The organism is Secundilactobacillus oryzae JCM 18671 (assembly GCF_000740055.1).
In the GTDB taxonomy this organism is placed as follows: domain Bacteria; phylum Bacillota; class Bacilli; order Lactobacillales; family Lactobacillaceae; genus Secundilactobacillus; species Secundilactobacillus oryzae.
Genome location: NZ_BBJM01000013.1, coordinates 1 through 47,922, shown reverse-complemented (window position 1 = coordinate 47,922; position 47,922 = coordinate 1). Strand labels below are relative to the sequence as shown.

Sequence of the window (47,922 nt, the reverse complement as noted above, 5' to 3'; positions counted from 1 at the left end):
AGTAATCACTCCCTATATTGGTTGGAATTAGCTACTACCATTGTAAGTGATTGCTTTGGGCTTTTTAATTTCTGTTCGGATTAATTATAGAATTTGCCTATTTCAAATAAAATGATTAATCATTTTGAGAATTAAAAAAACAGTTCCCAGAACGGGAACTGCTCAATAAATCCTTAATATTTATGGGCTTTAATTAGTTAAACGTCATGCCAGAAGCCAAAACTTGCTTACCAAAATCGGTATCTGCAAAGTTATCGATGATGTTTTTGAGCTCTTCATGAGTCAAACTGGCACCAAATAGGGGACTACCTGGTTCAGTCATGATACCATCTGATAATTTGTAGTGAACGACTTGGTCAAAGCCCATCGTTTCCACAAATTCAGCAATCGTTTCAACTGCGGCCTTGTCGTTACCCGTGACAAAGAGCGCCTTACGACGAGGATGATCTTTAGGGCGAGCTTCATCTTGTAAGTTGTGATAACCCATATGATTGAAGGTTTTCGCAATTGTGGCGTCCTTAAAGTAATCCTGGACTTGCTCACTGGAGGTTTCGTCGGGGTTCAAGACCTCTTCACGAATGCCGTCAGTTTCCCACCAGTAGTTCATGGCATCAATCACTAGCTTGCCTTTAAGTAAACTAGGATCAATGTTCTTGTAACGACTAAGTGGAATAGCCAAAATGACCACGTCACTATTTTCAACGACGTCCTTATTGATACCAGCAATAGCACCGGGAACTAAGGTTTCAATCGTTAAATCAATCTTCTTTTGGGCGCCAGATCCAGAAATACGTACCTCATATCCAGCGTTTAAAGCTAAACCAGCAAGGACGATTCCTACCTTACCAGCGCCAAGAATACCTACTCGTTTGATAGCCATGATTTAAGCCTCCTCACGCAAAATTTCGCGAACTCGAGGGACAACCTTAGTTGCGTAGAGTTCAATCATGCGTTCACGTTGTGCAGCAGTTTGGTTACCAGCACCATAAACAAGGTCAAAACGACCTAAATCAAGTAATTTTACTGTGCGGGCGATACGTTGCGCAACATGTTCAGGGTTACCCACGTAGAATGAGCCACCTTGCGTTTCGTTATCGAATTGTTCACGGCTCATTGGGGCCCAGCCACGAGTTAAACCAATCCGGTCGAAGTTAGCTTTGATGTTCTTGAAGGCCACTTCGATTGCTTCGTCCTCATCATCGGCAATGAAACCGTGGGAGTGAACTGCAATTGGAAGGTCTGGCTTGCCAAGTTGTTGGGCAGCCTTGTGGTAAAGCTCAACATAAGGGGCAAAGCGATCAGCTGAGCCACCGATGATGGCCAAGACAACTTTGTAGCCGTAACGTGCTGCACGAATGATTGACTCAGGTGAGCCACCGATACCGATATACGTATCAAGTTGGCCGCTTTCCGTCTTAGGATAAACGTCTTGGTTCTTCAATGATTGGGTGAACTTACCGTTCCAAGTGATTGGCTTTTCAGTTCGTAATTGATCGTACATCTCTAGCTTTTCGTTGAACAGATCATCGTAATCCTTCAAGTCGTAGCCAAATAGTGGGAAGGATTCAGTAAATGAACCACGTCCCAAAATTACTTGGGCACGGCCGTTTGATAAACCGTCTAGAGTTGCGAAGCGTTCGTAAACACGAACGGGATCGTCAGAACTCAAGACCGTAACCGCAGTGGCCAACTTAATGTTCTTCGTTACCGCAGCAATGGCAGCAAGTACTGTTTCAGGGCTAGATACACTGTAGTCAGGACGGTGATGTTCCCCGACACCGATAACGTCCAAACCAAACTTATCAGCTAATTCACCTTCGTGAACGATTTGCCGAATTGACTCTGCACCAGATTTTAATGTGCCATCTTCGTTTGAGACGATGTCACCAAAAGTTTCAATACCGAATTCTAATTTATCTACATTAACCATTTAAAAATATCCCTCCGCCTATACTTACTTTTTATAAGCGATTATCTAACGTTATGAGAATATTATATTTCGCCAAATAAAGCAAGTAGAAACTCCGATTTGTTAAGCAGATTTCTGTTACGCAAAAATTCGATTTGATAGGGTAAGGGTAAACGCGGAGGTGCAAGATGATGGATATTCCAAGTTTAGCGCAGGAATTGGCACAACGACAGCTAACTTTGACGAGTGCGGAAAGCCTGACTAGTGGAACGTTTCAAAGTGAACTTGCGGCAACACCGGAAGCTCACGATGTCTATCCGGGTGGCTTCATCACGTACGCTACTTCAGCCAAAACAAAAATTCTGGGCATTAGCCCAGAATTAATTGAAGCGTTTGGTGTTGTCAGTGAGGCGGTGGCAGTTGAAATGGCCTGGCGAGCCAAATCCATCGTTCAGACTGATTTAGCGTTGGGCTTCACTGGTGTGGCTGGCCCTGGACGGTTAGAGGGTCAGCCTGTCGGTACGGTCTGCATTGGTTGTGCAGATCATCGTGGGGTTGTGGGCCACACTTACCATTTTGACGGGACGCCAGCAGAAATTATGGCACAAAGTTGCCAAGCGGGGGTTGAGTTACTAGTCGCCAGACTGGGTGACTAGTGGCCCGTCGTTAACTTGATGCCGACAATCCCAATCAAGAGAAAACCGACGAAGACCCAGGTCAGCGGTGAGAGGACGTCTTTGAATAGAACGACGCCGACTAAGATGCTTCCAACCGCACCAATTCCCGTCCAAATGGGGTAGGCGATACTAAGCGGTAGCGTCTTAGTTGCCCGAGCAAGAAAGACAAAGCTGGCAGTCATGCCAACGATGGTCGCAATGGTAAATCCGAGTCTGGTGAAACCGTGACTAAATTTCATTGTGGTCGCCCAGACCGTTTCAAAGATGCCGGCGATGAATAATTCAATCCAAACCATGATGTGTTCCTCCTATTAAGATGTCCTTATTAAAGTTGTTTATCAAATAACTGGTTGATTTCTGTCATTTCAGTGGTTAGGTCCCTAAGTCGTTGTTCACCAAATTGCGTCGAGACCGTCGCTTCCAACTGCAATAACGACTCGATGATGGGCGTGGCAAAATGGCGTCCTTGTTCGGTCAGCTGCATTTGTCGTTCGCGACCATCTACTTCGGTCTTGGTAAATTGAATGAGTCCTTCCGTTACAAACCGGTTGCAGAGCGTGTTAATGGTTTGCTTGGAGACAATCCAGATTTCGCGAATCTGTTTTTGGGTGCATTGCCCCTGCGTGTAAAGTTCATATAAGATGATCAGTTGGTTATAGTTAATCGCATGCTGTTTGGCAAACTGATGATAGAAGCGGTCGAGCCGGTTCATTTCACGACTTAGGGCCGTGAGTTGTTTCTGAAATTGCGCCATCATTTCTCCTTTATTTAATAGTCCTAAAATTTACTAATTCAAATTATAGTCATTGTTCGGACTATATGCAAGCGAAAATAAAAATCGACCGGTGAGGGTCGATTTTTTATTAACACGGTGGCTGTTCATCCGGAATATCTGGACGTGTGGTTCCAGGATCCGGAAATGGTTTGTGTGCCGGCTCCGGTTGCGGATCGGTCGTGGGCTTTGCTGGAGGACGTTCATCAGGGGCGGACGGGCGAATTTTACCAGGATCTGGTTGGGGCTTCTCGGGTGTGGGGTGACTATTTTTAACCATAGGGAGACCTCCTTTATGTCTTGTTAAATCCAGTGTACAAAAGCGATTCTGTTAGTGCGAGTTTGGTGCCTAGCAATAAAAAATGGCAAAATGATGATTGACAACTGATATAATAATGATAATATTAAAAACATATTAAAATCATTTTGATACGTAGAAGAGAAGAGTAAGCTAGTGAGTAAGTTTTTAGAGACTGCAGGGTGGTGAGAGTGCAGAGCAGAAAGCTGGCCGAAGATGAGCTCTGAGTTAATGAGTAGTGCAAGCTACTTATTCGGATTGAGACCCGTTAAGGTTTCGAACTTTTGGTAAACAGAAGTTTTTAAGTTGGCGTGTGTGAGTGCGCCATAAATTAAGGTGGTAACGCGATAAATCGTCCTTCAGTCATGAGGGGCGATTTTTTATTTTGAAAAGGGGGATGTACAACATGCGTCGGAAAGCAACATTATTAGGAACAACAGCACTAATCGTTTTAGCACTCGCAGGATGTGGCAATCAGGCTAAATCCAGTGATGATACTAAATTAGCGAAGAAACAGGAACTAAATTGGACGGAGGCCTCAACGCTTGCAACCGCTGACCTTTCTAAAGCAACGGATACGCTGAGCTTTAATACGTTGATGGAGACTCAAGAAGGACTTTATCGCTTGAACAGCAAGGGCGCCGCTAAAGACAATAGCGCTTTAGCCACAGATACGAAGGTGACGAATGGTGGTAAGACTTACACATTCACATTGCGTAAAAATGCCAAATGGTCAAACGGTGATCCAGTGACGGCCCAAGACTTTGTTTATTCTTGGAAACGGACGGTTAATCCAAAGACCGCATCTCAAGATGCTTTTTACTTCTTCCAGGTGAAGAATGCGGAAGCCATTAATGCGGGCAAGAAGTCGCTCAGTAGCTTAGGGATTAAGGCAACGGGCAAGCACAAGTTGACCGTTAACCTGACAAAACCGGTACCATACTTCAAGAAGTTGTTAGCTTGGCCACTCTTTTACCCAATCAACCAAAATGCAGCTGAAAAGTATGGTAAGAAGTACGGCACCCAGTCCAAGTATTCTGTTTATAACGGGCCATTTAAGCTGACAGATTGGAACGGTCAAAGTACCAAGTGGAGCTTAACTAAAAATAGTAGTTACTGGGACAAGAAGTCGGTTCATTTGACCAAAATTAACGAGCTGGTCACGGTCAGCACCACGACTAGTTATAACCTGTTTAAATCAAACCAAGTCGACGAAACGTTACTAAGTGGCCAACAGGTTAAGAATAATAAGAATAGTGATAACTTTGTTAAACGTCTGCCAACTGGAACCCAACGATTGGAGCTTAACCAAAACAAGGTAAAAGCGTTCAAGAACGTGAATATTCGGAAGGCCTTCTCATTGGCCATTGATCGGAAACAATTGACGAAGAACGTACTGCAAGACGGTTCAGAACCATCAAACGGGTTCGTCCCAGCCGGAATGGGAAATAATCCGAAGACGGGCGAAGCGTTCGACAAAGAGTCTAAAGTCGCTAGCTCAGTCAGTTATGACTTGGATCAAGCCAAAAATCTGTTGAAGAAGGGGTACAAAGAAACCGGTGTGAAGAAGCTGGATATCACGCTTTCTGTTTCGGATACTGACAGTGCCAAGCAAACGGCTGAATTCCTTCAAACCGAGTTACAGAAGTTACCAAACGTCAAAATTGAAGTTTCAACTGTGCCTTATGTGACTTTGATTCAAAAACAAAGTGCTAAGCAGTACGACATCACGGTGAAGGGTTGGCAATCCGTTTTCGCAGATCCAATCAACTTCTTGGATGTCTACGAAAAGGGCTCAAGCTATAACACTTCTGGGTACAGCAGTGCTAAATTCGATAAATTACTAGACGAATCAGAAAACAAATATGGTAATCAACCAGCCAAGCGTTGGCAAAAATTAGTTGAGGCTGAAAAAGTCTTGATGGAAGACCAAGGTACCATTCCACTGTATCAAGCAGCGAAGTCACAATTATTGCGCTCAACTGTAAAGGGAATTATCTATAACCCAGCGGGAGTGCCTTACGACTGGAAGACAGCCTACATTACGAAGTAAGTGGTGAGTTAAATGAGTGAAATTGATCAGAAATATATCGAGAAGCGATTTCTCGACTACGTAAAAATTGATACCCGTTCGGAGGCCAGTCAGCCGACGACACCGACAACGCCGGGGCAAGTCGAATTGGCAAAATTAATTGTTCAGGATTTGAAGCAGCTCGGAATTAGTGATGTTAAGTTTAACCCGGAAAACGGATATGTGACAGCGACTTTACCCAGTAACTCATCCAAGAGTCTATCTGCATTAGGATTCATCGCCCATTTGGACACGGCCGATTTTCCGGCTGACCATGTGAAGCCTCAGGTGCACCCTGATTATGACGGGCAGGATGTGGTACTCAATCAAGCGCAGGGAATTGTGTTACGCGTCAGTGAGTTTCCAAATCTGAAGAAATTCGTGGGGCAGCGTTTGATTACCACCGACGGGACAACGTTACTGGGGGCAGATGATAAAGCAGGAATTGCAGCCTTGTTTGGTGCTCTGCAGTATTTACTAGCCAATCCAGAAATTGAGCATGGTGATATTCGAATTGCGTTTGGACCGGACGAAGAAATCGGTTGCGGCGCAAATAAATTTGATGCGGTCGGTTTCGGCACTGAATTTGCCTACACGTTGGATAACGGGCAACCGGGGGATCTAGAGTACGAGACCTTCAATGCGGCGGAAGCGCAGATTGAGATTGAGGGGACGGCGGTTCATCCAGGGAATGCGTACGGGTTAATGGTTAATGCGGTTAGCCTGGGAAATGAAATTCTGAGTGCTTTGCCACAGGATGAAGTTCCAGAGAGGAGTCGTGATCATGATGGTTTCATCTTGGTCAATCACTTTGAAGGCACCGTGGCCCAGGCTCACATTCAACTCATTATCCGTGATTTCGATACGCCTCATTTCCGGCAAAACGAAGGGAAATTGCAAAAGGTGGTGGATCGCATCAACGCCCGCTTGGATAAATCACGGGTCAAGTTGACCATTACTGAGCAGTACCAAAACATCGGTGATGAAATTCGGAAACATCCCTATATCGTGAATTTGGCACTTGATGCTTACCGACGAATTGGCTTAACACCGAATATTGTACCGTTTCGCGGTGGAACGGACGGCAATGCCATCACCGCCAAGGGAATTCCGACGCCAAACTTGTTTAACGGTGGTGATAATTTCCATGGTCCATATGAGTTCGTGACGACTGAAGCAATGGCATTAACAGCGCAAACCATTGTGGCGATTGCCCAGGAACACGTGCGCCAATTTCGACATCATAATAGTCAAGAATTAGCATAGATTAAGAAGGCTACTCTTCTGCCTACTGGCGGAGGGGTAGCTTTTTGGTGCAAACAAGTGACAGCTGTAAGCCTCAATGGTATGATTAAACCAATTGGAAATGGTGGAGATATTAATGACAACTTTGGAATTGGTGTTAGCTGGAATTATAGCAGTCGAGCACTTGGGCATTATGGGATTGGAAATGTTTGGTAAACCTGAAGCACAGGCAAAGGCGTTTGATATGGACGTCGATTTTGTTAAATTACCAGCTGCTAGAGTGGCCCTAGGGAATCAAGGCATCTATAACGGGATGTTGGGAGTCAGTATTTTAGCGGCACTCTTTTTGTTTGCAGGGGCAACGCTAGTAACCGTTTTGAGCTTACTGATGGTGTTTGTTTCGATTGTCGCCCTTTATGGCACTTTCACCGCAACTAAAAAGATTTTTGTGATTCAATTTTTACCAGCGTTCGTAACGTTGTTACTATTATTATTCGTTTAGGCGGTGAACATGGCGCCCCAATTTGAACTAGTCATTCATGCTTTGAATAAATTACAGATGGACTACGAATTAGTTGAACATCCTGCCGTTTTCACCACAGCAGAAGCTGACCGATATATCGAAGGCGTGCCAGGGGTTCGAACCAAATCAATGTTCCTCACCAATCGGAAAAAGAACGCGTTTCTTCTATTAATAATGGATGATGCCAAGCGTCTAGCTTTTCACCAGGTTGAAACATTAACGGAAATCAAGCATTTAAAGATGGCTTCGGCGGAACTACTGAAGGATAAGTTAGGACTAGAACCGGGGATGGTATCAATTTTTGGTTTACTGAATAATCAGGATAAAGATGTGCAGGTTTTTCTGGATGGCGACATGATAGGAGAAGTCCGAATGAGTTTTCATCCGAACGTGAATACCAGCACCATCTTTATCTCGACAGCAGACGTTATGCGGTTCATTGAGCAGATGGGGAATCCAGTTAACATTCTTAACCTGGAATAGCTAATTAAAAATGTAAGCGTTATACTATTACTAATAAAAGGAAAGCAGGGATTAAAATGGCAGAAAAAACTTTTACATTAGAAGAATTGAGTCAATTTGACGGTGAAAATGGTCATCCAGCTTACGTTGCCGTTGATGGTGTGGTTTATGATTTGAGCAATATTCCGGCTTGGGCCGGTGGCAAGCACCACGGTCTGACTGCTGGTAAGGATCATGCAGAGGCCATTTTAAAGGCCCCACATGGCAAGAGTGTACTTGCTAAGCTTCCGGTCGTAGGTAAATTAGTTTAATAGAGAATGAAAGTTGTGACAGAAGTCGTTTGTTTCTGAGCACGATTAAGCAGCCAATTATGGCTGTTTTTTTATTATAATTCGAAATTCTTGAAATCGATTTCAAAACACGCTATTTTAAAGCCGAGGTTCAAATAAATTTGTGGGTAGCGATTAATATGACAAGTGAAGCAAAACGAGATCCGAAAACTGACAATTTGTTGACCCCGGAAAATTCGGCATTTTTACTGATTGACTATCAACCGATTCAAATTAACGCGGTGAATTCGATGCCACGACCTCAACTGGTCGATAACGTGGTCAATGTCACCAGATTGATGAACATTTATCATGTGCCAGTGGTCCTCTCTACGGTTAAAGTCCTTACTGGAAGATGTGCCAAGCTATGATTGCTCAACGATTAACGCATGGGAAGATGTTGAATTCAAGCAAGCAGTTGAGGCGACGGGACGAAAAAAATTGATTATTTGCGGTTTATGGACCGAAGCTTGTTTGGCCTTTCCAACGCTAGACGCCTTACAAGAAGGCTATGAAGTTTATCCAGTAGTGGATGCGGTTGGTGGTACTTCTCAAGTAGCTCACGAGACCGCACTGCGTCGGGTCGAACAAGCAGGCGCGCAATTGACGTCGATTGCACAGCTGGCATGTGAGTTACAACGAAACTGGGCAAGGCCAGAAACATCGCGTGATTTCTTAAGCTTTATGATTCAAACTGGTTTATTCCAGAATATGTAAAATAGCTTTATGAACTATGGTAACGCTAGGGTTGCCATAGTTTTTTGCTTATGAGGGCCTTCCAGGTTCTTAAGAATGTGTTACCAAATAATTAAGCTTCTTTGAAACAGCTAGAAGATTTCGACCAATCGGACTATAGTAATTGCACACCAAAGAAAGGGGCGTCACGGTGAAATATTTATCATTAGTTTTTTGGCTAGTCGTCCTGGTTGGCGCAGGTTATGTGTACCAAAACGACAACATTCGGGCGTCTGCAACCGAAGCAATTACAGACATTAGTAAATCGATTGACACTGCAATTCCGCAGCTTGCCGAAAAAAATCTTATCACCACCAAACAAACACAAACGACTGAAGAGAGTGACACTGCTAAGCAAACGCCACTGGAAAGCAACATTACTGCTGGAACGCTGGCAAAAACGTACTATTACCATTTTGATAATAATGTTCCAGAAAGGGTCCGCACCGTTTTTGAGCAAGCCGTTGCTAAGTACAACGCAACCGGTATTGTGAAACTGGTCCCGGGTCAAGGAACTAAAAAACAAAATCAAATTCGCTTCTTCGTTTACCAAAAAACGATGAGTGAGGAACAACAAGGTGCCGTGGAGCTAGGTCACGGTGGGCCGCAAATTATTCAGCAATATGGGTTTGGTGCCTACACAGCCAATCATGCTAGATCAGGACTAAATGTTGAGTATCTGCAATCGGTAAAATTATCGGTTGCCATGCACGAATTGGGTCATGCCGTTGGATTGGGACACAGTGATCAGAAATCGTCCCTGATGTATCCAATTGACCAGGGACTGACTTCGCTGGCTGCTGCAGATATTGCCGCACTCAAAACCATTTACCAAACGAAAGGAAACTAATCACAATGAGTACATTTTTAATGATGGCCGCAAGCAATGCTACCCAAGTGGGAATTTTTGTGGGAATCATTGTCTTTCTGGTTCTATTTTTCAAACTAATCATGGGATTCATCCGCTTCATGTTCCGTCATCCCATTTGGTTTATTCTCCTGCTGGCCCTTGGCGGATTGGGACTGGCGTTTAACTTGCTACTGGGTGGCGTCGTGATTCTGGCCGTTCTTGCGGGCGGTGGTATCATGTTTGCGATGAATAGTTTCGACATTTAATTGCGCAACTTGATTTAGATCAACTACAACTGAGAGAAACCTCGTTAGAATAGTCAAGGTAATCAGAAATCGCGACCATTCAGGAGGAATTTATCATGTTAGAAACTCAAAAATCAACTGTTGATGCACAATACGATGCCGAATTAAAACAAGCAGATGTAGATCATCACAAGCCAACTGCCGGCGCAATGACCGGGCACATTTTATCGAATCTCGTGTTCAATGATGTGAAACTGCACCAAACGATGTGGTATGTGAAGGGACTCCAAGCCTTTTCAATTAGCCAACTTTATAAGCAACTAATTGACCAGTCACGTCAAGACTTTGACCAATTAGGTGAGTTATTACTTGATGAAAATGAAATTGCCCCATCGACGATTGCTGAATTCACCAAGTATACGATGCTTAAAGAAGATGGTCGCAACAAGTATTTGACCGCTGAAGAAATGGTGGACAACACCGCTCACGATTATGCTACGCAGAATTTGTTTATCGACCGTGCAATCGTGTTAGCTCAAAAGGAAAGTCGTCCTGCAATGGCCGCTTTCTTGACCAGCTTACGTGGACACAATAACAGCGCCATTCGCCAACTCCAGGCACTCTTAGGCAAAACCGCTTGGGAAGGTCTCGTTGAAGAAGACGATGATGATGACGAGGACTAACTAACTGAAAAAGCACGTCTCAACTGTGATTGAGGCGTGCTTTTTGCATCTTGATTTATTGAAAAGAAAATTGTACTAATTAAACGCGTTTGGCCATCCAGGAACTTAAGAAGGCAAAGACAATGGTGATACCAATGATCCAAGCGGCCGCAATCCAACCATGATCGCCAATTGGTTGCGAATTCATGAGGGAACGCACGGCCTGAATGATGTGCGTCATGGGCTGGTTTTCCGCAAACCCGCGAATCAATTTTGGCATACCAGCTGCTGGCACGAAGGCGGAACTAATGAATAAGAATAGCAAGATAATATATGAGAAAGCACTCGCACCATCAATGCTGGACATCATCAATGCAAATGGTGCCGTAATCCAAGTAATCGCAAGTGCAGCGCCGAAAAGGAGCAGAATAACGAGTGCCCATTCACCCAGAGTGGCATCTGAACGGAAACCAACCAGGAAGCCAACTGCCGGGACAATCAGGGTGGAAATCATGAGAAAAATGACGGAGGCAACGGCTTGACCGTTCATCACTGCTGATTTTGAGATGAGCAATGATTTAAACCGGTCAAACATTCCGGAAGTTTTATCCGTAAAAATTCTAAGTGCTGTGTAGGCAGAGCCCGTCGCAATTGTCATTAAGAGGATTCCGGGGAGCACGTAATTCACGTAGTCGGCGTGTGAGAAACCTTCAATTTTCATAGCACTCCCAAACAGATAAACCATCAGGAGAAGCATCATAATGGGCATGAGCACAACGGTGATAATGGTATCGACACTTCGCAAGTTATGTTTAATTAAGCGACCTGCGAGCGCAAAGGTATCCGATAAATAAGTCATGATTAAGCTCCTTTCGTTAGTTGCATGAAGACGTCATCAAGAGTTGGTGAGGTGACCTGGAATGAATCCGGTTTGATTTCGGCGCCTTGGAGAATCGTCAAAATGGTCATCACGGTTTGAACCGTATCTGGTAATTTCACGGTTAGCGTGACGTCGTTAACAGTTTGTAAATCAAAGCCGGAAAGGTGACTAGCCGCTTGAAGCTGTTCAGTTTCAGTTTTAAAACTGAGTTGGAGTTTATCAGGCCCCGCTAAACGTTTCATTTGGGCGGGAGTTCCAGTTTCTACAATTTCACCGTCTCGTAAAAAGCCAATTTCGTCAGCTAGAAGGTCGGCTTCTTTCAGGTATTGAGTGGTTAGGAAGATTGTCTTACCGGCTTTTTTCAATTTCCGAATACTGTCCCACAGGTCGTTTCGGCTGGCAGGATCTAAGCCAGTGGTGGGTTCGTCCAAGAAGACGATTTCTGGGTTACCCACCAAACTCATGGCTAAATCTAGTCGACGACGCATACCACCGGAGTAGGCGGCTGCCCGTTTGTTAGCGGCATCGGTCAATTTGAACTCGGTCAGTAGGTCATTAGCCACTTGCTTCGGATTTTGAATATGGCGTAATTTGGCGATGAGGACTAAGTTTTCGAAACCGGTAAGAATATCGTCAACTGTAGACGCCTGAGCACTGTAACTGAAGAGTTGCTGCATGGCACGGGCGTTTTTGTTGGCGTCCCAGTTTTTAATTGAAGTGATCCCGGCGTCTTGTTTAAGCAGTCCCGTAATGATTTTAAGGAGGGTCGTCTTACCAGAACCGTTGGCTCCAAGCAGGGCGTAGACAGTACCTTCCGTTACTGAGAGAGAAACATCCTTTAAAACGGTTTGCTTCTTAAAAGATTTTTGAATGTTTTGAACATTAATAATAGTTGTTATGTGATTACCCCCGATGGTTGTAAGCCCGACGTAGCGCATTTCGTTGCTTGTCGAGCCAAGTTTCTTCCGGATAGTCGGCTAAGATGGTATCAGCGAATTCGGCAATATCGTCGCCGACAACAGCTGAAATGGGCGAGTCGTCTGCCACAGCGTTTTCAAACAATTCCAAAACGGAAATTAGGATCCGCATCATACCGTCACCCTTAGCCATGGTCCAGAAATACTTTTCAATGGCTTTCATTGTGTCACGGTAATCGGCAGGAAGGGCGTTGACCCGAGCTTTGTATTCGCGGTATTCGCGTTTTTGTTCTTTAAATTTTTAAACATGATAATCCCCTTTGAGTTGTGTCATTTGCTTTTCTAAGAATTCCCAATTTTGCCAAAATGTGGCCAGTGTTGCTTCACCATCAGCATTGAGACTGTAGAACTTTCGTGCAGGTCCCATTGAGGATTTTTTCTTCTCAACGGTGACGAGTTTATTTTTTTCGAGTCGCATTAAAATGGTGTAGACGGTTCCTTCGACTAAATCTTCAAAACCGTGTTGATTGAGTTCCTTTGTAATTTCATATCCGTAAGTTTCACCGCCACTAATAATTTGGAGTACGATGCCTTCTAGAACGCCCTTGAGCATTTCGGTTGATATTTTCACTTCATGACCTCCTGACTACTTTGTATTATTAAGTACTGCTACATAGTAAAACTAAGTACCAAATAAGCCAACTAAAAAAATTCAAAAAAATACCAACGCCGGGAAAGGCATTGGTATGAACCGTTTATGATGGTTGATTTTCTAAAGTAAACGTAGTGTCTTGTCCGGTGTGGATGGTAGCAATCAGATCTTTTCCTGGTAGCCCCTCGATGGGTCCCAGATTAAATTTGAAGCCATTGTCTAGCGTTTCGACACTTGATAAGCGATTAATGACGAGTTGCTTTAACGCGTTGGCTACTTCTCGATGTTCATCAGCTTTTGTAACCGCGGCATTTAACGTAAAACCGGTTTCGATGAATGATTGAATTAAACTGACTTTTGCCAAGGTGAAGTAGGAATACTTCCGGTGTTTACCTTCTTCCGTACCAGTACTTGGTTTAATGTAGCCCTTCTTCTCCCAATAGCGGAGTTGTCGTTGAGATACACCTGTAGCATCCGCAATATCACCAATTCCTAGTGAAAAATGGCTTGTTTTGAGAATACTTTTTACCCGTTGCATAAAGTCGTCTTCAATAATTTTTTTCATCTGAAATTTTCCCCCGTCCTTTGTTAGCCTAATTGACGCTAATTATAAACTATTTAACATCTTTGTCAATTTAATTGACAAACCGATTTTAGGGGACTATATTAGTCAAAGTGCTTTTTGGCAGAGAAAGGGAGCGTAACATTGGAACAAGCTGTAGATACAAATGGTAAGTCATACAGTCGAGGTTGGCTTATCGCATTATTACTCGTCGGAACATTTTGTACGGTCTTAAACCAGACGATTTTAGCCACCGCATTTCCCACTTTGATGGATGCGTTTGACGTTAATACCTCCACGGTACAGTGGTTGACGACTGGTTTTATGATGGTTAACGGGATCATGATTCCAATTAGTGCCTGGTTAACCTCGCGGATTAACTCGAAGTTTCTATATGAAGGGGCTATGATCATCTTTTTAATCGGAACAATCGTGTGTTATACGGCACCAACTTTTGGCGTCCTATTAACAGGTCGATTGATTCAAGCGGTCGGCGTTGGGGTAACCATGCCATTATTACAAACATTGATGCTATCAATTTTTCCCGCCGCTAACCGTGGTGCAGCCATGGGTCTTGCTGGTTTAGTTATTGGGGTGGCACCAGCTATTGGTCCAACACTTTCTGGATGGGTCATTGATAACTATTCATGGCGGACACTTTTTGGAATGTTGATTCCAATCGTTGCAGTCGTCATTATTGCCGGAATTTGGTTTATGAAGAGCGTGTTAGAAACTCACAAGTCTAACTTGGATTGGTTGTCAGCCGCCTTATCAACGCTTGGATTCGGTTCATTACTGTATGGTTTCTCAGAAGTTGGTTCAAAGGGATGGGGCGACACAGTTGTTATTGTCGCTTTAATTATTGGGGTTATTTTTGTTGGTCTATTTGGCTGGCGCCAACTCACAATTGAAAAGCCATTCTTGGAGTTACGCGTTTTAAAGAATGCGGAATTTTCAATTTCAGCACTTCTAAGTTCTGTGGCCAACATGGCCATGGTCGGTGTGGAAATGGTCTTGCCACTTTACCTCCAAATCATTCGAGGCGATTCAGCACTCGAATCTGGGTTAACACTGCTTCCCGGAGCCTTGATGATGGGGGTTCTAAGTCCAATCACTGGTCGAATTTTTGACCGAATTGGTGCGCGTCGCTTGGCCATCACAGGGATGTTCTTACTGACAATCGGGACGATTCCGTTTGCCTTCATTACAAAAACAACGCCAGTCCTCTACCTAATCTTATTATACGCAGTACGAATGGCCGGAATCTCGATGACCATGATGCCAGTAACGACGGCCGGAATGAATGCTTTACCATTCAACATGATTAGTAACGGAACTGCCGTTAACAACACGTTGCGTCAGGTTGCCTCATCAGTTGGAACAGCCATCTTAATGAGTATTTTGACCAACGTTTCGACTAATAATGTACCAAGCAAGTCATTATTGAAGTCAGACCCATTGCTTTACAAGAACCACGTCTTCAACGCAACTCTGGATGGTTATCATGCAACATTCTGGGCTGCTATCGCTTTTTGTTTAGTTGGTCTAGTTGTAGCTTTCTTCGTTAGCACGCGGAAACCACAATCAATCGAAAGCCCTAAGACGGATACCGCAGTTGCACAAGGAGGTGCCGCTTAATGATTATCTTTAGTGTCATTCTTTGGACAATTTTGCTCTTCGTATTCATGGTTTCAGTAAACAAAACCGCATTACGTTACGTACTTAGTGGGCTAAGTGCCATCTTATTGGTGATTTCCATCTTTTTGATGGTTCAAAATGACCGTGATCATTTTGGGATGCACAAAGTCACAACAACTAAGACGCAACCACTTGTTTCGGTTTCACCATCGAAGCAAATGAGCATGTTGCTTTATCAAACGGTTGGAACTTCTGGTAAGGAAAAGGTTTATATCTATAAAACTGATAAAAATCAGAAAAAGCCAAAGACAACGAATCCCGATCCAACAATAACTAGTAACAAAGTGGTTAAGGTGAATGATGAGTCTAAATTGATTACTAAAACCACACGTTGGGAATATCGTTCTGGAACCTATAAGTTCTGGTTTGGTATTTCGGGTAACGCCCACAAGCTTATTAAACGGAGTCATACGTTTAAAGTGAATAAAAACTGGTTGGTGCTTAGTTCTGCTCAAGCTAAGAAACTTCAGAAACTTGCGAAGGCTAATCAAGCGAAGATGAAGACTGAGGCCAAAACCTATGTAACCGCACAAGTGAAAAAAGCGGTGACGGCAGCAATGACCAAGAATCCAAGTTTATCAGCAGCGGAACAAGCAAAGATTACAAAACAGGCAACGGAACAAGCAACCGCAGCCTTCCAGAAACAATCATTAGAAAAGATGCTTTCACAAATCAAATAATCGTTCATCAAACTCAATCTCGATAAAAAGAGGTTGAGTTTTTTTGATGATAAAAAATTTATTTTATGACTTTTAGGTCTTCTTTATAAGCTAATGATATCCTGATTTGGCGGGGCTCAGACGCAATCTATGAACTTAAGCTTGATAAATCAATTTTGTATAGGGCGTTTACAATTTATTTTGGAAAGGACTATAATGAAACCCGTCGCGAAATTTCGCGCATTTATTTTTAATGATTAGTATAGGGCATGTACTAATTTTAAGTGAGGGATGTGTTGTTGTGTTAAAAGGAAAAACACTGAAGATCTCAGCAATTATTGCAGCGGTTATTTTACCCGTTATTATTATCTTTTTATTTCTTCAGTCAGTATGGAATCCATTTGGTAACACCAACAAGTTACCGATCGCCGTGGTAAATAACGATGAAGCCGTTAATTACCAGGGCAAGCAAATGGCTGTTGGCCAACAGATGGTCGACAAGCTTAAGGACAATGATGGTCTTGATTGGCACTTCGTTTCTGAAAAGCAGGCCAAGAAGGGGCTAGCAGACAATAAGTATTATACGGTCGTGACGATTCCGAAGAACTTTTCGAAACGGGCAACGACAGTCACAAACGCAAAGCCAAAAGCGATGCAGTTACACTACACGACAAATGACTCAATGAATTACATCGCCAAAATTATGAGTGAAGTTGGCTTAGGCCAAGTGAACTCCCAAATTCGTTCAGCGGTCACAAAGACGTACGCCTTAACGATGTTTGATCAAATCCACACGGCTGGGAAGGGCTTTTCTGATGCGGCCAAGGGTGTAACGCAGGCGAAGGACGGAACAGTAACATTGGCGGATGGTTTAAAAACCTACACCACTGGTGTACATACGTTACATGATGGAACCACCGAATTGAAGACCAGCGTTTCGGCACTTCCGGACGGTATTCAGAAATTGACGGATGGCGCTAAGACTTTAGATGGCGGCCTTAACCAACTAAATTCTAAAACACCTGCTTTGGCAAGTGGCGTGAATAAGCTGGCTGATGGTTCTGGTCAGGTTAGCGACGGTCTCAAGACCTTGGATAGCAAAACCGGTGATTTAGCTAATGGGGTTGTTAAATTGAAGAACGGCGCTAAAGCTGAGTTAGCTGGGGTGGTCACTTACACGAATGGGGTTTACCAAGTTAACCTTGGTTTGAAGCAACTTTCTGGTAAGTCAGGTGCGCTAGTTGATGGCATTAATCAGTTATCTGATGGTGCGACGACCTTGGATTCAGGGGTGACGGATTACACAAATGCCGTTTCACAACTTGGGGAAGGCATTAGCACACTTCAAGATAGTACAAAAGATATGCCATCAAGCGTGTCACAGTTGGCAGCGGGCGGAAGTCAGCTTAACGACGGCGTTCGGCAACTGGCAGATACATTGAAGAAAAGTACGAGTTCAATTTCTTCAAGTGTCTTGATGTCTAAATATGCAAGTTTAAGTACTGCTATCAAACAATTAACAACGGATGTGCAGGCGTTATCAACGTCTAGTGCAACGACGACAACGAAATCAGATTCTTCTAGCCAAGATAATGGTGGGATGACGCAGTCTCAAATTGATGCCAAAATTGATGAAGTCGCAAGCAGTCAGGACATGAATTCAGATCAAAAGGCAGCGATGAAGTCCGCATTAGCTGGGGCTGGTACTTCTGGTTCGGGAACTGGTTCATCTGATACCACTACAATGACGACTGGTACTTCAAATAGTGCTGCAGCTATCACGGCAGTCAAGAATGATATGGAAAAGGTTTCGAGTGCGCTTAGTAACTACCAGACGACTAACAGTACGTTAACGAGTCAATTAGTTGCTTTGAGTGGCTCTACATCAAGTCTTAATCAATTGGTGACAGGGGCAAATACATTAAGCATCTCGCTTGGTACCTTAAATGCAAGCACACCAACACTTGTAGGTGGTATTAACAAGTTAGGCTCTGCTTCCCAACAAATTACCGCCAACAACTCGACCTTAACCGCTGGTACTAAGCAACTTAGTGGCGGCCTTACCACATTACAAGGTCAGATTCCGCTGTTAACCAGTGGCATTCAGCAGTTATTGGATGGTAATCAACAACTCGTTGATAACTCACCTGCATTGAAGAGTGGTGCCAGCCAAATTTCTGCCGGTTTGACAACGTTGAATGGTCAAGTCCCAACGTTGACACAAGGTGTTTCAGCGTTATACGGTGGTTCTAAGCGGGTTTCATCCGGGTTGGTTGTTTTGAATGGCCAAGTGCCAACACTAGTGAGTGGCGTTTCACAATTAGCCAATGGTTCAGGTCAACTTTACAGTGGTCTGTCACTAGTTAACAGCAAGACTGGAGCCTTAATGAGTGGGGTGAACCAACTCGACTCTGGTGCAGGTCAACTCGATGATAATTCAAGTAAATTGAATAGTGGTACTGCTAAGTTGGTAGCTGGCCAGAAGAAACTGGTTTCCGGTTTATCAGCTGGTGCAGATAAAGTTAATGGCACACCATTGAAAACGGCTAATGCAAACATGTTTGCGACGCCAACTAAACTTAGTCACGATAACTATAGCTATGTGCCAAACTTTGGTTACGCTATTGCACCATTCTTAGTTGCCCTAATTAGTTTGATGGGGACGAGTGTGATTGTGGCCGTCTTCGCTTGGTTGAACAAACTAAATGATCGACGTTCCATTTTCATCTTGCTAGGGGTTGTTGGACTACAGGCGCTTGTGATGACCGGTTTGCTGAACTTGTTATTGACGCAAATTGATCATCCACTTCAGTTCATGATGTTCAGCACCTTGGCAGCCTTATTGACCGCCATCGTCGAAACGTTAGGCTACCGCTGGATTGGTAAATGGATCTTCATTATCGTTGGCGCCATTGCTGGACTTGATGTCTGCTTGACGAACGACATTTATCCGGTTCAAACTGTCGGTAACTTGAATGAAACGATTGGGCAATTCTTCCCAATGCACTTCTTGAACTTAGTGCTTCGACAAACATTTACTTCGGGAATTAACGTTGATTTACCTGCATTGCTAATCATTCTCTTATGCTTAACGGCATTCGGAATGATGCTCTTAGCGATGATAACAAGATCAACTTCCTCGGAAACAATTGAAGAAATTTAATTAAATGAAACTCCTCGATTTTTTTCGGGGAGTTTTTGTGATTTTTTTCCGTATCTATGTTTAAATGGTCAATGGACTTTTTAATTGAGAGGAATTTTTATAAGTTATGAAAAAGAACCCCCTAATTTTTATCTACGGTTTGGGGCTAAGTGCAGTAGCGGGATTTGTGGTCGTACTTTTCTACGTGTTGCAAAGCTTCCTAATTGAATTTTTTTGGCACGAAGATGTTGAAGCCTTTTCTCGTCCGATTATTAATGCAGTGATTTTGTTGGTGATTGGCGTCGTTATCTTCTTGACTAGAAAGCATTTTGGTCAGTTACCACGAAACTTTAGTAACGTAATGGCTGAGATTCGGCGAACGGGTACGGCTGATTATCGGATATTACCACTGCAAATGGTGATTCCAGCAATTATCCTAGTCAGTGGTACTAGTCTAGGACCTGAAGCAACCTTGGTCAGTTCGACGGTGCTGTATGGGATTTGGATTGGTGATAAATTGCGCTATGTTGAAGCTAATTTTGAGCAGTTGAAAGCATTGAGCTGGAAAATGATTCTGCGAGTGCTATTAACACCACATCAGTACCTAGTGCACCGAGAAGATTCACCTGAACACCGAGGGATTTTCCTAAATAAGAAAGTAACTAAAGTGATTTACTTTTTAAACGGGATTCTGTGGTTCACGATTGTTTACAACTTGTTTGATGAGCCGTCACTCATCATTCGGATTGGTGAATCCAACTGGCACTATAGTGAGCTAGGGTGGATGTTGTTGATTCTGCTTGTGAGTTACGCAATCGGACATCTGTACTTAAAGGCAATGATCGAAATTCGTAAGATCATTCAGTCACGTTTTTTCCATGAAATAGCGTTGGTAGCGTTTGGCGGAATTGCCATATACGTGGCGAGTCTTCTGGCACCAGAAATTTTATTTTCCGGTCAGCATAATTTTCATCTGTTCACGATGGACTGGGCAGGGCATTCAGCCACTTATTTGATGATTATTTCATTTGCTAAGCTATTATTGATTGCCATCGTTCTTAACACCGGCTGGGTTGGCGGAGATATTTTTCCGGTACTCTTTTCGGCAACGGTGCAGGGATTGGCTGTGAGCCAGTGGTTGCCCAACTTGGATCGGACGTTCATCATGGTCATGATTGCCATGGGCGTCGGTTCCGCAGTTTTGGAGTCGCCGTTACTGGTGGGGAGTTTGATGGCAATTATGTTTGCGCCCATAAACTTGCTACCGTTTGTAATTTTTGCCACCATTTTATTGATGGTCGTCAAATCACTACAACGACGTTACACCAAATATGCGCCAACCGTTTTCGATCAAATCGGCGACTGGATGCGCAGTTTAAAATTATTTGGCAATAAATCATAAAAGACGCTCCCCGCGGGGAACGCCTTTTTGATTTTTAGTAAGCTGTCCATCCGCCGTCAACTGGTAGAATGGCACCGTTAATATATTTCGCTTTATCTGAAGCCAAGAATAAGGCTGCTTGAGCAATATCTTCGGCATCACCTGGAGCAGGGGAGGTTGGCATCCCAACCGATTGCCGTTGCATCCCAAATTCATCAATGCCGGTCATTGATTCAGCAATGTTGGTTTTGATTCCGCCTGGCGTGATTGCGTTTGTGCGAATGCCTTCTTGTTGATACATGTAGGCACTATTACGGGTTAAGCCAATAACCGCATGTTTGGAAGCTGTGTAGGCAGCACCACCCTTAGTCCCACCAACTGAATCAATGTTCAAAATTACCCCTTTGTGTTGAGGTAAGAAGACCTGAACGGCTTTTCGTGAAGCCATCATCACGGAGGTTGCGTTGACCGCAATCACTTTGTTCCACATCTCGTCGGTAACGTTACCGACAGCAGCCATATTGTCCATGATACCGGCATTATTGACTAAAATGTCCACTTGTCCAAACGCTGTTTGCACAGTTTCAAACATTTTATCAATATCAGCTTCGTTAGAAACGTCGACTTTAACCGTTGCTAATTATGCGCCTTTAGCGCTAAACTCACTCTTAAGTTCTTCTAAACGTGCTTCGTTTAAATCAGCTGCAACAACTTTTGCGCCTTCAGCAGTGAACAGTTCAGCCATTGCTTTCCCCATTCCAGATGCAGCACCCGTAATGATTGCAACCTTACCCTCTAAATCCTTTGACATAATCGGCACCTCCATGTAATCGTTTTCACAAGTCCATAATAGCTGGTGGTCCAAATAAAGTCAAAAGTTAATTTTGTAAACTTTGTTTCAGTTATATGTCGATTCGATTAATAAACTTGTGACCAGTAGATGACCTTCTTATAATTGTACATAGCATAAACAAGTTGTTTAGTAGGAATGGAGAATCGAAATGAAAAAATGATTATCGGTTTAATCGGACTGGCATTAGGGATTGGCCTGTTCACGACAACACCGGTCTTCGCTAAGTTGAAAACTTATTATCAGAAATCAAGCGCCCTCACGAGTTATGGTGGTACCAGAAAATTGAATAATTCGACGGTTCATTTTGTGAAGGTTCCTAAGAAATATACCTGGATTTCTGATAGTGCAACGGATCGTCGGGTTTATTCCACAAAGGGGAAGAAAGTTACCTTTAATTCGCGTTATTTATTGCCTTATCCAGGGAAAAATAACCAGCGTTGGGGAAATTCACAAGCGATTGCAATTTCTAAATCAGGGTTCATGTATATCGTTTACTGTCCAACAAACTTGAAGAATACGGGACGAATCGTTCGGTATGATTTAGATAAGCTAGATGCCTTAGACGTCAAGAACCATCCACAGGAATTTCAGAATACATATGTGAAAAAGAATGGTGCTTATACGGCGCAACAGCTTGCCCATCAAAAGGCCATTAAAGTTGGTCCGTTATTCACTACCGGTCACGGATCATCATTGGCCTATAACCGGAAAAATCGAGGACTGTATATGTGGATTGACCGCGAGAAGAAGGCCAGAGTTCCAGTTTCTAAGTGGGGATATATTGCGCATATCAACGTTAAAACGTTGAAGCCTGATCGCCAAATTCGTTTCAAGTTAAAAAAGAAGGGGACCTGGCTTAATGGCGGACACAATTTAACCTTTGACAACTATGGTAATGCCTATTTTTGGACGAATCCTGGTAATGGCGTTAACGTCTTTAAGGGCAAAATATCCCACAGTAAGGTGAAGTTCCGTCAAACCAAGCAGGTCTTTAAGCACCTACCTGGCACCCGAATTCAGGGAATGGGGTACAACCCAATTCGGAAACGTTTGATGCTTGTTTCGGACGACTCGCTTGCTAGTTTTTCTTCAAGCAAACTCAATGGTCGTGGTCATTTGACTAACGTCAATTTTAATTGGTCGGCGTTTGCACCCAAGCGAGAGTTTGAGGGTGTGGCCTATGGCAATAGTTCACGTGCTTACTTACTCGTGAATCATAATCCGGAAGTTCTTGTGTCGGACCGATCCTATTAACGTAAAAAGCACTGAAATCCGAAGATTTCAGTGCTTTTTCCTATTTATAATGATTTTCAATGAAAGTAGCCGCAATCCGACCAAGTTGTTGATTGGTCTTAACTGCTGGGTGAACAACGTGATCGCGAAGGGTTACCTTGCGATTCTCGCGGGTAATCAACCCTGGATCCAATTTTTGGAAGTCGAGAACTGGTATCTTGTTTTTCTTATAGAGCTTCCGCTCAGCATCGCGAAGTTGTTTGAACGTGTAACCGCCCGCCATTTTGATGTTTTTGGCGGGTAGACCAGTTCCTTTAGCAAATCTTGAAATTGGGAGAAAACCGTAAATTTTGAGTTTGGGATTTTGCTTTTTAATTGTGGTGATGTTGGTTTGGAGTTCTGTCATGACGTCCTTGAGTGACTCAGTACCGTGACCGTCATCATTGGTGCCGTACTGAATCGTTAAGATGTCATAATTTTTGAAATTCCACTTTGGGACAATTTGGGACATGTCTCGTTGCGTAGTGCCCAAAATTTTACCATTTGAAATTGCCATATTCGTTGGTTTATGCTTTTGAAGATTGATTCCCATGTACTTACTCATCCACGTGGGGTAATTGGTCGTGAGGTAGTTGGTATACCCATTCCAACCATGAGGAATTGAGTCGCCCATGTAGGCCAACTTCACATTTTTAAATCGTTTAGCAGCAACTGTATCGCTAACCTTGAAATATGGACTGGTAATTTGTTTGAGATTTCCACGCCAAGTCCAAAACGTTTTATTGCCAGTTTCATTAGTGACACGTAAGTAAACGGCCTTGGTTACCTTTCCGTCGATATTTTTTTGGACGATAGCAGTTCGATCGGCATACCAGGTCACTTTTTTAAAATGAGTAGAGGACGTCTTCGTACCAGTTAGTTTTGGCTTTTGATAGAGTACTCGGCCATTTGGAATGTAGTAGGCTTCTTGTTCAATGGTTTGATTGCTTAAAATTTTAACGGCGGTCCCTTTGGCAATGACGGACTTATCGGTCTGAAAGCCTAGGGCCGCAAGTGCAATGACCGCGGCAATCGTTAGCTTCAGTGTTCTATGTAACAAAATAGTTTCCCCTAGTAAATGTCTCGTTCCATTCTAACGGTGTCATGGACTGCTGTAAACCGAAACTCACAAAAAAAGAGCAACTCCAGATTTTGGAGTTGCTCTTTTGACATTAATACCAGTGATGACTGAGCCAGAACTTCTTAGCCTTAACCCATGAGCCATAGCGAGCCTTAACGTATTTGTTAGCAGTTTTTTCTTGGTTAACTTTACTGTAATTGTAGTGCAAGTAACTTCTTAGCAATTGGTATCTACCGTAACAACTACCATTCTTGGCAGTATAGCCACCACCAGATTCACGCATGGCAATATAGTGCTTGGCACTTTTTTCCTTTTTTGATAAGCTACTGTTAATTTTTGCGATTTGTTGGGCTGTTGAAAGCTTTGCAGCTTGTGCAGTCTGTTCAGGTTGAGTTGGCGTCATTACTTCGCTGACGCTGCTAAAAGTGAAACTAAAGATAGCAAGTAAAGCAATGAATCCAGTTTTAAGCTTTGACATTGAGTAATCCGCTCCAATTTCAATAATTAATGTCCCCAGCATAACCCAGCAATGTTTCAGTTTTGTTAACAAGTGATTACCTCAAGATTAAGAAAGGTTACTTTTATACCAAAAACAACTCATTTTGAAAATGTAAACGCGATAAGCTCGCTATTTAAGTCGTTAACGTTCTGTCATATTCAAGTCGTATTTCTTTTCCCATATTCAAGTCGTATTTCTTTTCCTATTTGCCAGAAGGCGTTAAACTATTTTCTGGACCAGGAGATCTATCAGCAAAATGATTGCACTGGTGAACCTGCAGAAGAGAGGTAAGAAATATGATTGAATTTAAAATGAGTGCGGATGTAGTTGAACGTCTCAAGCGCCATAGTGCTGATCAAAAGAACATTGTTTTAGACTTCGACGACGGTGTGGGGCCTTACTCTGCGGTTGGGGGCTGCGCCCTTGATGGTGGGTTCAAACTCCTGCTGGTGGCTAATGAAATTAGTGGGGATGATTACGAACCCCTTTTGGATTCGCCGCTTGGCCAAGTTTGGGTGAAGAAGTATTCCTTAGGCTATTTTGAAAACGAAGGGCCTAAGTTGGCTTTGAACAGTAACGGGATGGTGCAATTTTCAAACAATAGCGGTTTAGTTGAAGCTAATTTGGAGATTGTTGATGACCCAGCTGAAACAGAAGGTATTAAGTAAACTTGGTTATTCATTAAATTAAAATGATAATGTCTGTATTGTGCTAACTGTATTTTAACTATTGACAGTTGAACAGCGGGTGTTATACTGAATCCACATTAACTTTAGATTAAAAGTTGATGTGGATTTCTTTTTTGGAGGGACATACATATGAAAACTAAATATCTAGTCTTCGGGACTACGGCACTTGCAGGCATGTTACTAGTGGCTTGCGGGAACGAATCGGGGGCGTCGGTGAACAAGAGTAAACCGTTATCCGTAACTCTAGCGAGTGAACCGCTGACTGCCGATCCGAACAAGGCGACAGATACCAACAGTGCTAGCCTGATTTATCAAACGATGGAAGGGCTGTATACGTTCGATAAAAAGAACAATTTGGTACCTGGTGTTGCTGAGAAGGTTGTGAAACCGACTAACGGTGGTAAAACTTATACCTTTACGTTACGTAAGGATGCCAAGTGGGCAAACGGTCAACAAGTTACCGCACAGGATTTCGTCACCTCATTCAGACGAACCGTTGATCCAAAGACTAAGGCGCAATATGCTAGCAACTATTCGGCGTTTAAGAATTACGACGCCATTCAAAACGGCAAAAAGAGTCCTAATGCATTAGGCGTTAAAGCATTAAGCAAGACTAAGCTTCAAGTTCAATTAAGCAATCCAGTTCCTTATTTCAACTACTTAGCAGCAAGCAAATACTTACCACTTAACACAGATGCAGTACATAAATATGGTCAGAAATACGGCACAAATGCTGATAAGACCATGGCAAACGGTCCCTATAAATTAGTTGGCTGGACCGGTAGCAATTCAACCTGGAAATACATAAAGAACACCAAATACTGGAATGCCAAGAACGTTAAAGTTAAAAAAGTGAACGTACAAGTCACCAAGGATCAGAATACTGCAGTGAACTTATTTAAGAGTGACAAAGTTCAGGAAACCACGGTTAATGGTCAATACGTGCGTCAAAATTCTAATAATAAACAACTGCAAACGCATTTGATTGGACGTCTTCAGTATCTATACTTTAATAACAAGAAGTCGGTTTCAAATTCCGAGAATCTTCGTCAAGCGATGTCATACGTTGTGAACCGCAAAACACTGACAGAAAATGTTCTGCAGGACGGTTCTAAACCCGCGAAGAGTTTTGTGCCAGTCGGCGATCAGAAGAACCCAGAAACTGGTAAAGATATGGCGACCGAAACTGGAAACTTATTGCCAACGGACGTCAAAAAGGCACAAAGTTACTGGAAGGCTTATCTGAAAGAAAAGGGTAAATCAAGTATCACGTTGAACCTTTTGACGGATGATACCGATGAAGATAAGCACGTGGGAACGTATATCCAAGCCACTGCACAAAAGTACTTTAAGGGGCTGAAGGTGACGATAACCTCGATCCCTCATGCGCAACACGTAAGTCGTGACTTTGATGGTTCATTTGAAATGAACTTAACCGGTTGGAGCACGAACTGGTTGGATGCCTACGATTTCTTGGATCTTGCTGCCTCAGATAACACGGTTAACTTCACACAATGGAAAGATGCAGCGTTTGATAAGCTACTCGAACAGTCAGAAACCCAAACGGGTCAAACTCGTTATGATACGCTAGCTAAGGCTAACAAGCGCCTTATGGATGTTAAGGGTGTCGTGCCACTTTATCAGCCATCAGAAGCCAAGTTAGTTAGTAAGAACGTGGGTGGCTTAGACTACTCACTTCTGAATGAAGCACAGTATCAATACGCTTATTGGAAATAAGTGTTAAAGAGGCTCATACACGGAAAGATTGGGGAATCCCAATTTTTTTTGTTTGCAGGCGCAAACTCGCCTATCTTGAGACGGTTGAGTTTGCTATAATTGGGAAGAATAAAAGAAGTGGGTGATTCGTCAAATAATCGGATTCATCGAACATGCTCCAATTTGGAGCTGGCTGGGTTAAAGCTGACATAGACATAAGGATCACCAAGACAGTCTTCGAAAGAAACTGTCTTGTTTTAGTTTTTAGATTAGAGGGGATGGCAAAGTGAAAAAGGTAAGGTGGCAGGTATTAAGTTGGACGACAGGATTGAGTCTCCTGCCTGTTTTATTGGGTATTAGTCTCTATTCAAAGTTACCGGCAACGATTGCGGTGCATTTTAGCATGAATAATCAGCCTAATACCTATGTGACGAAGCCAGTGTTTGTTTTTGGCTTCCCAATTGTAATGGCGATTTTTCAAGCCTTGATGTGTATTATCAACGATACACGGACTAAAGATACCGTTGATCCAAGTTTGACGGCCGTTTTTAAAAGTATCGTGCCATTTTTAAGTAATCTACTTTATACGGTCACTATCCTCTTTGCACTGGGTCACTTGGTCAATATTCGCAGTGTTGCGATGATTGCTTTAGGACTAATTTCCCTTCTAGTAGGAGGATTTTCTTGGAATCGCCGTTTAGTTTCGGAGAAGACATCAGCGGCAAATGCCATTGCAATTAAACGTGCCAATCATTTGGTCGTCCTTTCTTTGATTGTGAGTGGTTTGCTGATGTTGGGTTCCGTTTTCCTACCAGCTAGCTATTCGGTAGCGGCAATTGGCGTCTTCATCGTACTCGTTTTGCTGTCGGCCTGGCAGCTGACTCGAGTACGAAATCGAGAATAAAGCTTGACACTGAATTGTGGGCTCAGTATAATCAACATCAATAATTAAAATTCGATTTGAAAAGATGAGTAGACGTTACCCAATTCCAAAGAGAGCTCCTGATGGTGAAACGGAGTGTTGAGGGGACATCGAATATGGTCTTTGCTGAATAAAGCGTCGGCGAGCTTCGAGAAAGTAAGCTGACGATGGTGGTGCCCATTAACGCACATGAGTTTATGACTCAATGAGTTAACAATCGCGAGATTGTTAAGAATTTAGGTGGTAACACGAAAAGAAGCCCTTTTCGTCCTATTAAATAATGGCGGTTATTTAATAAGACGAGAGGGCTTTTTATTTTGATTCACAGGAGGGGCAAGAATTGATTGAATTTAAAGATGTATCAAAAACGTTTGATGTTAAAGAAGGTCAAGTCGCAGCAGTTCGCGACGTTAACTTAACCATTCCGGATGGCAAGATCTACGGTATCGTCGGTTATTCTGGCGCCGGAAAGAGTACGATCATCCGGATGCTGAACGGTTTGGAATTTCCAACGACCGGTTCAGTAACCATCAACAACACTGAAATTAGTAAGCTAAAAGGTAAGGCACTCCGCGAACAACGTCTCAAAATTGGGATGATTTTCCAACACTTTAATCTATTGTGGTCACGAACGGTGTTTGAAAACGTTGCGTTTCCACTAGAAATTGCCAAGGTACCCAAGGCGCAACGAAAAGAAAAAGTACTTCGTTTAATTGAGTTGGTTGGCTTAAAGGGTCGGGAAAACGCTTATCCATCAGAGTTATCTGGTGGACAGAAACAACGGGTCGGAATTGCCAGATCTCTGGCAAATGATCCCGAGATTCTGCTATCTGACGAAGCAACGAGTGCTTTGGATCCACAAACCACTGATGAGGTGTTGGACTTACTGTTGGACATCAACAAGAAGCTAGGACTCACAGTTGTCGTAATTACTCACGAAATGCACGTAATTCGGAAAATTTGTGATCAAGTGGCCGTCTTGGACGCCGGTGAGATTGTGGAACAGGGACCAGTTTTGGATGTCTTTAAGCACCCCAAACAAGCCATTACCAAGCGATTTGTTAACCAGGAAACCAGCACATCAAGTCAGGACGATACGACGCTGGCAGTTAGCGAGTTGTTGAAGAAGTATCCAAACGGGTTAATCATCAAATTAGGCTTCCATGGTGACCAGGCACAATTACCAATTGTCTCTAGTGTCATCCGAAAGTTCCCAGATGTGGATCTCAGTATTATTGAAGGAAATATTCACCAAACTACTGAAGGGGCGCTTGGATCCCTATATATTCAAGTCATTAGCGATAATCAAGACAGTGTCAAAGAAGTTTTGAGTTATCTCAACACGATGCGTGTTGAAACGGAGGTGATCGAACGTGAACAATAATGGCTTTGCATCATACTTTCAATTAAGTAACGTCGATTGGCCAAAAATGTGGCTAGCGACTTGGGAAACGGTTTGGATGACGTTAGTTTCCATTATCGTAGTCGCTATCTTAGGTGCTTTATTAGGGCTATTGCTGTTTGAAACAAGCAACAGTAAATCAGCTGGTGCCCGAGCATTGAACTGGATTGTGGCGGCGTTCGTCAACATTTTCCGGTCAATTCCATTCATCATCTTGATTGTTCTCTTGCTTCCAGCGACTCAGGCCGTGATGGGCACCATCATCGGACCGAAAGCGGCCCTGCCGTCCTTAATCATCTCAGCCGCACCGTTTTACGCTCGACTGGTTGAAATTGCGTTCCATGAAATCGATCACGGCGTCGTCGAGGCGGCTCAATCGATGGGGGCAACCAAGGGGCAGATTATTTTCAAGGTGCTGCTACCTGAAAGCATGCCGGCACTTGTGTCCGGTATCACCGTTACTGCCATTTCACTCATTGGCTATACCGCAATGGCTGGGGCAATCGGTGCCGGTGGGTTAGGAAACTTAGCCTACCTTGATGGGTTCCAGGCCAGCAATAATGCTGTCACGCTGGTCGCAACCGTTATTATTGTGTTAGTGGTTTTCGTTTGTCAGTTTGCTGGCGATATCGTCGTCAAACGAATCGATAAACGCTAAAAAATTATTTTCAATTAAATGAGGGGGATTCACGTTATGAAGAAAAAATGGATTGCAGGTCTTGCAAGCATTTTCGCCGTTGCACTTATTTTGGCAGGTTGTGGTAAGTCATCAACCAAAGAAACAACGATTACAGTTGGAGCTTCCAACATTCCTCACGGAGAAATTTTGAAGCATGTTCAACCACAACTTAAAAAGGAAGGCGTTAACCTTAAAGTTAAGATTTTCCAAGATTACGTCTTACCTAACAAGGATTTAGCTAACAAGGGCTTGGATGCAAACTACTTCCAACACATCCCATTCCTAGATAACTGGAACAAGGAAAATGATGGCTCATTGGTTAGTGCCGGTAACGTCCATTTGGAACCAATCGGTGCTTACTCAAAGAAGTACAAGAGTTTGAAGGACGTGCCTAGTGGTGCAACTATCCTGGTAAGTAACAATGTTGCTGATTATGGCCGTGTGTTGACTATCTTACGCGATGCTGGCTTAGTTACTTTGAAGCCAGGTACTAAGATTACAACTGCAACCTTTAAGGACATCAAGGACAACAAGAAGAACCTGAAGTTCAAGACTGACCTTGAACCTAAGTTGATGCCTCAATTCCTCAAGAACAACGAAGGTGCTGCTGTCTTCATCAACGCTAACTACGCTGTTCAAGCTGGACTTGACCCTCGTAAGGACTCAATTGCGCTTGAAAAGAACTCTTCTCCATACGTGAACATTGTGGCCGTTCGTAAGGGCGACACGAAGAAGCCAGCCATCAAGAAATTGATGAAGGCCCTCCAATCAAAGAGTACGCAACAGTGGATTGCTAAGCACTACAAGGGTGCCGTGGTTCCTGCTTACCCTAACGGAAAATAAGCAGCAAATTATCAAGTGTTAACTAATTGAAGCTTTTTGAACCCAAACCAGGAAATGGTTTGGGTTTTCTTTTGCGTTAATGGCGAAACCGCATTGACGGGGTTTTTTAATCCTGTTAGAATGTACTAATCATATTCTAATAATTCATTTTGCGATTATTGTTATTGATTTAATTTATTGGAGGTTTCTGAATGAGTAGTTTGAAAGAAAAGATATTTTTGAAAGAGGATCCAAACGTCTACGAAGATAAGGATGCCCATCTAGTTCGTTCGCTTCGAGTGAGAGATTTCTTAGCGTTAGGGGTGGGGACGATTGTATCGACTTCCATCTTTACCTTACCAGGTGTTGTGGCGGCACAACATGCTGGTCCAGCGGTTGCACTGTCCTTCTTAGGGGCCGCAATCGTGGCCGGATTAGTTGCGTTTGCCTACGCAGAAATGTCTGCAGCCATGCCATTTGCCGGATCGGCTTATTCATGGATTAACGTGATTTTTGGTGAATTCTTTGGCTGGATTGCCGGTTGGGCACTGCTGGCCGAGTATTTCATCGCAGTTGCCTTCGTGGCATCAGGGCTGTCCGCCAACTTTAGAGGACTGATTGCACCATTAGGCTTAGAGATGCCGAAGTCGCTTGCTAACGCCTTTGGAACTGATGGTGGGGTCGTTGACCTACTTGCCGTTGTCATTATGTTAATGGTCGCATTACTCCTGGCATACGGTGTTTCACAAGCTGCCAGAGTTGAAAATGTATTAGTGGTCTTAAAGGTTCTTGCCGTTATCGTCTTCATTATTGTTGGGGCAACGGCCATTAAGGTTAGCAACTATGTACCATTTATTCCTGCATACCATCAAAATGCTGATGGTACGGCATTTGGTGGTTGGCAAGGAATCTACTCAGGAATTTCAATGATTTTCTTGGCCTACATTGGCTTTGATTCTATTGCGGCTAACTCTGCAGAAGCCAAGGATCCCCAAAAGACGATGCCTCGTGGTATCCTCGGTTCGCTTGCAATTGCCGTTGTGTTGTTTATGGCCGTCGCCTTAGTGCTTGTTGGTATGTTCAAGTATTCAGATTACGCGAACAACGCTGAACCAGTTGGTTGGGCACTACGACAAAGTGGTCATGGCACTATTGCCGCTATTGTACAGGGTGTCGCTGTGTTAGGGATGTTCACTGCTTTGATTGGTATGATGCTTGCCGGCTCCCGTTTGATTTACTCATTTGGTCGTGACGGTATGCTACCAAAATGGTTGGGTCAGCTTGATGAAAAGAAGCGACCAAACCACGCCTTAATTTTGTTAACAGTGATTGGTATCTTAATTGGTGCGTTCTTCCCATTTGCGTTCTTAGCGCAATTGATTTCAGCGGGAACCCTGATTGCCTTTATGTTCGTTTCGTTGGGGATGTATGCCTTACGTCGTCGTGAAGGAAAAGATATTCCAGAACCAAGCTTCAAAATGCCGTTTTACCCAGTTCTACCAGCGTTAGGCTTCCTTGGCACCCTCGGAATCTTCTGGGGACTTGATATCCAAGCAAAGCTTTACGCGGGCATCTGGTTCCTAATCGGATTAGTAATTTATTTTACCTATGGAATTCACCATTCCTACCTACAACAAGGGAATAAAGGAAAGAAGGACTAAGTATGAGCGAGAACAAACGCTTGTTAGATGATGAATCAAAGGCATTTTCAAAGGCTTCACGTGTAAAATACTTCAATATTGTGGTAGACAGTGGAAAGGGTGCAACGATTACTGACGCTGACGGCAAGACATATATTGACTTGTTGGCAAGCGCGTCATCGACCAATACCGGTCACTCGCATCCCCACATTGTTAAAGCAATCCAAGACCAGGCGGCAAAACTGATTCAGTATACGCCAGCCTATTTTGCCAATAATCCAGCCGTTAAACTGGCACCGCGCTTAGCAGCGCTGGCGCCAATTAGTGGACCGGTTGAGTTATCATGGGGGAATTCTGGTTCGGATGCCAATGATGCCATGATTAAGTTTGCCCGCGCCTATACTGGTCGGCCTTACATTGTGAGTTTTACTGGGGCTTATCACGGTTCTACCTTTGGTTCGCTAACATTATCTTCGGTCAGCCTCAACATGTCGCGCAAGATTGGACCTTTACTACCTGACGTCGTAAAGGTGCCTTATCCTGATCCGTGGCAACGGCTTGATGGCGAGGATGAAGACGCGTTTGTTGATCGCATGTTTAAAGCCTTTTTGCAACCATTTGAAACGTATTTACCAGCTGAGGAGGTTGCGGCTGTTGTCATTGAACCCATTCAGGGTGATGGCGGTATTGTGAAAGCGCCAACTGCATTCGTACAAAAACTGGCGGCGTTTGCTAAGAAAAATGGCATTTTGCTAGCTGTTGACGAAGTGAACCAGGGAATGGGCCGTTCCGGAAAATGGTGGTCCATTGAGCACTTTGATGTTGAACCTGATTTGATGGTCGTCGGTAAATCGCTAGCCTCCGGGATGCCACTTAGTGCGGTTATCGGTCGCAAAGAGATTCTCGAATCGCTCAACGCGCCGGCTAACGTCTTCACGACTGCCGGTAACCCGGTAACAACCGCTGCCGCAATGGCAACGTTGGACGTTATGGAGGACGAGGACCTAGTTGGCCGCTCCGTAAAATTGGGCAAAAAAGCGAGTGACTTCTTCGCCAAGGAAAAGGCTAAATATCCGTTTATCGGTGATTTTCGGATGTATGGTCTTGATGGTGGAATTGATATCGTTGATCCCGAAACGGGCGAACCAGATCCTGAGGCTACAACGAAGCTGATTTACCGCGTCTTTGAATTAGGTGCAATTATCATTAGTCTGCGTGGCAACATCTTACGGTTCCAGCCACCGTTGGTTATTACTGAAGAACAACTTGATCAAGCATTCGGTATGTTAGATCAAGCCTTCAGTGAGTTGGCTGCGGGGAAACTTGAATTGCCAGATAATGCCGACGAAATTGGTTGGTAAAATTAAAGAATAAACGAAAACCATCTGCGGATGGTTTTTCTTTTTGCTCAGGCTTACGCTAGGGGTTCTCCATAGGAAAATGTTAAAATACAGCAATGGTAACGCTTTAGTTATCATGAATATCCGTTTGGAGGGGATGAATATGCAAGAATCACAGCAGAAAAAGGGTATTGGCCTCACAGCCCTGGTGGCTATGGTCGTCACGTCATCAATCGGCGCAGGAGTCTTTGCGCTGACGTCAGATTTAGCAATTGCCGCTTCACCTGGACCAGTCTTATTGGCTTGGGTAATCGTCGGATTCGGGATTTTAATGCTTTCGCTATCATTAAACAATTTAATTTTAAAGCGCCCGGATCTCGAAGGAATTTTTGCTTATGCAGAAGAAGGATTCGGTCAGTATGCTGGCTTTATTAGTGGCTGGGGTTATTGGCTGTCCGCCTGGCTAGGTAACGTGGCATTTGCAACTGTGTTGATGAGTACGTTGGGTTACTTCATGCCAGTATTCAAGACGGGTCAAAACGTCCCATCGATTATTGGTGCCAGTGTGATCTCATGGGGATTAACCTATGTGGTCAATCGAGGTGTGGAAAGTGCCGCATTTGTAAACGCAATTATCACGATTTGTAAGTTGATTCCGCTCTTTACGTTCATTGTGGTGGCCATCATTTTATTCAAAGCCAACCTCTTTACCGCCGCATTCTGGAATAACGTTTCCGGTAACTTTAACGGCGGGGTAGGTATCGGTGAACAAATTAAAAACTGTATGATGGTGATGATGTGGGTCTTCGTCGGGATTGAAGGGGCAGCCATGATGTCGTCTCGTGCTGAAAACAAGAAGGATGCCGGCCGTGCAACCATCATTGGGTTAATGTGCTTGTTACTGATTTACGTTTTAGCTTCAGTCTTACCATACGGCTACATGAGCCGGTCTGATTTGGCCAACATCAACCAACCAGCGATGGTCTACATTTTCAGAGACATGGTTGGTGCTTGGGGCGGTGCTTTCATTAGTGTTGGTTTAATTATCTCCATCATTGGTTCATGGTTGTCATGGACAATGTTGCCAGCAGAAACGATGCTGTTGATGACGAAACGGCATTTATTACCGCCAATTTTTGGGCGAGAAAATAAATTCAAGGCGCCAACTTTTGCCTTGGTTATTACTGCCGTGTTGATTCAATTATTCTTATTTACATTGCTCTTCACGGGAAAGGCCTATAACTTTGCCTATTCCCTCTGTACGGCAGCTATCGTGATTTGCTACATTTTCGTAGCAGCGTACCAAATTAAATACGCTTGGCAACATCGCGCTGAAAAGGGCAGCAACGTGCAACTCTTTTACGGAATTTTTGCGTTTGCCTTCCAGTGTGCAGGAATTTATATGGCTGGCTTACAGTATCTATTACTGTGCTTCATTGCCTATATTCCAGGTATTTTCTTCTTTGCCAAAGCACGTACAGATAACGGTGCGGCACATTGGCTCTCAAAAGGTGAATGGCTCGTCACTTGCTTCATCGTGTTAGGGGCAGTACTTAGTATTGTGTTACTCGCAACGGGTAAAATTTCAGTATAAAACTATTTAGGAGTGATCAACTGTGGAAATTGCAGGATTTGGCGTCGAGGAATGGCTGAACGTTTGGGAAAAGAGTGCAACTTATGACATCGCTCAAAGTACGGTTTCTTCAATGACGATGCACGAAGTTTTGAATTTAGATGGTGAAAACGGTCAAAGTTTCTACCAAATGCTAGACGAACAAAAGATGAATTACGGCTGGATTGAAGGTTCACCAGAGTTTAAAGAAGAGGTGGCTAAACTTTATGATCACGTGGCTCCTGAAAACATTCTGCAAACGAATGGGGCCACTGGAGCTAATCATCTAGCTTTATACTCGCTGATTGAGCCAGGTGACCACGTCATTTCTGAATATCCATCCTACCAACAGTTATATGACATTCCTAAATCGTTAGGCGCTGAAGTCGACTTTTGGCACATCAAGGAAGATGCTGATTGGTATCCTGACATTGACGAACTAAAAGCGCTAATCCGGCCAGATACTAAAATGATTTGTTTGAATAATGCGAATAACCCAACTGGGACACTATTAAGTCGCGAATTTTTAGAACAAGTGGTGGAAATTGCCAAATCAGTGGGGGCATACGTGTTAGTTGATGAGGTTTATCTACCCCTTGATCATCCCGAAAACTTTGCCTCAATTATTGATTTGTATGACAAAGGAATTGCGACTAATTCGCTTTCGAAGACTTACTCCATTCCCGGTATTCGGGTGGGCTGGACCGCAACTAATACTGAACTAGCTGACATTTTCCGGAAGTATCGAGATTACACGATGATTTGCGCTGGGATCTTCAACGATTTGATGGCGGTGCATGTCTTACGTCATAAGGATCAAGTCTTAGCGCGGAACAAGAAGATTGTGCTGAACAACCTACAAATTTTAAAAGATTGGGTGGATTCTGAACCACGCGTTAGCGTCGTGCTCCCACAGGCCGTCTCAACTTCATTCGTTAAATTTGATATTCCTGAGGATACAGAAGCATTTTGTGTTCGGTTACTGCAGGAAGAGGGCGTGCTTTTAGTACCTGGTAATCGGTTTGATATGCCGGGTCACGCACGATTAGGTTATTGTACCGATGAAGCAACGCTCCGAGAGGGCCTAAAGCGTCTTTCGAAATTCTTGAAACAGTATTAAACGATGAGTAAACGGGATAGACCAATATGGTCGATCCCGTTTTTAATTAGAGTATTTTCATAAAAGTCGAGTCATACCAATAGTAAATGGTGCAAGATTCAGTATAATTTGTTTTGTAAACGGATACAAATGAGCAATAGGGAGGTTGATCATTTTGAAGTTCAATACAAAACGAATTATTTACAGTTTGTTAGTCAGTAGTTCGGTGTTAGGCTACGGCCTAATGGATAACAATGCTTCGGTAAAAGCCGATGATACGGCAACCGTGGCATCCAGTAGTGCATCCTCAGCTTCGTCGTCCAGTATGGGAGACGGGACAACGGCAGCTGACCAAGATGCAGTTTCGAGTTCGACAGAATCTCAGGTAGCTCCTGAAACGACCAGCGAAAGTTCGAATCGCTCTGCAGCTAATATGACTTCAGCAACGGCTACAGCGGAATCTGCCGCAACAGACGCGCCAACCGATCCGGAAACCCCAACCAGCGACGAGGATTCGAATGAAGCTGCAGTGGTGATTCCGGCAGATGGTCGAGGAACCACCACGCCAACTGATCCGGAAAATGTTGGTGAGAATACATCGAATATTTCAACAGTCATTTCAGCGGTTCAAAAAGTAGTTGCGTCAGGTAATGAGATTGATTTTAATGTGACGGTAAAGTCAACTGGACCAAAGTTTACGCTCCACAATGCAAAATTAACGCTGAAAGTTCCTGACACGGTTGGCATCGAATTTACGCAAAATGTTACTGACTTGATGATTGCTGGCACGATTCCGGTTTGAGATCCCAGCAAGCGGACGCTGACTTACAACTTTGAAACCCTTAAGAGTGGTCAGTATGACAGTGTCATTTTAGCTTTGAAGACCAAACCGGGTATTTTTCCAAACGGGCAACAGGTGAAGGTGACCGCTAAGTTAGAAGCTGATGAATTGGTTAATCCGGCAACGGCCCAGGCGAGCGAAAAAATCTTGGCTGCCAAAACGAGTAGTATGACCAACAAGCTTGTTGCTGTTGAAAGTGGTACTGCCGGTGAAACGCACAGCAACCCCGCTAAAGGGGATGTAGCCGTTTGGGGATTTGGGGTGACCATCCCAACTTCAACGAAGGGTCAGATTTTTATCAAACCCGGCTCCACAATTAAAGTCACTTATTTATTGGCAAAGGGTCTCACGTATGTCGGACTTAAAACGGGCACTGGTTTGAGTACTATGGAACCGACCCTCACGAAAAATGCGGATGGCACAACATTACTCACTTGGAATTTGGTCGCGCCTTCTGAAAATGAGCAAGCAGCTAATGATATCAATTATCTATTTAATATTCGCACGACCGTAAATTCGGACGTGGTGCCATATACGTCTTTGAAGAATAAGGGGGCCTACTCAGCTAACTATTATGATGACACGGTTAGTGGGAATAGTGCGGTAGCGACAATTCAGGTCGCCCCTTCTGAATCAGATGCGATTCCACCAACTGTTGGAACGGCATATGCGGTTGCTCACCGGGGACCGGTCGATGGCGCAGGTAATACAGCGACAACCTCTGGTAATCCTAATAAAACTTTCTACACTGAGGACAACCCAACGTTGGGGTTCACCGCTTACTTGACGCCGGCTGTTGCGACTTCTTCGACGTTTGATTTTGCGATGTACACCTTACATTACTATTTAGATCCAAATCTTCAATTTACTGGATTCAATACGGGAACGTTCTACTTCAGACCAGATTCAAGTGACACGAATCCTGTTGTCCTCGCGGAAACCCCTTATGCAACTTTGGCGGTGGATTATGGTGACGGGGTTTACCATGCCTTGAATACTGAGGTCACTCTCAACCAAACCCTCACGAAAGATCAGCTAGTAGCGATGGGCTTAGATACGAGTAAAACGGTTCAGGAAATCATTTTGTACTTCCATAAGCAAGGCAACGATACGTTACCAAGCAATGTTAATTCGCCAGACTATGGTTGGGCACCAGCCGGAATGTATGGCACGGCAACTATTTTGACCCAATAGAAAGCGGGTTATGTGGGTGAAGTGAAAAACTCAATGTATGTTGCCTTTTATGGTGGTGACAATAAAGGTGCCGGCCGCTATGCCTATACGCAGGAAGATTGGGAATCGAAGTATCCTGGCTTCGTTAAATACTTCGGGCCTCAAACGGCACAACTTGTGAACAATGCCATCCGGGGTGGAACGGGTTGTGACTGCTCAAGTTGGTTTCACGGACACCACATCCGGTGAACAAATGGTGCAGGGGCAACATCAAGTTGGGGTGAAATTTAACCTAACCTCGACATCGCTCACCCAATTAAACAATGAATTCACGGGCTATGTACTATTACCTAAGGGCGTTTCGTATGATGCTGGTAGTACGGCAGCTAGTGCTAACTATTCAGTCGAACTGGTAAAGGCTGATTTTAATCAAACGGGCGAAGCTTGAGTGAAGGTCGTTTGGAAGACCCATTACCTAACAACTACGACTGGTTTAACTGCTGCGTTTGGTGTTGATGTCACCAATGATGCCGACCGTACGATTGATTTGAAACTAGTAGGTTTCCTCGGTGATCCAACTTATGTCGTCCCGGCGGTTGATGATGAAGCAAATATTACAGATACGGTGTTGACCACAGACCAGCAAGACGTCAACTCGAATGGAAGCAACACTAAAAAGGTTGTGACAACGGGGGCTAGTTACGTCATTGCGACGACCAATCATTTACAGGTCGTTGGTACCATTGCGGATGCACAGGGGACGGATTGGGGCCAAACGGTGACCTTGAGTCCAAACGGCATTGCCACAATTCATTTGACGACTGGCGCCAATTCGGATGAAACGTTCCAGCAACTATATGGTCTCGATGAGTTGCCTTCACTTGGAGACTTGGGTATTACCGATGGGACTGACCGGGATTCAAATTTCACGGTGAGTTTAATGGGGCCAATTACCTTGCCAGCTAGTTGGCAAGGTAAGGTGCAGGTTGCTTACACGACAACTTAGTTACCAAAAGTTTCCGGGTTACTTGATTCAGATACCATTTATCCAAACGGGGTTACTCAGCTTAGTGATGTCACTGGGGCTACAGACGCAACCTGGCTAGCTGCGGATCAAGTGACGGATTGGTCGCAGATTAAGGCCTTCCGATTTGTACTTTCTGATGATGGTCAAACGACCGTTGCGGGTCAGAACCAAACGATTAGTTTCCAAGTTAAGGTACCCGACAAAGCGACTTTACAAGATATTGATCAGCCACAAGTATGGAATACCTTTGCTTTAGCGGCTAATTCATCTCAAGTGGTGGAACCCGCCCAAGTCGGGATTCTGGTTACTTTAGCGGCTAAGCCTGTTCAAGTGATTTACCAAACTGAAGATGGCACCCAACTGGGTACGGCAGAAGCGACCTACCCAGAGGGGATGGATTATGGCAATCCGTACGAAACCGAGCAAAAGACCTTTGATGGTTATACATTTGTAACGATGGGTGTCGGTAGTGCGGCAGCCGATGGCACTTTGACCGGTGAGGCACAAACGGTTATCTACGTTTACCGAACCACTAATAATGGTGGTGGCAACGGGGGTGGCACGGGCACTACACCGGAGCAGCCAGGAAATCCTGGGACACCAGAACAACCAGGTACACCTGAACTTCCGGAAACGCCAGAGCAACCCGGCCAACCAACGACACCGGAATTACCAACTAATCCTGAAAATCCAGCAGAGGCTGGTAAACCGGGTGGTGTTGAGACAGGTACTGGTACAGCCAACACAGCAACGCTCGAAACTTCTACTCAGGCTCAAAATCAGAATACGCAACTACCACAAACGGAAGAAAAACAATCTGTGAGTGGCATTACCGGCTTAATCATGCTAGCGTTTACGGCAGTGATGGGACTAGTCGGCAGCAAGAAGCGTAAAGAGTAACGTGAAAAAAGAACCAGAAATCCGCTGCGATTTCTGGTTCTTTTAATGTCACCTTGATATTTTTAGTTATCATCCCGATCGAAAGCGAGTAATATATAGGCAATTACCAGAATTAGGTGATGGAAGATGACAAGAAAGAAAGCAATTCAAATTACAGCTTATCATTGGGGCGTTATGATCTTAACGCTCGCCTCAATGATTAATGTGGCGTTGATCATGGCTCATGTAGGCAACTGGCATGTTGAAATGAAAATCGCAGCGGGTCTGACGTTTGTTTTTGCGGTCGATTATTCTATTCGTTTAATAGTTGCCAAGAGTAAAAAAACGTTTTTAATTCACGCCGCATTTGACTTGTTGGGGATTATTCCAATGCATCCCGGTTTTGTGATTTTCAGATTGGCACACTTAGTTCGAATTGTCCGATATTATCACTTATTTTGGCATCTTGGGGTAGCGGGCAAGTGGACAAAAAACTTTCACCGCTTCGTGTATGACACTGGGTTTATTTACCTTTTTACAATGAGCGTTGCCATCATCACATTGAGCGCCCTAGGATTTTCGATTGCTGAACACCGGTCATTACCACAGGCGCTATGGTGGGCGATTGTGACTTCTACCACTGTGGGGTATGGTGATCTGACCCCACAGACTGCCTGGGGCAAAATGATTGCGATTGTGCTGATGCTCGGTGGGGTGGCGTTCATTGGGTTATTAACAAGTACCATTACGGACTATTTTACTAGTGAAGCAACCACCCAGACGGATCGGGATGCTCAGAGTAATCATGACTTATTGGTGCAATTAACCTGCCAGGTAGCAGATTTGAATCAAGAAGTAACTAACTTAAAAAATGAGATTAAAAAAGACCAGCATCCCTGAGGACTGCTGGTCTTGAAATATATTTCACAAGTTGTTTTTAAACGAAAGGGGGTTTCCCCCCTTTCCTAAGTAGGTTTGTATGACTGAATTAACCTTAGCACGAATCCAAGTTTCTGTAAACGGTTTCAATGAGATTAACCCGCTTTTTTAACGCCGTGTCAGTAATAAATAGGTGAAGATGTGATCTTCAAAGACGGCGGATTGTTTTGTGATGACGCGGTAGTTTTGATGGAGAACTTGATAACGTTTCTGTGGCTGTGCGTTTAATTGAGTACCATATGGGATTCGGGTCACCACAAATTTAACTTGGCGGTGACGAACTAATTCAATCTGCGCACGATGCATTGGTTTATAGGTAGGCAGATTGTTGATTGAGAAATACTTTGTTGGTGGGGTTGTTCCTGAAGTTAGGTAGACACCTAAATCGAGCACACCAAAATTGAGGACTTTGGCGTGAGGTGAGTGCTGGATGATGTTACCAAATCGGATGGCATATTGTTGGGGATGAGATGTCACTGCTGTTGGGTAAGTAATCATTGGATTATTGGGAAAAAGACGAGAATTCAAGTAGTTCTGGTTGCTAACAAAAGGGAGTACCAAGGCGACAAAAATTGCGGTTGCCGGTGCAATGTACGGAATGGGGTGGCTAAGTTTATTGTAAATCGGGATACCAAAACTAATAAGTGCTAGACAAAGATAAGCGGCGAATCCTTCCCAGTAGTAGGTGAAGGTATTGCCGCCTATGAACATTAGCAGGTAGTGGCTGACTAGAGAACCGACAATCACTTGTTTGATGAATCGATTAGTTATAAATCGGGTACCAATCACTAGGCGAATGATGGCTAGCAACATGACAACTGGGATGAGAATGCCGCCGGTTTGCCAAAGATTTTGAATTGGCTGAATGAGTCGTGCCAACATAGTAAGGTGCCCGGAATCTGTGTAATAATGCAAGTTCACGTAGAAGTAAATATGAAATAAATCGTCCAAAGCACTCATAATCCAATAGAAAAATAGGAGCGGTGCGGTAATGGCCGTAAATCCGAGAATTGCGGCCCGCACAAGTTTACTAAGAGCAGGCCAATTCTTGTTGAAAACATTGTGGCATGCTACCGCGAGAAAAAAGACCAACCAAGGCCCAATCAGCGTATATTTCATCCAGAAAACGATGGTGGCTAAAATGGCTTGTATTAACAATTCCCGGAAAGTAAAAGAAATTGCCGCCTCATTTCGATGGTTGAATAAAAGGACGAGTAATCCCACGAGCAATGGTGTGATGAACGCTTCGACCGTATCACCACCACGGAAGAATAGTCCGATACCGATTAAGGCGGGGCTAATGAGGGTTAAAAAAGTAGCTGACCAAAGATTCAGGTAATTGGCAAGAATTCGACGTATCCCCAGCATTGAAAAGCCGAGCGCCAGCGACTCTAAGAAGTAAATACCGATAAAATTTGTCTTAGAGATGAGTGCGGCCACCGTATGAAGCAGAAAAACGAGTGGTCCTTTTTGTTCAAATAGATCTTTATAGGGCATTAGACCTGATAGTAGCCCTCTGCCAACGGTGAACATGGTATTAGGGTCCACACCGTTATTGAAGCTGTAAAGTGGTGAAGATAGGCTTAAAACCATCATGTTTAGAAAAGCAAAACCAAAAAGGATGATATTTGTCCATTTAACCGACCTTTTTAAGATAAAAATTGGGTGCATAGTACAACTCCTGTCAATTTTACTTTAGAATTATGTTAAAATAGAAGAAGGGAAATTGTAGGCGGAACTAAAGTAGGAAAGTAGTAGTAATTTGAATTAAATTTCTTACCGTATATATAAGCGAGTGCAAATACTTCCAAATCGAGGCTAAATAGCTTAAAATTTCCCTACAAAAGGCGATTCTCAATTTGGCTTACACCGTCAATTAAAAATTGAGAAATGCTCCTGATTAGACTAATTAAATTTGAAAAAATTCCGGATTTTATTTACGCTTAATTTGTCATCCAGGTGACTCAAATAAAATTTCGGTGAATGCTGGTGAAATCGTGAACATTGATGCTGAAATTCTTACATCTGATGAAGTGCAAAAATTAAGGCTCCTTTTGTTTTTAAAGGAACAACCTGGTAATACAATTCGGGAATTTGATGCGATATACGGCCTTGGTTATAACAAGGTGTTACATATCTATCATAAACTAATTGATGATTTAAGGGCATTTAATGAGTCGAATGAAGTGCTTTCCGATGAAGAATTACTAGAAAAAACGGATTTTGATGCTTTCCGGACTTGCCGTTATCAAAGCCAAATCGTTATAAGCTTTTGGTGTCGATTTTGTTGCAGTCCGAAACTTCGGTTGAATCCTTTATCACAAAGCTGCACATCTCTAAGGCTAAATTATATCGACTCACTGAGAATATTCGTCATGAACTGGCGGAGGTAGGGCTCCGGTTGAATCTTGGCGCATACCGCATTGAGGGGAACAAAGTTTTAGTTGAGTACTTTTATATGACACTGTTTAACATCACTGGAACTGATATTTCGGACTTGTTGTCTGAAAAACAGGTCGAGCTCGTCAAGGATTTTGTTGATCGTTACTTCAAAAGTGATGTGACAACAACGGAATCCGAATTGACTAAGTGTGCACGACGACGTTATTTGGCCGTCATGTTCATCAGATTGTCGCAGGGACAACAATATGAGCGTGGCGATGTATTTGTAGAATTGATGCCGTTGAATTCAACGGCGGGGACGTCGGTTCTAACCCAATACCTAATGGAGAATTACAAGTTGTCAGGTCAAGATGCTTTGACACAGACAGATACTCTGAAGTTTGTGATGAAGTATGGACCGGACTTTATCCTTAGGTTGCCAAATCATGAGGTCGTTGAACTTGTTAATGGGGTTAACAAGAGCGAGGATTGGCGCTCAATCTGGACCAGTGAAGGTGTAACGCCCGATGAGCAAGTCGTACTTGTGAAATTGGAGTTGCGCATAATTGGATATATTCTGATGATTATTTATTTCGGTAATTATCCAGTTACATTTTCGTCAAGTATTGACCAGTTAATCACAGGGGAAAAACCGGCTAATTTTGTTAAGTTTAGGACCTGTGCAGCAAAACTACTTATGGAATCCGATTTAGAAATTGTTGACGGCGAACGCGTTAATATTATTGGCATGTTGTTTTATGCAGCGATGTCTCTAGTCAAACAATTTAGTGTTCAAATTTCCGTGTTTGTATACGAATCCTTGTATGGTATTAGCAAGGACATTATTCAGTTTGCGTTGTTGGGTCAGATTAAGATGTTGCCAATTGAGAGTTACTCATCTGACATTCAACCGGCAATCGTTGTTTACGCAGAGAAAACCGAGTTGATTGAGGAAATCAGCCAGAATCCAGACACTGTCTTAGTCAGATGGATTCGCGAGTTGCCGATGACTGAAAACTATAGTCGTGTATTCAACGCGTATCGTGATGAACGGTTAATTTACTTGACGAAAATTCTCGGAGGGATGAACTAGTTACGGAATTAGCTGTTAGTGATAGTGGGGACATATAAAAAGATCAGGTTTGTTTAACCTGGGGGCCGCAATATGCGGCTTTTTTTGTGCTCTGAATTAAGGTTAGTTCATTGGACGTTTCATTAACCAATCAGTCTGAGGCCGGTCACCCATCATGAAGGTGTGCTGCCCAAATCGTTTGAAACCAAATTTTTCATAAAATTGAATAGCACGCTCGTTATACTCCCAAACACCCAGCCAAATGAAGGTTACCTGAAATTGGGTTGCGAGTTGAATCGCTAGTTTCATGAGTTGGGCACCAACTTTTTTAGAATGGTATTTTTTTAGGACGTAGATGCGTTGAATTTCTAATGAGTCGCGAAGTCCATTTTCCGTCTGACTACCAAACTCATTCACTTTTAGGTAACCAACGACTTGTCCGTCGTCAATTGCCAAAAAGAAATGAGTGCGAGGGTCAGCGACTTCCTCTGCAACTTTCGTCAGGTTCAAGTTTTGTTGTACGTATTCGGTAATGTGCGCCTTGGAATTGAATGGGCCAAACGTTTCGATAAAGGTTTGCTCGGCAATCGATTGGATTTGATCTTGGTTGGCCGAAGATGCGGGATAAATTTTTAACATTAGACGTCACCTCTACGTTTATTTTGACATAGCTTCACGGATTATTCACCATTTGAAAATAGAATGGACACCTTTTTACGTTATGGTGAAGGTAGAAATGAGGTGAAGCTGATAGAAGGTAATCTAAGAGAAGTTCGCGATTGTTTCACCAGCATTGATCGAGTTGTCGATCAATACCTTGCAATAAATCGCTGGTCGGGTCAAAAAGCGCTGGTGACTAATGATGCAAACGGCATTGGTGCGCTACTCGCCATCATATTAGCAATGGAAGGTGCTGAGGTATTGTTCATGCACCATGAAGAACCGTTCATGGCGTTTGAAGTTGCTTACCGAATTCAGGAAAGCGGTGGGCGCTTAATTGTGAGTGAAGGGGATTGGAATGATCCAGATAATGCAGACCGATTGACCGAGGTTATTTCTCAGTTTTGGGGTCACGTCGATATTGTGGTTAACGCGGTACCCAGAGGAAGTTACCTATTGATGTGAGCCATTCGACCGTTCATCGCACAAAATGGTATTGTCATGAACGTGGTAGAAACAAAACAGGATAGTCGACAGCCAAATGTTGTTCGCTTTTTGGACAAACAAGTGGTGTTGACTGAATTAACTTATGAGTTAAATGAACACGCTACCCTTCGAGAACGAGCTGTGCAGGTGGTGGGGGTGCAACAGCAAGCCGACGCAAAGATTGATTTGGATGCGTTGGGTGCTGTGATGCTGCCCGTAGCGACCCGTCAGATGAGACCAAAATCACTTTTTCTCTCAGTATAGTGAAAGAGTCGTTGACTTTTTTTCATTAGATTTGTATGATAAATCCTATACAGCAATGAAGCAGTGAAGTAGTGTCGTCGAGCAACGATATAGAAACTTAGCGGGTGCTGGAAGCTAAGCGACTCGACACATGAATTACGCTTGTGGAGCTACTAGAGTAATAGCGGGTCATTCCGTTATCGATGCCAGAGCGATTTTTGACTATTTCAAAAATAACTTGGGTGGTAACGCGGAATTTAACTTTCGTCCCTGATGACTTTTGTCATTGGGGACTTTTTTTATTTTGAGGAGGAACAGATATGAACATTATTGATGATTTAAGATGGCGTGGCGCCATTAACCAAATGAGCGACGAAGATGGTTTAACTGAATTAGTTAACGAAAAGAGTGTGGGTTTGTACGTTGGAATTGATCCAACGGGTGACTCAATGCACATCGGTCATTTAATTCCGTTTATGATTTTGAAACGATTCCAGTTAGCAGGACACCGACCATACATCGTTATTGGTGGCGCAACCGGTTCAATTGGGGATCCAAGTGGTAAGAAGTCAGAACGAACACTTCAAACGATGGATGTCGTTGAGGAAAACGCGCGGAAGATTACGGCTCAGATGCAAGGCCTGTTTGGTCAGGACGGTTCCTTCAAAATTGTGAATAACTACGATTGGACGTCCAAGTTATCCTTACTCGATTTCCTTCGCGACTACGGGAAGCTGTTCAATGTGAATACGATGCTCGCTAAAGAAGTAGTGGCTTCAAGACTTGAAGTCGGAATTTCTTTCACTGAGTTTACCTACCAGATTTTGCAATCTATTGACTTCCTTCACTTGTTTGATGAAGAGGATGTCCAAATTCAAATGGGTGGTGCTGACCAATGGGGGAACATTACGGCCGGAATTGATTTAATCCACAAGGTTAAGGGCTCAGATGCTAAGGCGTTTGCCCTGACTATGCCATTGCTGTTAAAGGCGGATGGTACTAAGTTTGGTAAGACTGAAGGTGGTGCTGTATGGCTTGATTCTGAGAAGACCACACCATACGAGTTTTACCAATTCTGGATTAATCAAGATGATCGGGATGTGATTAAGTTCCTGAAGTACTTCACGTTCCTTAGTGAGGACGAAATCAACGAGCTCGGTGAAAAGATTAAAACGGCGCCAGAAAAGCGTGAAGCACAGCGTCGCCTAGCAGAAGAAGTAACAGCCTTTGTCCATGGGGATGCTGCTGTCAAAGAAGCACAGGACATTACTGAAGCACTCTTCTCAGGAAACGTGGCTGATTTATCAACGAGTGAAATTGAACAAGGATTCAAGAACATGCCATCAGTCGATGTGACTTCAGAGAAACGTAATATTGTCGAATGGCTAGTTGATGTGACTAGTATTGAACCATCCAGAAGACAAGCTCGTGAGGACGTCACGAACGGTGCCATCCGCATTAATGGTGAAAAAGTTGATGACACGGATGCTGAGATTGATCCAAGTACACACTTCGACGGTAAGTTTGTTGTCGTTCGTCGTGGTAAGAAGCGTTACTTCTTAGCTCGAGTTAAAGATTAGTCATATATAGAAGAAAACAGAAATTGAGACGATTACGCTGGAGAATATCTGGTGTGATCGTTTTTTATTTTAGAAAAATGCTTGACGAAAATGGACTGACTTGGTATATTAGTTCTTGCGCTGCTACGGAAAGCCAACTTGGCTGATCAACGCCGAATAAGAAAAAATAATTTCTTGTTGACATTGAGTTTCGAACGTGATATTCTTATAAAGTTGTCGCGAACGACAACAGCGATTATGTAGACCTTTGAAAACTGAACAAAGTTTCGACGAATCAAATGTGCAGGGCGATTCAACTTAGGTTGAATCCAAAACAAACATTTGCGAAGTCAATTCGCTAGTAAC

49 protein-coding genes, 3 pseudogenes and 1 other annotated feature are annotated in these 47,922 nt (G+C 43.5%); of the genes and pseudogenes, 37 read left to right on the top strand and 15 right to left on the bottom strand.

Annotated elements, in window-relative coordinates:
- Window positions 1-193: 193 nt before the first annotated feature.
- The gene (locus LOSG293_RS04750) at window positions 194-883 is read right to left on the bottom strand and encodes an NADPH-dependent F420 reductase (protein WP_152551106.1); all 690 of its coding nucleotides are present in this window, start codon (window positions 881-883) and stop codon (window positions 194-196) included.
- Window positions 884-1,930, bottom strand: coding sequence for an LLM class flavin-dependent oxidoreductase (locus tag LOSG293_RS04745; protein WP_034527628.1), 1,047 nt, complete (start codon window positions 1,928-1,930; stop codon window positions 884-886). It lies immediately after the preceding gene.
- Between the two features lie 167 nt (window positions 1,931-2,097).
- Here LOSG293_RS04745 and LOSG293_RS04740 point away from each other — a divergent pair, with 167 nt between their 5' ends.
- On the top strand, window positions 2,098-2,565 hold the full coding sequence (locus LOSG293_RS04740) for a CinA family protein (protein WP_235786813.1): 468 nt from the start codon (window positions 2,098-2,100) through the stop codon (window positions 2,563-2,565).
- Here LOSG293_RS04740 and LOSG293_RS04735 read toward each other — a convergent pair.
- The 3 genes from LOSG293_RS04735 to LOSG293_RS04725 form a co-directional block, all read right to left on the bottom strand.
- A complete protein-coding gene (locus LOSG293_RS04735; protein ID WP_034527626.1) occupies window positions 2,562-2,882 on the bottom strand; it encodes a DMT family transporter in 321 nt (106 codons plus the stop codon). The two genes, LOSG293_RS04740 and LOSG293_RS04735, sit on opposite strands and share 4 nt — an antisense overlap.
- Before the next feature lie 29 nt (window positions 2,883-2,911).
- Window positions 2,912-3,343 (bottom strand): MarR family winged helix-turn-helix transcriptional regulator, encoded by a 432-nt coding sequence (locus LOSG293_RS04730; RefSeq protein WP_081919899.1) that lies wholly within the window; start codon window positions 3,341-3,343, stop codon window positions 2,912-2,914.
- A gap of 106 nt (window positions 3,344-3,449) precedes the next feature.
- Window positions 3,450-3,638 (bottom strand): hypothetical protein, encoded by a 189-nt coding sequence (locus LOSG293_RS04725; protein ID WP_034527622.1) that lies wholly within the window; start codon window positions 3,636-3,638, stop codon window positions 3,450-3,452.
- Window positions 3,639-4,062: 424 nt separating this feature from the next.
- On the opposite strand from LOSG293_RS04725, the gene LOSG293_RS04720 reads away from it, so the two are divergent.
- From LOSG293_RS04720 to LOSG293_RS04680, 9 genes and pseudogenes are all read left to right on the top strand, one after another.
- Window positions 4,063-5,709: a peptide ABC transporter substrate-binding protein gene (locus LOSG293_RS04720; protein ID WP_034527620.1), complete on the top strand. Its 1,647-nt coding sequence runs from the start codon at window positions 4,063-4,065 to the stop codon at window positions 5,707-5,709.
- 12 nt (window positions 5,710-5,721) lie between these two features.
- Window positions 5,722-6,993 carry a peptidase T gene (gene pepT, locus LOSG293_RS04715; RefSeq protein ID WP_034527617.1) on the top strand — a complete coding sequence of 424 codons (1,272 nt, stop codon included), beginning with the start codon at window positions 5,722-5,724 and terminating at the stop codon, window positions 6,991-6,993.
- A gap of 115 nt (window positions 6,994-7,108) precedes the next feature.
- Window positions 7,109-7,474, top strand: coding sequence for a DUF1304 domain-containing protein (locus tag LOSG293_RS04710; RefSeq protein WP_034527615.1), 366 nt, complete (start codon window positions 7,109-7,111; stop codon window positions 7,472-7,474).
- 9 nt (window positions 7,475-7,483) lie between these two features.
- Window positions 7,484-7,978 carry a prolyl-tRNA synthetase associated domain-containing protein gene (locus LOSG293_RS04705; protein ID WP_034527610.1) on the top strand — a complete coding sequence of 165 codons (495 nt, stop codon included), beginning with the start codon at window positions 7,484-7,486 and terminating at the stop codon, window positions 7,976-7,978.
- 56 nt (window positions 7,979-8,034) lie between these two features.
- Window positions 8,035-8,268, top strand: coding sequence for a cytochrome b5 domain-containing protein (locus tag LOSG293_RS04700; protein ID WP_034527609.1), 234 nt, complete (start codon window positions 8,035-8,037; stop codon window positions 8,266-8,268).
- 158 nt (window positions 8,269-8,426) lie between these two features.
- Window positions 8,427-9,003, top strand: a pseudogene (locus tag LOSG293_RS04695) (isochorismatase family protein).
- Window positions 9,004-9,172: 169 nt separating this feature from the next.
- Window positions 9,173-9,871 (top strand): M57 family metalloprotease, encoded by a 699-nt coding sequence (locus LOSG293_RS04690; RefSeq protein ID WP_034527608.1) that lies wholly within the window; start codon window positions 9,173-9,175, stop codon window positions 9,869-9,871.
- A gap of 5 nt (window positions 9,872-9,876) precedes the next feature.
- Complete coding sequence (locus LOSG293_RS04685) at window positions 9,877-10,137, top strand: hypothetical protein (RefSeq protein WP_191976215.1); 261 nt, start codon at window positions 9,877-9,879, stop codon at window positions 10,135-10,137.
- A 95-nt stretch (window positions 10,138-10,232) separates the two neighbouring features.
- Window positions 10,233-10,799, top strand: coding sequence for a ferritin-like domain-containing protein (locus LOSG293_RS04680; protein ID WP_034527607.1), 567 nt, complete (start codon window positions 10,233-10,235; stop codon window positions 10,797-10,799).
- Window positions 10,800-10,878: 79 nt separating this feature from the next.
- Here LOSG293_RS04680 and LOSG293_RS04675 read toward each other — a convergent pair whose 3' ends face one another.
- From LOSG293_RS04675 to LOSG293_RS04655, 5 genes and pseudogenes are all read right to left on the bottom strand, one after another.
- Window positions 10,879-11,637: an ABC transporter permease gene (locus LOSG293_RS04675; RefSeq protein WP_034527606.1), complete on the bottom strand. Its 759-nt coding sequence runs from the start codon at window positions 11,635-11,637 to the stop codon at window positions 10,879-10,881.
- 2 nt (window positions 11,638-11,639) lie between these two features.
- Window positions 11,640-12,596 carry an ABC transporter ATP-binding protein gene (locus tag LOSG293_RS04670; RefSeq protein ID WP_051907222.1) on the bottom strand — a complete coding sequence of 319 codons (957 nt, stop codon included), beginning with the start codon at window positions 12,594-12,596 and terminating at the stop codon, window positions 11,640-11,642.
- A pseudogene (locus tag LOSG293_RS04665) lies at window positions 12,562-12,810 on the bottom strand (DUF1048 domain-containing protein); the annotation flags it as partial. The pseudogene LOSG293_RS04665 and the gene LOSG293_RS04670, both read right to left, overlap by 35 nt.
- A 66-nt stretch (window positions 12,811-12,876) precedes the next feature.
- Complete coding sequence (locus tag LOSG293_RS04660) at window positions 12,877-13,206, bottom strand: PadR family transcriptional regulator (RefSeq protein WP_152551104.1); 330 nt, start codon at window positions 13,204-13,206, stop codon at window positions 12,877-12,879.
- A gap of 124 nt (window positions 13,207-13,330) precedes the next feature.
- The gene (locus LOSG293_RS04655; protein ID WP_034527605.1) at window positions 13,331-13,792 is read right to left on the bottom strand and encodes a MerR family transcriptional regulator; all 462 of its coding nucleotides are present in this window, start codon (window positions 13,790-13,792) and stop codon (window positions 13,331-13,333) included.
- A gap of 141 nt (window positions 13,793-13,933) precedes the next feature.
- On the opposite strand from LOSG293_RS04655, the gene LOSG293_RS04650 reads away from it, so the two are divergent.
- From LOSG293_RS04650 to LOSG293_RS04635, 4 genes are all read left to right on the top strand, one after another.
- The gene (locus tag LOSG293_RS04650) at window positions 13,934-15,427 is read left to right on the top strand and encodes an MDR family MFS transporter (protein WP_034527604.1); all 1,494 of its coding nucleotides are present in this window, start codon (window positions 13,934-13,936) and stop codon (window positions 15,425-15,427) included.
- Complete coding sequence (locus tag LOSG293_RS04645) at window positions 15,427-16,167, top strand: DUF4811 domain-containing protein (protein WP_034527602.1); 741 nt, start codon at window positions 15,427-15,429, stop codon at window positions 16,165-16,167. Before LOSG293_RS04650 ends, LOSG293_RS04645 begins: the two co-directional genes overlap by 1 nt.
- Before the next feature lie 280 nt (window positions 16,168-16,447).
- Window positions 16,448-19,309, top strand: coding sequence for a YhgE/Pip family protein (locus LOSG293_RS04640; RefSeq protein WP_051907221.1), 2,862 nt, complete (start codon window positions 16,448-16,450; stop codon window positions 19,307-19,309).
- 106 nt (window positions 19,310-19,415) lie between these two features.
- The gene (locus LOSG293_RS04635; RefSeq protein WP_034527600.1) at window positions 19,416-20,690 is read left to right on the top strand and encodes a chloride channel protein; all 1,275 of its coding nucleotides are present in this window, start codon (window positions 19,416-19,418) and stop codon (window positions 20,688-20,690) included.
- Window positions 20,691-20,724: 34 nt separating this feature from the next.
- Here LOSG293_RS04635 and LOSG293_RS04630 read toward each other — a convergent pair.
- Window positions 20,725-21,480 (bottom strand): annotated as a pseudogene (locus tag LOSG293_RS04630) (SDR family oxidoreductase).
- A 177-nt stretch (window positions 21,481-21,657) separates the two neighbouring features.
- Between LOSG293_RS04630 and LOSG293_RS04625 the strand changes: the two are divergent.
- Complete coding sequence (locus LOSG293_RS04625) at window positions 21,658-22,776, top strand: hypothetical protein (RefSeq protein WP_235786811.1); 1,119 nt, start codon at window positions 21,658-21,660, stop codon at window positions 22,774-22,776.
- A gap of 40 nt (window positions 22,777-22,816) precedes the next feature.
- On the opposite strand, the gene LOSG293_RS04620 is transcribed toward LOSG293_RS04625, so the two are convergent.
- Entirely contained in the window at window positions 22,817-23,854 is a 1,038-nt protein-coding gene (locus LOSG293_RS04620) for an SGNH/GDSL hydrolase family protein (RefSeq protein WP_051907220.1), read from the bottom strand.
- Between the two features lie 112 nt (window positions 23,855-23,966).
- Window positions 23,967-24,353: an aggregation-promoting factor C-terminal-like domain-containing protein gene (locus LOSG293_RS04615; RefSeq protein ID WP_034527639.1), complete on the bottom strand. Its 387-nt coding sequence runs from the start codon at window positions 24,351-24,353 to the stop codon at window positions 23,967-23,969.
- 317 nt (window positions 24,354-24,670) lie between these two features.
- Here LOSG293_RS04615 and LOSG293_RS04610 point away from each other — a divergent pair, with 317 nt between their 5' ends.
- The 17 genes from LOSG293_RS04610 to LOSG293_RS04535 all read left to right on the top strand — a co-directional run bounded on the left by LOSG293_RS04610 (window position 24,671) and on the right by LOSG293_RS04535 (window position 41,115).
- Window positions 24,671-25,042 (top strand): iron-sulfur cluster biosynthesis family protein, encoded by a 372-nt coding sequence (locus LOSG293_RS04610; RefSeq protein WP_051907219.1) that lies wholly within the window; start codon window positions 24,671-24,673, stop codon window positions 25,040-25,042.
- A 150-nt stretch (window positions 25,043-25,192) separates the two neighbouring features.
- Window positions 25,193-26,800, top strand: a complete 1,608-nt coding sequence (locus tag LOSG293_RS04605; RefSeq protein WP_034527596.1) for a peptide ABC transporter substrate-binding protein — start codon at window positions 25,193-25,195, stop codon at window positions 26,798-26,800.
- A 265-nt stretch (window positions 26,801-27,065) separates the two neighbouring features.
- A complete protein-coding gene (locus LOSG293_RS04600) occupies window positions 27,066-27,683 on the top strand; it encodes a DUF1648 domain-containing protein (RefSeq protein WP_160171706.1) in 618 nt (205 codons plus the stop codon).
- Between the two features lie 358 nt (window positions 27,684-28,041).
- Window positions 28,042-29,085: a methionine ABC transporter ATP-binding protein gene (locus tag LOSG293_RS04595; protein ID WP_034527594.1), complete on the top strand. Its 1,044-nt coding sequence runs from the start codon at window positions 28,042-28,044 to the stop codon at window positions 29,083-29,085.
- Window positions 29,075-29,761: a methionine ABC transporter permease gene (locus tag LOSG293_RS04590; RefSeq protein ID WP_034527593.1), complete on the top strand. Its 687-nt coding sequence runs from the start codon at window positions 29,075-29,077 to the stop codon at window positions 29,759-29,761. Before LOSG293_RS04595 ends, LOSG293_RS04590 begins: the two co-directional genes overlap by 11 nt.
- A gap of 36 nt (window positions 29,762-29,797) precedes the next feature.
- Window positions 29,798-30,625, top strand: a complete 828-nt coding sequence (locus tag LOSG293_RS04585) for a MetQ/NlpA family ABC transporter substrate-binding protein (protein WP_034527591.1) — start codon at window positions 29,798-29,800, stop codon at window positions 30,623-30,625.
- A gap of 191 nt (window positions 30,626-30,816) precedes the next feature.
- Window positions 30,817-32,265, top strand: a complete 1,449-nt coding sequence (locus tag LOSG293_RS04580; RefSeq protein WP_034527589.1) for an APC family permease — start codon at window positions 30,817-30,819, stop codon at window positions 32,263-32,265.
- 2 nt (window positions 32,266-32,267) lie between these two features.
- The gene (locus tag LOSG293_RS04575; protein WP_034527587.1) at window positions 32,268-33,605 is read left to right on the top strand and encodes an aspartate aminotransferase family protein; all 1,338 of its coding nucleotides are present in this window, start codon (window positions 32,268-32,270) and stop codon (window positions 33,603-33,605) included.
- A gap of 142 nt (window positions 33,606-33,747) precedes the next feature.
- Window positions 33,748-35,178, top strand: coding sequence for an arginine-ornithine antiporter (gene arcD / locus LOSG293_RS04570; RefSeq protein ID WP_191976214.1), 1,431 nt, complete (start codon window positions 33,748-33,750; stop codon window positions 35,176-35,178).
- Between the two features lie 22 nt (window positions 35,179-35,200).
- Window positions 35,201-36,316, top strand: coding sequence for an aminotransferase (locus LOSG293_RS04565; RefSeq protein ID WP_034527584.1), 1,116 nt, complete (start codon window positions 35,201-35,203; stop codon window positions 36,314-36,316).
- Between the two features lie 154 nt (window positions 36,317-36,470).
- Window positions 36,471-37,097: a hypothetical protein gene (locus LOSG293_RS04560; protein WP_034527582.1), complete on the top strand. Its 627-nt coding sequence runs from the start codon at window positions 36,471-36,473 to the stop codon at window positions 37,095-37,097.
- 75 nt (window positions 37,098-37,172) lie between these two features.
- Complete coding sequence (locus LOSG293_RS04555) at window positions 37,173-38,330, top strand: hypothetical protein (RefSeq protein ID WP_034527581.1); 1,158 nt, start codon at window positions 37,173-37,175, stop codon at window positions 38,328-38,330.
- A gap of 12 nt (window positions 38,331-38,342) precedes the next feature.
- The gene (locus LOSG293_RS09960) at window positions 38,343-38,558 is read left to right on the top strand and encodes a hypothetical protein (protein WP_160171705.1); all 216 of its coding nucleotides are present in this window, start codon (window positions 38,343-38,345) and stop codon (window positions 38,556-38,558) included.
- Window positions 38,518-38,757: a hypothetical protein gene (locus LOSG293_RS04550; protein ID WP_034527579.1), complete on the top strand. Its 240-nt coding sequence runs from the start codon at window positions 38,518-38,520 to the stop codon at window positions 38,755-38,757. The genes LOSG293_RS09960 and LOSG293_RS04550 overlap by 41 nt, the downstream gene beginning before the upstream one ends.
- Window positions 38,758-39,315: a hypothetical protein gene (locus LOSG293_RS04545; RefSeq protein WP_034527577.1), complete on the top strand. Its 558-nt coding sequence runs from the start codon at window positions 38,758-38,760 to the stop codon at window positions 39,313-39,315.
- A 111-nt stretch (window positions 39,316-39,426) separates the two neighbouring features.
- Window positions 39,427-40,236, top strand: coding sequence for a MucBP domain-containing protein (locus tag LOSG293_RS04540; RefSeq protein ID WP_034527575.1), 810 nt, complete (start codon window positions 39,427-39,429; stop codon window positions 40,234-40,236).
- Between the two features lie 126 nt (window positions 40,237-40,362).
- The gene (locus tag LOSG293_RS04535; protein ID WP_034527572.1) at window positions 40,363-41,115 is read left to right on the top strand and encodes a potassium channel family protein; all 753 of its coding nucleotides are present in this window, start codon (window positions 40,363-40,365) and stop codon (window positions 41,113-41,115) included.
- Between the two features lie 147 nt (window positions 41,116-41,262).
- Here LOSG293_RS04535 and LOSG293_RS04530 read toward each other — a convergent pair whose 3' ends face one another.
- A complete protein-coding gene (locus LOSG293_RS04530) occupies window positions 41,263-42,651 on the bottom strand; it encodes a hypothetical protein (protein ID WP_152551102.1) in 1,389 nt (462 codons plus the stop codon).
- Between the two features lie 482 nt (window positions 42,652-43,133).
- On the opposite strand from LOSG293_RS04530, the gene LOSG293_RS10130 reads away from it, so the two are divergent.
- Window positions 43,134-43,547: a hypothetical protein gene (locus tag LOSG293_RS10130; protein ID WP_235786815.1), complete on the top strand. Its 414-nt coding sequence runs from the start codon at window positions 43,134-43,136 to the stop codon at window positions 43,545-43,547.
- Window positions 43,430-44,629 carry a helix-turn-helix domain-containing protein gene (locus tag LOSG293_RS04525; protein WP_235786810.1) on the top strand — a complete coding sequence of 400 codons (1,200 nt, stop codon included), beginning with the start codon at window positions 43,430-43,432 and terminating at the stop codon, window positions 44,627-44,629. The genes LOSG293_RS10130 and LOSG293_RS04525 overlap by 118 nt, the downstream gene beginning before the upstream one ends.
- 102 nt (window positions 44,630-44,731) lie before the next feature.
- Here LOSG293_RS04525 and LOSG293_RS04520 read toward each other — a convergent pair whose 3' ends face one another.
- The gene (locus LOSG293_RS04520; protein ID WP_051907218.1) at window positions 44,732-45,247 is read right to left on the bottom strand and encodes a GNAT family N-acetyltransferase; all 516 of its coding nucleotides are present in this window, start codon (window positions 45,245-45,247) and stop codon (window positions 44,732-44,734) included.
- Between the two features lie 63 nt (window positions 45,248-45,310).
- On the opposite strand from LOSG293_RS04520, the gene LOSG293_RS04515 reads away from it, so the two are divergent.
- The 3 genes from LOSG293_RS04515 (at window position 45,311) to tyrS (ending at window position 47,577) form a co-directional block, all read left to right on the top strand.
- Window positions 45,311-45,733 carry an SDR family NAD(P)-dependent oxidoreductase gene (locus LOSG293_RS04515; protein ID WP_034527566.1) on the top strand — a complete coding sequence of 141 codons (423 nt, stop codon included), beginning with the start codon at window positions 45,311-45,313 and terminating at the stop codon, window positions 45,731-45,733.
- Between the two features lie 36 nt (window positions 45,734-45,769).
- Entirely contained in the window at window positions 45,770-46,018 is a 249-nt protein-coding gene (locus tag LOSG293_RS04510) for a hypothetical protein (protein ID WP_034527564.1), read from the top strand.
- A gap of 46 nt (window positions 46,019-46,064) precedes the next feature.
- Window positions 46,065-46,272, top strand: a binding site (T-box leader).
- Between the two features lie 45 nt (window positions 46,273-46,317).
- Complete coding sequence (gene tyrS, locus LOSG293_RS04505) at window positions 46,318-47,577, top strand: tyrosine--tRNA ligase (protein ID WP_034527561.1); 1,260 nt, start codon at window positions 46,318-46,320, stop codon at window positions 47,575-47,577.
- Window positions 47,578-47,922: the final 345 nt, after the last annotated feature.

Excerpts from the sequence above, each read along its gene's own strand:
- LOSG293_RS04635 (WP_034527600.1), top strand. The coding sequence starts at position 19,416 with ATGAAAAAGAACCCCCTAATTTTTATCTACGGTTTGGGGCTAAGTGCA.
- LOSG293_RS04615 (WP_034527639.1), bottom strand. The coding sequence starts at position 24,353 with ATGTCAAAGCTTAAAACTGGATTCATTGCTTTACTTGCTATCTTTAGT.
- LOSG293_RS04530 (WP_152551102.1), bottom strand. The coding sequence starts at position 42,651 with ATGCCCTATAAAGATCTATTTGAACAAAAAGGACCACTCGTTTTTCTG.
- LOSG293_RS04510 (WP_034527564.1), top strand. The coding sequence starts at position 45,770 with ATGAACGTGGTAGAAACAAAACAGGATAGTCGACAGCCAAATGTTGTT.
- LOSG293_RS04710 (WP_034527615.1), top strand. The coding sequence starts at position 7,109 with ATGACAACTTTGGAATTGGTGTTAGCTGGAATTATAGCAGTCGAGCAC.
- LOSG293_RS04735 (WP_034527626.1), bottom strand. The coding sequence starts at position 2,882 with ATGGTTTGGATTGAATTATTCATCGCCGGCATCTTTGAAACGGTCTGG.
- LOSG293_RS04705 (WP_034527610.1), top strand. The coding sequence starts at position 7,484 with ATGGCGCCCCAATTTGAACTAGTCATTCATGCTTTGAATAAATTACAG.
- LOSG293_RS04725 (WP_034527622.1), bottom strand. The coding sequence starts at position 3,638 with ATGGTTAAAAATAGTCACCCCACACCCGAGAAGCCCCAACCAGATCCT.
- LOSG293_RS04675 (WP_034527606.1), bottom strand. The coding sequence starts at position 11,637 with ATGACTTATTTATCGGATACCTTTGCGCTCGCAGGTCGCTTAATTAAA.
- LOSG293_RS04685 (WP_191976215.1), top strand. The coding sequence starts at position 9,877 with ATGAGTACATTTTTAATGATGGCCGCAAGCAATGCTACCCAAGTGGGA.
- LOSG293_RS04515 (WP_034527566.1), top strand. The coding sequence starts at position 45,311 with ATGGACACCTTTTTACGTTATGGTGAAGGTAGAAATGAGGTGAAGCTG.
- LOSG293_RS04670 (WP_051907222.1), bottom strand. The coding sequence starts at position 12,596 with ATGCGCTACGTCGGGCTTACAACCATCGGGGGTAATCACATAACAACT.
- LOSG293_RS04575 (WP_034527587.1), top strand. The coding sequence starts at position 32,268 with ATGAGCGAGAACAAACGCTTGTTAGATGATGAATCAAAGGCATTTTCA.
- LOSG293_RS04680 (WP_034527607.1), top strand. The coding sequence starts at position 10,233 with ATGTTAGAAACTCAAAAATCAACTGTTGATGCACAATACGATGCCGAA.
- LOSG293_RS04720 (WP_034527620.1), top strand. The coding sequence starts at position 4,063 with ATGCGTCGGAAAGCAACATTATTAGGAACAACAGCACTAATCGTTTTA.
- LOSG293_RS04730 (WP_081919899.1), bottom strand. The coding sequence starts at position 3,343 with ATGATGGCGCAATTTCAGAAACAACTCACGGCCCTAAGTCGTGAAATG.
- LOSG293_RS04745 (WP_034527628.1), bottom strand. The coding sequence starts at position 1,930 with ATGGTTAATGTAGATAAATTAGAATTCGGTATTGAAACTTTTGGTGAC.
- LOSG293_RS04535 (WP_034527572.1), top strand. The coding sequence starts at position 40,363 with ATGACAAGAAAGAAAGCAATTCAAATTACAGCTTATCATTGGGGCGTT.
- LOSG293_RS04605 (WP_034527596.1), top strand. The coding sequence starts at position 25,193 with ATGAAAACTAAATATCTAGTCTTCGGGACTACGGCACTTGCAGGCATG.
- LOSG293_RS04580 (WP_034527589.1), top strand. The coding sequence starts at position 30,817 with ATGAGTAGTTTGAAAGAAAAGATATTTTTGAAAGAGGATCCAAACGTC.
- LOSG293_RS04655 (WP_034527605.1), bottom strand. The coding sequence starts at position 13,792 with ATGAAAAAAATTATTGAAGACGACTTTATGCAACGGGTAAAAAGTATT.
- LOSG293_RS04740 (WP_235786813.1), top strand. The coding sequence starts at position 2,098 with ATGATGGATATTCCAAGTTTAGCGCAGGAATTGGCACAACGACAGCTA.
- pepT (WP_034527617.1), top strand. The coding sequence starts at position 5,722 with ATGAGTGAAATTGATCAGAAATATATCGAGAAGCGATTTCTCGACTAC.
- LOSG293_RS04610 (WP_051907219.1), top strand. The coding sequence starts at position 24,671 with ATGATTGAATTTAAAATGAGTGCGGATGTAGTTGAACGTCTCAAGCGC.
- LOSG293_RS04625 (WP_235786811.1), top strand. The coding sequence starts at position 21,658 with ATGGAGAATCGAAATGAAAAAATGATTATCGGTTTAATCGGACTGGCA.
- LOSG293_RS04645 (WP_034527602.1), top strand. The coding sequence starts at position 15,427 with ATGATTATCTTTAGTGTCATTCTTTGGACAATTTTGCTCTTCGTATTC.
- LOSG293_RS04520 (WP_051907218.1), bottom strand. The coding sequence starts at position 45,247 with ATGTTAAAAATTTATCCCGCATCTTCGGCCAACCAAGATCAAATCCAA.
- arcD (WP_191976214.1), top strand. The coding sequence starts at position 33,748 with ATGCAAGAATCACAGCAGAAAAAGGGTATTGGCCTCACAGCCCTGGTG.
- LOSG293_RS04700 (WP_034527609.1), top strand. The coding sequence starts at position 8,035 with ATGGCAGAAAAAACTTTTACATTAGAAGAATTGAGTCAATTTGACGGT.
- tyrS (WP_034527561.1), top strand. The coding sequence starts at position 46,318 with ATGAACATTATTGATGATTTAAGATGGCGTGGCGCCATTAACCAAATG.
- LOSG293_RS04585 (WP_034527591.1), top strand. The coding sequence starts at position 29,798 with ATGAAGAAAAAATGGATTGCAGGTCTTGCAAGCATTTTCGCCGTTGCA.